At 64.6% G+C, this 56,281-nt stretch carries 51 protein-coding genes and 2 tRNA genes (2 of these 53 only partly in view); 23 read left to right on the forward strand and 30 right to left on the reverse strand.

The window, feature by feature from the left end; all coding sequences use genetic code 11:
- Nucleotides 1-8: the end of an AI-2E family transporter gene (locus ACW9UR_RS06320; protein WP_458916088.1), read on the forward strand. Its footprint begins 1,123 nt before the window's first position; the window shows 8 of its 1,131 coding nt (coding positions 1,124-1,131); the start codon falls outside the window, past its left edge; the stop codon is at nt 6-8.
- 4 nt (nt 9-12) lie between these two features.
- Here ACW9UR_RS06320 and ACW9UR_RS06325 read toward each other — a convergent pair whose 3' ends face one another.
- Nucleotides 13-2,247: a glycoside hydrolase family 2 protein gene (locus ACW9UR_RS06325; RefSeq protein WP_458916089.1), complete on the reverse strand. Its 2,235-nt coding sequence runs from the start codon at nt 2,245-2,247 to the stop codon at nt 13-15.
- 156 nt (nt 2,248-2,403) lie between these two features.
- Between ACW9UR_RS06325 and ACW9UR_RS06330 the strand changes: the two genes are divergently transcribed.
- From ACW9UR_RS06330 to ACW9UR_RS06345, 4 genes are all read left to right on the forward strand, one after another.
- The gene (locus tag ACW9UR_RS06330; protein ID WP_458916090.1) at nt 2,404-2,751 is read left to right on the forward strand and encodes a hypothetical protein; all 348 of its coding nucleotides are present in this window, start codon (nt 2,404-2,406) and stop codon (nt 2,749-2,751) included.
- A gap of 73 nt (nt 2,752-2,824) precedes the next feature.
- Nucleotides 2,825-3,337 carry a copper chaperone PCu(A)C gene (locus tag ACW9UR_RS06335; protein WP_458916091.1) on the forward strand — a complete coding sequence of 171 codons (513 nt, stop codon included), beginning with the start codon at nt 2,825-2,827 and terminating at the stop codon, nt 3,335-3,337.
- Nucleotides 3,338-3,438: 101 nt separating this feature from the next.
- A complete protein-coding gene (locus ACW9UR_RS06340; protein ID WP_458916092.1) occupies nt 3,439-4,023 on the forward strand; it encodes a HupE/UreJ family protein in 585 nt (194 codons plus the stop codon).
- Nucleotides 4,020-4,592 carry a HupE/UreJ family protein gene (locus ACW9UR_RS06345; RefSeq protein WP_458916093.1) on the forward strand — a complete coding sequence of 191 codons (573 nt, stop codon included), beginning with the start codon at nt 4,020-4,022 and terminating at the stop codon, nt 4,590-4,592. The genes ACW9UR_RS06340 and ACW9UR_RS06345 overlap by 4 nt, the downstream gene beginning before the upstream one ends.
- A gap of 1 nt (nt 4,593) precedes the next feature.
- Here ACW9UR_RS06345 and ACW9UR_RS06350 read toward each other — a convergent pair whose 3' ends face one another.
- The 3 genes from ACW9UR_RS06350 to ACW9UR_RS06360 all read right to left on the reverse strand — a co-directional run bounded on the left by ACW9UR_RS06350 (nt 4,594) and on the right by ACW9UR_RS06360 (nt 6,982).
- A complete protein-coding gene (locus ACW9UR_RS06350) occupies nt 4,594-5,601 on the reverse strand; it encodes a HupE/UreJ family protein (protein ID WP_458916094.1) in 1,008 nt (335 codons plus the stop codon).
- The gene (locus ACW9UR_RS06355) at nt 5,598-6,416 is read right to left on the reverse strand and encodes a peptidyl-prolyl cis-trans isomerase (protein WP_458916095.1); all 819 of its coding nucleotides are present in this window, start codon (nt 6,414-6,416) and stop codon (nt 5,598-5,600) included. Before ACW9UR_RS06355 ends, ACW9UR_RS06350 begins: the two co-directional genes overlap by 4 nt.
- Before the next feature lie 113 nt (nt 6,417-6,529).
- Entirely contained in the window at nt 6,530-6,982 is a 453-nt protein-coding gene (locus ACW9UR_RS06360; RefSeq protein ID WP_458916096.1) for an NUDIX hydrolase, read from the reverse strand.
- Between the two features lie 346 nt (nt 6,983-7,328).
- Here ACW9UR_RS06360 and ACW9UR_RS06365 point away from each other — a divergent pair, with 346 nt between their 5' ends.
- Nucleotides 7,329-8,876: a phosphate ABC transporter substrate-binding/OmpA family protein gene (locus ACW9UR_RS06365; RefSeq protein WP_458916097.1), complete on the forward strand. Its 1,548-nt coding sequence runs from the start codon at nt 7,329-7,331 to the stop codon at nt 8,874-8,876.
- Nucleotides 8,877-9,120: 244 nt separating this feature from the next.
- Entirely contained in the window at nt 9,121-10,131 is a 1,011-nt protein-coding gene (locus tag ACW9UR_RS06370) for an aldose epimerase family protein (protein ID WP_458916098.1), read from the forward strand.
- A gap of 78 nt (nt 10,132-10,209) precedes the next feature.
- Here the strand turns inward: ACW9UR_RS06370 and ACW9UR_RS06375 are convergent, their stop codons facing one another.
- Together ACW9UR_RS06375 and ACW9UR_RS06380 are read right to left on the reverse strand one after the other, a co-directional pair.
- Nucleotides 10,210-10,455: a hypothetical protein gene (locus tag ACW9UR_RS06375; RefSeq protein WP_458916099.1), complete on the reverse strand. Its 246-nt coding sequence runs from the start codon at nt 10,453-10,455 to the stop codon at nt 10,210-10,212.
- Nucleotides 10,427-11,575: an aromatic ring-hydroxylating oxygenase subunit alpha gene (locus ACW9UR_RS06380; RefSeq protein ID WP_458916100.1), complete on the reverse strand. Its 1,149-nt coding sequence runs from the start codon at nt 11,573-11,575 to the stop codon at nt 10,427-10,429. Before ACW9UR_RS06380 ends, ACW9UR_RS06375 begins: the two co-directional genes overlap by 29 nt.
- Before the next feature lie 512 nt (nt 11,576-12,087).
- On the opposite strand from ACW9UR_RS06380, the gene ACW9UR_RS06385 reads away from it, so the two are divergent.
- On the forward strand, nt 12,088-15,753 hold the full coding sequence (locus ACW9UR_RS06385) for a vitamin B12-dependent ribonucleotide reductase (RefSeq protein WP_458916101.1): 3,666 nt from the start codon (nt 12,088-12,090) through the stop codon (nt 15,751-15,753).
- Nucleotides 15,754-16,052: 299 nt separating this feature from the next.
- Nucleotides 16,053-17,003 carry a DMT family transporter gene (locus ACW9UR_RS06390; RefSeq protein WP_458916102.1) on the forward strand — a complete coding sequence of 317 codons (951 nt, stop codon included), beginning with the start codon at nt 16,053-16,055 and terminating at the stop codon, nt 17,001-17,003.
- Between the two features lie 4 nt (nt 17,004-17,007).
- Here ACW9UR_RS06390 and ilvN read toward each other — a convergent pair whose 3' ends face one another.
- The 3 genes from ilvN to ACW9UR_RS06405 are packed head-to-tail and all read right to left on the reverse strand — an operon-like array spanning nt 17,008 to nt 20,102.
- Nucleotides 17,008-17,568, reverse strand: a complete 561-nt coding sequence (gene ilvN / locus ACW9UR_RS06395) for an acetolactate synthase small subunit (protein ID WP_458916103.1) — start codon at nt 17,566-17,568, stop codon at nt 17,008-17,010.
- A gap of 14 nt (nt 17,569-17,582) precedes the next feature.
- Nucleotides 17,583-18,338, reverse strand: coding sequence for a sulfotransferase domain-containing protein (locus ACW9UR_RS06400; protein WP_458916104.1), 756 nt, complete (start codon nt 18,336-18,338; stop codon nt 17,583-17,585).
- Between the two features lie 9 nt (nt 18,339-18,347).
- A complete protein-coding gene (locus ACW9UR_RS06405; protein WP_458916105.1) occupies nt 18,348-20,102 on the reverse strand; it encodes an acetolactate synthase 3 large subunit in 1,755 nt (584 codons plus the stop codon).
- Between the two features lie 521 nt (nt 20,103-20,623).
- On the opposite strand from ACW9UR_RS06405, the gene ACW9UR_RS06410 reads away from it, so the two are divergent.
- Complete coding sequence (locus ACW9UR_RS06410; RefSeq protein ID WP_458916107.1) at nt 20,624-21,700, forward strand: TRAP transporter substrate-binding protein; 1,077 nt, start codon at nt 20,624-20,626, stop codon at nt 21,698-21,700.
- Between the two features lie 20 nt (nt 21,701-21,720).
- On the opposite strand, the gene ACW9UR_RS06415 is transcribed toward ACW9UR_RS06410, so the two are convergent.
- The 3 genes from ACW9UR_RS06415 to ACW9UR_RS06425 all read right to left on the reverse strand — a co-directional run bounded on the left by ACW9UR_RS06415 (nt 21,721) and on the right by ACW9UR_RS06425 (nt 23,614).
- Nucleotides 21,721-22,542 (reverse strand): arginyltransferase, encoded by an 822-nt coding sequence (locus ACW9UR_RS06415; protein ID WP_458916108.1) that lies wholly within the window; start codon nt 22,540-22,542, stop codon nt 21,721-21,723.
- A gap of 87 nt (nt 22,543-22,629) precedes the next feature.
- Complete coding sequence (locus ACW9UR_RS06420) at nt 22,630-23,103, reverse strand: RDD family protein (RefSeq protein WP_458916109.1); 474 nt, start codon at nt 23,101-23,103, stop codon at nt 22,630-22,632.
- A 79-nt stretch (nt 23,104-23,182) separates the two neighbouring features.
- A complete protein-coding gene (locus ACW9UR_RS06425) occupies nt 23,183-23,614 on the reverse strand; it encodes a DUF2852 domain-containing protein (RefSeq protein ID WP_458916110.1) in 432 nt (143 codons plus the stop codon).
- A gap of 155 nt (nt 23,615-23,769) precedes the next feature.
- Between ACW9UR_RS06425 and ACW9UR_RS06430 the strand changes: the two genes are divergently transcribed.
- Entirely contained in the window at nt 23,770-26,073 is a 2,304-nt protein-coding gene (locus ACW9UR_RS06430; protein ID WP_458916111.1) for a hypothetical protein, read from the forward strand.
- Between the two features lie 2 nt (nt 26,074-26,075).
- On the opposite strand, the gene ACW9UR_RS06435 is transcribed toward ACW9UR_RS06430, so the two are convergent.
- The 6 genes from ACW9UR_RS06435 to ACW9UR_RS06460 form a co-directional block, all read right to left on the reverse strand.
- Complete coding sequence (locus tag ACW9UR_RS06435; RefSeq protein WP_458916112.1) at nt 26,076-26,711, reverse strand: TetR/AcrR family transcriptional regulator; 636 nt, start codon at nt 26,709-26,711, stop codon at nt 26,076-26,078.
- Between the two features lie 49 nt (nt 26,712-26,760).
- Nucleotides 26,761-27,636: a polyphosphate kinase 2 gene (gene ppk2 / locus ACW9UR_RS06440; RefSeq protein WP_458916113.1), complete on the reverse strand. Its 876-nt coding sequence runs from the start codon at nt 27,634-27,636 to the stop codon at nt 26,761-26,763.
- A 59-nt stretch (nt 27,637-27,695) separates the two neighbouring features.
- Nucleotides 27,696-28,625 (reverse strand): alpha/beta fold hydrolase, encoded by a 930-nt coding sequence (locus ACW9UR_RS06445; RefSeq protein ID WP_458916114.1) that lies wholly within the window; start codon nt 28,623-28,625, stop codon nt 27,696-27,698.
- Between the two features lie 67 nt (nt 28,626-28,692).
- On the reverse strand, nt 28,693-29,685 hold the full coding sequence (locus ACW9UR_RS06450) for a sterol desaturase family protein (protein ID WP_458916115.1): 993 nt from the start codon (nt 29,683-29,685) through the stop codon (nt 28,693-28,695).
- A 102-nt stretch (nt 29,686-29,787) separates the two neighbouring features.
- Nucleotides 29,788-30,711 carry a homoserine O-acetyltransferase MetA gene (gene metA, locus ACW9UR_RS06455; protein ID WP_458916116.1) on the reverse strand — a complete coding sequence of 308 codons (924 nt, stop codon included), beginning with the start codon at nt 30,709-30,711 and terminating at the stop codon, nt 29,788-29,790.
- Between the two features lie 31 nt (nt 30,712-30,742).
- Entirely contained in the window at nt 30,743-31,618 is an 876-nt protein-coding gene (locus tag ACW9UR_RS06460; RefSeq protein ID WP_458916117.1) for an ATPase, read from the reverse strand.
- A 206-nt stretch (nt 31,619-31,824) separates the two neighbouring features.
- Between ACW9UR_RS06460 and ACW9UR_RS06465 the strand changes: the two genes are divergently transcribed.
- A complete protein-coding gene (locus ACW9UR_RS06465) occupies nt 31,825-32,265 on the forward strand; it encodes a c-type cytochrome (protein WP_458916118.1) in 441 nt (146 codons plus the stop codon).
- A 117-nt stretch (nt 32,266-32,382) separates the two neighbouring features.
- On the opposite strand, the gene ACW9UR_RS06470 is transcribed toward ACW9UR_RS06465, so the two are convergent.
- From ACW9UR_RS06470 to ACW9UR_RS06480, 3 genes are all read right to left on the reverse strand, one after another.
- Nucleotides 32,383-33,483, reverse strand: a complete 1,101-nt coding sequence (locus ACW9UR_RS06470; protein WP_458916120.1) for an OmpP1/FadL family transporter — start codon at nt 33,481-33,483, stop codon at nt 32,383-32,385.
- Between the two features lie 147 nt (nt 33,484-33,630).
- On the reverse strand, nt 33,631-34,167 hold the full coding sequence (gene ppa, locus ACW9UR_RS06475) for an inorganic diphosphatase (protein ID WP_458916121.1): 537 nt from the start codon (nt 34,165-34,167) through the stop codon (nt 33,631-33,633).
- Between the two features lie 77 nt (nt 34,168-34,244).
- Nucleotides 34,245-35,126, reverse strand: a complete 882-nt coding sequence (locus ACW9UR_RS06480; protein ID WP_458916122.1) for a DMT family transporter — start codon at nt 35,124-35,126, stop codon at nt 34,245-34,247.
- A 75-nt stretch (nt 35,127-35,201) separates the two neighbouring features.
- On the opposite strand from ACW9UR_RS06480, the gene ACW9UR_RS06485 reads away from it, so the two are divergent.
- A complete protein-coding gene (locus ACW9UR_RS06485; protein ID WP_458916123.1) occupies nt 35,202-35,828 on the forward strand; it encodes a neutral zinc metallopeptidase in 627 nt (208 codons plus the stop codon).
- A 90-nt stretch (nt 35,829-35,918) separates the two neighbouring features.
- Here the strand turns inward: ACW9UR_RS06485 and guaA are convergent, their stop codons facing one another.
- Nucleotides 35,919-37,484 (reverse strand): glutamine-hydrolyzing GMP synthase, encoded by a 1,566-nt coding sequence (gene guaA / locus ACW9UR_RS06490; protein WP_458916124.1) that lies wholly within the window; start codon nt 37,482-37,484, stop codon nt 35,919-35,921.
- Between the two features lie 193 nt (nt 37,485-37,677).
- On the opposite strand from guaA, the gene ACW9UR_RS06495 reads away from it, so the two are divergent.
- Nucleotides 37,678-39,219, forward strand: coding sequence for a trimethylamine methyltransferase family protein (locus ACW9UR_RS06495; RefSeq protein WP_458916172.1), 1,542 nt, complete (start codon nt 37,678-37,680; stop codon nt 39,217-39,219).
- A gap of 12 nt (nt 39,220-39,231) precedes the next feature.
- On the opposite strand, the gene ACW9UR_RS06500 is transcribed toward ACW9UR_RS06495, so the two are convergent.
- Nucleotides 39,232-39,513, reverse strand: coding sequence for a DUF6477 family protein (locus ACW9UR_RS06500; protein WP_458916125.1), 282 nt, complete (start codon nt 39,511-39,513; stop codon nt 39,232-39,234).
- A 207-nt stretch (nt 39,514-39,720) separates the two neighbouring features.
- Between ACW9UR_RS06500 and ACW9UR_RS06505 the strand changes: the two genes are divergently transcribed.
- The gene (locus ACW9UR_RS06505) at nt 39,721-40,884 is read left to right on the forward strand and encodes a DUF6456 domain-containing protein (RefSeq protein WP_458916126.1); all 1,164 of its coding nucleotides are present in this window, start codon (nt 39,721-39,723) and stop codon (nt 40,882-40,884) included.
- A 76-nt stretch (nt 40,885-40,960) separates the two neighbouring features.
- Here ACW9UR_RS06505 and tpiA read toward each other — a convergent pair whose 3' ends face one another.
- The 3 genes from tpiA to ACW9UR_RS06520 form a co-directional block, all read right to left on the reverse strand.
- Nucleotides 40,961-41,701 carry a triose-phosphate isomerase gene (tpiA, locus tag ACW9UR_RS06510; RefSeq protein ID WP_458916127.1) on the reverse strand — a complete coding sequence of 247 codons (741 nt, stop codon included), beginning with the start codon at nt 41,699-41,701 and terminating at the stop codon, nt 40,961-40,963.
- 65 nt (nt 41,702-41,766) lie between these two features.
- Complete coding sequence (locus ACW9UR_RS06515; RefSeq protein WP_458916173.1) at nt 41,767-42,117, reverse strand: HesB/IscA family protein; 351 nt, start codon at nt 42,115-42,117, stop codon at nt 41,767-41,769.
- A 172-nt stretch (nt 42,118-42,289) separates the two neighbouring features.
- Nucleotides 42,290-42,655 (reverse strand): SUF system Fe-S cluster assembly protein, encoded by a 366-nt coding sequence (locus ACW9UR_RS06520; RefSeq protein WP_458916128.1) that lies wholly within the window; start codon nt 42,653-42,655, stop codon nt 42,290-42,292.
- Nucleotides 42,656-42,725: 70 nt separating this feature from the next.
- Here ACW9UR_RS06520 and tgt point away from each other — a divergent pair, with 70 nt between their 5' ends.
- The 3 genes from tgt (at nt 42,726) to lon (ending at nt 47,706) form a co-directional block, all read left to right on the forward strand.
- The gene (gene tgt, locus ACW9UR_RS06525; RefSeq protein WP_458916129.1) at nt 42,726-43,856 is read left to right on the forward strand and encodes a tRNA guanosine(34) transglycosylase Tgt; all 1,131 of its coding nucleotides are present in this window, start codon (nt 42,726-42,728) and stop codon (nt 43,854-43,856) included.
- Between the two features lie 88 nt (nt 43,857-43,944).
- Entirely contained in the window at nt 43,945-45,042 is a 1,098-nt protein-coding gene (locus ACW9UR_RS06530) for an alkene reductase (protein ID WP_458916130.1), read from the forward strand.
- A gap of 258 nt (nt 45,043-45,300) precedes the next feature.
- Nucleotides 45,301-47,706: an endopeptidase La gene (lon, locus tag ACW9UR_RS06535; protein ID WP_458916131.1), complete on the forward strand. Its 2,406-nt coding sequence runs from the start codon at nt 45,301-45,303 to the stop codon at nt 47,704-47,706.
- A 105-nt stretch (nt 47,707-47,811) separates the two neighbouring features.
- Here the strand turns inward: lon and ACW9UR_RS06540 are convergent, their stop codons facing one another.
- Nucleotides 47,812-48,372 carry a cysteine dioxygenase family protein gene (locus ACW9UR_RS06540; RefSeq protein WP_458916132.1) on the reverse strand — a complete coding sequence of 187 codons (561 nt, stop codon included), beginning with the start codon at nt 48,370-48,372 and terminating at the stop codon, nt 47,812-47,814.
- A 107-nt stretch (nt 48,373-48,479) separates the two neighbouring features.
- Complete coding sequence (locus ACW9UR_RS06545; protein WP_458916133.1) at nt 48,480-50,126, reverse strand: hypothetical protein; 1,647 nt, start codon at nt 50,124-50,126, stop codon at nt 48,480-48,482.
- 314 nt (nt 50,127-50,440) lie between these two features.
- Between ACW9UR_RS06545 and ACW9UR_RS06550 the strand changes: the two genes are divergently transcribed.
- The 3 genes from ACW9UR_RS06550 to ACW9UR_RS06560 all read left to right on the forward strand — a co-directional run bounded on the left by ACW9UR_RS06550 (nt 50,441) and on the right by ACW9UR_RS06560 (nt 52,873).
- A tRNA-Val gene (locus tag ACW9UR_RS06550) sits at nt 50,441-50,515 on the forward strand.
- 29 nt (nt 50,516-50,544) lie between these two features.
- A tRNA-Val gene (locus ACW9UR_RS06555) sits at nt 50,545-50,620 on the forward strand.
- A gap of 324 nt (nt 50,621-50,944) precedes the next feature.
- A complete protein-coding gene (locus ACW9UR_RS06560; protein WP_458916134.1) occupies nt 50,945-52,873 on the forward strand; it encodes a hypothetical protein in 1,929 nt (642 codons plus the stop codon).
- Between the two features lie 58 nt (nt 52,874-52,931).
- Here the strand turns inward: ACW9UR_RS06560 and ACW9UR_RS06565 are convergent, their stop codons facing one another.
- Both ACW9UR_RS06565 and ACW9UR_RS06570 read right to left on the reverse strand, forming a co-directional pair.
- Nucleotides 52,932-53,597 carry a hypothetical protein gene (locus ACW9UR_RS06565; protein ID WP_458916135.1) on the reverse strand — a complete coding sequence of 222 codons (666 nt, stop codon included), beginning with the start codon at nt 53,595-53,597 and terminating at the stop codon, nt 52,932-52,934.
- Nucleotides 53,598-53,693: 96 nt separating this feature from the next.
- A complete protein-coding gene (locus ACW9UR_RS06570; RefSeq protein ID WP_458916136.1) occupies nt 53,694-54,485 on the reverse strand; it encodes a hypothetical protein in 792 nt (263 codons plus the stop codon).
- 318 nt (nt 54,486-54,803) lie between these two features.
- Here ACW9UR_RS06570 and ACW9UR_RS06575 point away from each other — a divergent pair, with 318 nt between their 5' ends.
- Together ACW9UR_RS06575 and ACW9UR_RS06580 are read left to right on the forward strand one after the other, a co-directional pair.
- Nucleotides 54,804-55,448, forward strand: coding sequence for a TIGR02466 family protein (locus tag ACW9UR_RS06575; protein ID WP_458916137.1), 645 nt, complete (start codon nt 54,804-54,806; stop codon nt 55,446-55,448).
- A gap of 105 nt (nt 55,449-55,553) precedes the next feature.
- Nucleotides 55,554-56,281, forward strand: partial view of a type I secretion system permease/ATPase gene (locus tag ACW9UR_RS06580; protein WP_458916138.1) — the start only. It continues 1,057 nt past the right edge of the window; only the first 728 of its 1,785 coding nucleotides appear in the window; its start codon is at nt 55,554-55,556; its stop codon lies off the right edge, out of view.

The following is a 56,281-nucleotide window of genomic DNA, read 5'->3' on the forward strand; positions in this document are numbered from 1 at the left end:
AGCGTTAGGCGCTCAGGTGAACTGGATCGCGGTCTCGCGCGGCTCGAAGCGCGGGCTGGCGGCGGTCAGTGTCACGGTTCCCGGGCCCTCGGGGCGTATCCAGACGCCGGAGGTGCCGCCCCGCAGCGTCTTGAGCGAGGGGCCGACGATGCGTCCGGGACCGGTCAGGGTCAGCGACAGCGGCGCCGAGAGAAAGGGCAGGGTGTTTCCAGCCTGGTCCAGTGCCCGGACGATGACCCGGACCTCGCCGACCTGACAGGGCGACTCGCTGCGATCAGGCACCATTTGCAGCCGGTCGGCGACAGGCGCGGCCAGCAGGCGGACACAGGCCGCTTCCTTGCCACCTACGAAGCCGACGACCTCGGCATCGGGCCATTCCTGACCCCATCGGCCCAGGTCCTCGGGCGAGACCATGTCGTGCGTCAACATCATCGGCGGGTGCGGCAGGTGGGCGAACCGCTCACGGTCGCGGACCAGTTCCAGCGTCTTGCCGTCCGAGACCCGCAGTTCCACCCGGTCGCAGTTCGTCAGCACCATCAGCGGCAGCGTGCCGCCGATGTTGCGCTCGCCGCGCGCCCAGAACGTCACCGGCTTCAGCACCACGTTCGAGGCGGGTTCCGCCTGGCTGGCATAGGCATAGGCGGCGAACTTGGGTTCGCGGAACATGGTCATCACGCCGTGGTGGCAGACCCGGTCGCCAGAGCCGAAATCCTTGTGCGTATTGTAGTCGAACATGCACCAGCCGATGCAGCCCGCGATCCGTTCGTCGGCATGGGCGGCGTCGATGATTTCCAGGTGCCTCGTCACGTGCTCGATCTGCCGCTGCTCCTGGTCGAAGCTTTTCGTGGGGTACATGTGGCCGTTGTACTCGGTCACGATATAGGGAACGTCGCGGTCCAGCCCCGTCACCTCGCGCGGATCACGCAGGGCGGTACGGGTACGCTGTGAGGTCGGTAGCTCGAAATCACCGAGAATGAAGTCGTTGAACGTGTAGACATCCTCGAGCAGCTCGCTGCGGACGTCCTTTCGGATGCCGCCGGTCTGCCGTGTGCTGTCGAGCTCATGCGCCAGCGCGTTGGTGCGGGAATAAAGATCGTGGTCGTCCGGCGATTCATTGATCCGCACACCCCAGAGGATGATCGAGGGGTGGTTCCAGTCACGCTCGATCATGCGGCGGACGTTCTCGACGGTCTCGTCTTTCCACTCGGCGCCACCAATATGCTGCCAGCCGGGGATCTCCTCGAGCACCATCAGTCCTATCCGGTCGCAATGGTCGAGGAACCAGGGCGACTGCGGGTAGTGCGAGGTGCGGACGATGTTACAGCCCAGCTCGAATTTGAGGATCTCGGCATCGCGCTCCTGCGCGGCGCGGCCCTGCGCATAGCCGGCAAAGGGAAAGGCCTGGTGCCGGTTCAGGCCCATCAGCTTGACCCGTTCGCCGTTCAGGAAGAAGCCGTCGGGCGTGAAACGCGCCTCGCGGACGCCGAAGGCGGTCTCGTGGCTGTCTGTACCTGCAGTGGTGTCCAGCCGGATCGCCAGCCGGTGCATGGCGGGGGAGGCGGGGGACCAGAGCCGAAGGCCCTGCAGGCCGTCGAAGGCAATATCGAGGCTTTCTTCGGTTAGCGCCGCCGTCGTCTCGGCCAGCTTCGCGCCGTCCGGGTCCAGCAACTCGACCCGCGCGGTGCCTTCGATCGGTACTGTAGCATCCAGCCAGATCCGCGCTCGGACGCTCTGCCGCGCGCCCAGCGGTTCGGGCGTCTCGACCTTCACACGGGCGACCGAGATCGGGGCGCGGAGTTCCAGCCACGCCTCGCGATAGATCCCGGCATAGGTCAGGTAGTCGATGCGGCCGCCGAAGGGCGGGATCAGGGGATTCTCGGTGCCGTCGATCCGGACCGTGACGCGGCAGGTGCCGTCCTCGAAGCGATCCGTCAGGCGCAGTTGGAAGGGCGTGTAGCCGTCCGCGTGGCGCAGCACGAGGTCGCCGTTCACGTAGATATGCGCGTCCGCCATCGCGCCGTCAAAGCGCAGGATCAGTTCGCGGTTCTCAAACGCGTCCTGCCAGTCGATGACCCGCTGGTAGGTAAAGGCGCGCTGATAGGCGGTCTCGTCAAAATAGTCGAAGGGCAGATCGACGGCGTTGTGGGGCAGGGCAACCGGCTCTCCACCGAGGTCACGGCGTGTCCAGTCCTCCTCGAAGCCTTCGCGGAAGCTCCAGGCATCGGAAAGCGGGCGGATGTCTGCCATGCGGATCGGTCCTTCTGGGCTGGGCTGCGTAATGCGAAGCTGTGTCCGGGGGACGTTACTGATCAGTAGGTTGCGGGTCAATTGCCGGGCTCGGGTCATCGCGGGCGGGGCAAAATCACGCGTTGCCTTCGTCGTTCTCGGAGATAAAAGCGAGCCATGCGTCTTGACCGCCTCCTGATCCTGCCGCTGCTCCTGGCGGCGCTGCTGCTGCCGCAATTGTCGGCGGCGGCCGCCAGCGCCGTGGGCGGTACCTGGACGGTCGTCCTGTGCACCGGAGACGGGCTCAAGACGGTCGTGATGGGCGCTGACGGACAGCCGGTCGAGGATACCGGCCATGAAAGCCCCTGCGCGCTGGTGCAGGTCGCGGATCTGTCCGCGCCGGTGCCCTTGCTCGCTCTCGGTGAAGCGTGGGCGCCCCTCATCTGGCGCGCTCCGCTCCGGACAAGGCTTGTCGACCTTGCAGCACGGGAGCCGAACCCCGCACGCGCGCCTCCGTCGGTCTGAGATCGGGGCCACGCTCCAGACTCACAGACCACAAAAACGACGGCGCTGCGGCGCCGATCCTGACGGAGACACTATGAAACGCTTCCTGATTCCCGCCCTTCTGCTGGCGGTCCCCGCCTTCGCGAGCCAGGCGCATGAGTACACCCTGGGCGATCTGGTCATCGACCATCCGATGGCCTTCGAAACCGCGCCGATGGCCCGTGCGGGCGGCGGCTACCTGACAGTCACCAACAACGGCGACACGGCGGATGCCCTGGTCGATGTGCGCGCCGATTATCCCCGTGTCGAGATCCACGAGTCGGTCGAGAAGGACGGGGTCGCTCGCATGCAGCATGTCGAGCGCATCGAGATTCCGGCCGGTAAAACCGTCGAACTCGCGCCCGGTGGCTACCACGTGATGTTCATGGGGCTCGACGACGACAACCGCTTCGTCGAGGGCACCAAGGTCCCGGCGACGCTGATCTTCGAGACCGCCGGCGAGGTCGAGGTTGAATTCTCGATCGAGGCCCGGACCGGAGGCGGCCAGGTGCATGATGGCCACGGCGGGCACGGAAACGGCGAAGGAATGCAGCACGGCAAGAACTGATTGCCGGGCCGACCAGGCTTCGCTGCAAAATGACGGTGCATCCGGCGCGACAAACGGCGCCGGATGCGTATAATTTACATGTTCGATTTCCGGAGAGCCACATGACCGTTGCCCGAGTATTCCTGACCCTTGCACCGATCCTGCTGGCAAGCCCGGCGCTGGCACATACCGGCGAAGCCGCTGGCGGCGGGTTCGTGACCGGTTTCCTCCACCCAATCATGGGCTGGGACCACGTTGCGGCGATGGTCGCCGTCGGGCTTTGGGGCGCGTTCCTCGGCAAGCCTGCTATCTGGTTGCTGCCGGTGACCTTCCCGCTGGTCATGGCGGTCGGCGGTGCGCTTGGCGTGGCCGGCGTGCCGGTCCCGATGGTCGAGACCGGGATCGCGGCCTCGGCGCTGGTAATCGGTGCGGCGGTGTTGCTGGCGCTCCGCCCGCCGATGGCAGTGGCGGCGGTGATCGTCGGCTTCTTCGCGATCTTTCATGGCTATGCCCATGGCACCGAGATGCCGGCAGCAGCGAGCCCGATGGCCTACGCGATCGGCTTCGTCACCGGCACCGGCCTGTTGCATCTGGCGGGCATCGGTTTCGGCCTGGCTGTCGGAAGCAAAACCGGACGGATCGCGGTGCGCGCGGCGGGCGGCGTGATCGCGCTTGCGGGCGCTGGGTTCCTGACCGGGGCGATATGAGGCGCGCGCTTGCCATCTTCTTTGCGGTCCTGCCGGGACCAGCGCTGGCGCATGATGCGTTCGGCGACCTCGGTCCGTTCTATGCCAGCCTGCTGCATCCGCTCGCCGATCCAGCGCAGGGCCTGATCCTCGTCGCGGTCGCCGTGCTGCTGGCGCGCCAGCCGGTCGAGACCGTGCGTCCGGCCTATGCCGCCCTTGCCGTTGCCGGGCTGCTGGCGGCGGCGGCGCATCTGGTGCTGGCGTCTGCGGGACCGGGGCCGCAAGCAATGGGGATAGGCGCCGCGCTGGTCGCGGGACTCGCGCTGAGCGGTGTGCGCGTGCCCATTGCCGTGGCGGTCGCGCTCTCAGGAATAGCGGCCTTGGCGGCGGGTTTCGCGCTCGACTTGCCCGAAGGACGTCGCGCCGCACTTCTGGCCGTGCTGGGCGGCGGCTTGGGTATCGCGCTTTTGCCGTTGCTGGCCTGGGGCCTGGTCGAATTTCTGCAGGACCGGCTGGGCCGGGTCGCGGGCGCGGTCGCGGCCTCTTGGGTTGCGGCGGTCGGCATCATGTCCGCAGCGCTGCAAGGCTAGCTCAGAAAGCGGCGATCCGCGTCACGAACCACACCGCCGCGATGCCGCCCATCGCATAGCTCATCGTCGCAAGGCCGCGTCTTCCGGGTGTGCTGAGCGAGTTCACCATCCGCTGGTAGAGCCGTCCGAGCAGGGCGCCGACGATTAGCACCAGCGCGATGAACATGAGCTGGCCGATCTCCACCCCGACGTTGAAGGCGAAGAGCGCAAGCGGCACCTCACCCTCGGGTAGGCCTACCTCCAGCAACGCGCGCGCAAACCCCAACCCGTGCAACAGGCCAAAGGCGAAGGCGACGACCCAGGGGTAACGTTCGCTTAGATGAACCTTGCCCTGCCCGGAGCGCAGGAGCTCGGCCGCGAGGAACATGATCGAGAGCGCGACTATCGCCTCGACGGGCGGGGCGGGGACGACGATCCAGCCCAGCGCTGCGGCGGCGAGGCTGATCGAATGCGCAACGGTGAACGCCGTCACCGCCCCGATGAGGCGGCGCCGGTCGCGGATCAGCAGGATCAGCGCGAAGACGAACATCAGGTGATCGACGCCGCGCAGGATATGGCTGATGCCCAGTTCCGTGTAGGTCGCGACGATGCCCCATGTGCCGAGCGGCTCGGGGATGGTGAAGGCGGGCGTGGCAGGCGTCAGGCGTTGGCTTTGCGCCGCGCCGGGTTTGGTCTCGTAGCGGACGAGGACGTCGGTCTGCGTCGCCTCCAGCCCTTCGATGGTTATGGTGCCCCCGGTCAGCCCGCCGGGGCAGGTGGCGAGCCATTCGGCGACATAGGCAGTGCCGTCGAAGCGCATCTGCCCGGCGCTGCGTGCGTCACATGTCTCGGGCAGCACCGCGTCGATCTGCATCCGGCCCGCGCCGACGGTCGGCACCTTCCAGTAGACCCGCCAGATGTCGGTGTTGACCGGCTTGAGATCCAGGAACCCGGGCTGGAGTGCGTGCGGCAGGGCCGCGCCCGCAAGAACCATGAGCCAGATCAGGCAGCAGGCGGCGAGGCGTGTCACGATGCGGGATCCGCTTCGGGGCGCACGACGGTGTAGCGCTTCCTGAGTTCGTCGAAGATCTCATCGCGCAGACGCGTGGCCTCGGTCTTCTGCCACTCCGCCTCGACGTAGGTGCGGATATCCTCGAAAGGCGGCAGGTCGGCGTCTTGCCTGGCGGCGATCCGGACAAGGTGCTGGCCGTAGCCCGAGGTGACCGGTCCATCCCAAGCGCCGACCGGTAGTTCGAGCAGGGCATCGAAAAAGCCAGCGCCATAGGTGCCGTCCACCGCCGCGCGGCGGGCGTTCTGCAGCCCCGGCGGCAGCATAGAGGGCGGGCCGACAGCCTCCGGACCTGCACCGCTGCGCAGCATCTCGAGCGCCGTCTCAGGGTCCTCGTCCCCGAGGAATACCTGCTCGAATGTGATCGCGGGTGGGCTGCGGAACAGCTCGGCATTCGCGTCGTAAAACGCGCGAAGCGCATTGTCGTCAGCGCTTAGTGCATCGGCGGGCGGTTCGGTCAGGAATTCCATCTTCTGCCGCAGCCGCCGCCGGATCACCGCATCATCGCTGTCGAGCCCGAGCGCCAGCGCCTCGCGGTAATAGACCTCCTCGCGGATGTGCTCCTCGATCAGCGCGCTCATCTCCTGCTCGGTGGGCGGGCGGTTCCAGACCGAGGCGAATTGGCTTTCGAACAGGTCGACCTGTGCATCGGTCACCTCGATCACGTCTTGCGTCTGTACCGGAGCCGTATCGTCGAACGCTTCGAAAGCTGCGAAGACGGCCACGCCGATCAGAAGGAAGTGCAGCAAGGGTTCGGAAAGTATACGCCGCAGCATGGTCAGCCCCCACCCGCTACGGTGCGGTCATTGGTCTTGCGGTGCATCCGGCTTCCCCCGACGGTTTCTGCCCGCCAAGATTTGCAGATCAGACGGTTCGGCTCAAGCGCCGGCTAGCGCAGCAGCGTGCCGACGACCGGTTGCTTGTGGGGCTTGTAGGAAAGCGTTCGCAGCATATCGGACAATTCTTCTTCATTCACCCGTTTCGCCGCGCCTTTCGGCGTGAACCAGCGTCGGCGCCGCTCGCGCCTTTCCTTCCAGTTCCGCTTCAGCTTCTCGATCAGCATCGGGTACACCTCGACCCGGCAGCGGAGCGAGCCGCCGTTGTCGAGAATCTTGTCGTAATGATAGAAGCCAATCGTCTCGCTGGCGATGTAGCCGACTGCGCCCGCTTCCTCGAGCGCCTCGATCTCGGCGGCCGCCCACGGGGTGGTTGCCTCCATCAGCCAGCCCTTGGGCAAAACCCATCTTCCGGTGTCGCGCGATGTCACCATCAAGACGCGCACCTGTTTCTTTCCGTCCCATTGCAGGGGCAGGGCAGCGATCTGTTTGCCGAGCTGGCTCAAGGAACCTCCAGGAAAAGTATCCGATGCAACTTAACGTTCATCCTGGAAATGCCAAGGTGCAGGGGGGCGGTCGTGTAGACATGTATGCAAAAGTGAATATGACCGAATCGTGGCGGATTTCCGCGCGAGCCGCCTTAAAACCCAGTTAAATATTGAAATATATTAGCAATAACAGGTGATGCCAACTTGCCTAAATTACGAACGATTCGCCGTCTAGACTGAGTCTCGTGTGAGTAACGCGTGCCGGGGCGGGGTGCCCCCTGAGTTCCGTAAATGTCGGGATTAGGAGGTAACGGCGATGTCGTATCGCAGTGGGTGCTGTGGTCTGCTTGTGGGTGCCGCAGTCATGATTTTCGCCGCGGGTTCGGCCGCGGCAGGGGCGGGTGAGGTTGTCCTGAAGGCTCGGGACGGATCCGCCGCCATTTCCGGGGAACTGATCGAATTCAAGGGCGGCTTCTACCGCCTGCGCACGAGTCTGGGCGAGTTGCGCCTGTCGGCCGACGGCATGGAGTGCGAGGGCCGTGCCTGTCCGGAAAGCGAAATGCTGGAGGCCGACCTCGTCTTCGCCGGAACCGACCTGGTGGGGAAGGATCTACTGCCGTTACTTCTGGCCGGCTGGGCCAGCGCGCGCGGCGCAGAGGCCTCAGTCGATGACCTGGTGACGCCCGACAGCACGATGGCGCGGCTGGTCGGTGACGATGGGTTCGGCGAGGCGAGCGGCAGCTACCTGATCCGCTCCTCCGACACCGAGGACGGGTTCATGCAGTTGGCCGAGGGCGAGGCTCATGCCGCGATGAGCGCTCGGCGCATTCTTCCCGTCGAGGCGCAAGCGCTGCGGGCTGCGGGTGCGGGTAACATGGTCAGTGCCCTCCAGGAGCGTGTGATTGCCGCCGATCCCGTGTCGGTGATCGTTCATCCCGAAAACCCCGTGGGTCAGCTGACCCTGGATCAACTGGCGGACATTTATGCCGGCAAGATCACCAACTGGTCCGAGCTCGGCGGTGAGGATCGCCCGCTGCGCGTGCTGGCCGCCGAGGAAGGCTCGGCACAGCGCATGTTCTTCGAGGACAAGGTGCTCGGTGCCCGGCGCGCGGCTGCCGACATCACGGACCTCGGTTCCGAGCCGGAGATTGCCGCCGCCGTGGTCGCGGACCCGGACGCCATCGGGTACGTCGGACACATCCACCAGCGCAACGCCAAGGCGTTGCCGCTCGTATCGGCCTGCGGCATTGCCGCGGCACCGACCGCTTTCGGCGCGAAGACCGGGGAGTATCCTCTGGACCGCCGGCTCTATCTCTATGCGAGCGAAAGCGGGCTGACGCGCGAGATGCGCGCCTTCCTGGATTTCGCGTCTGGCCCGCAAGCCGATGCCGCGATCGCCAAGGCGGGGTTCGTCGATCTCGGCGTCGGCCGGATCGAGCAGGGCGCAGTTGCTGATCGCGTGCATGCCGAGATGGTGGAGGCGGACAGCTACGAGGCTGGCGCGATGCAGGCGCTGCTGGACGAGCTTTATCGGTGGGACCGGTTGTCGGTGACGCTGCGCTTCGATGCAGCCTCGATGCAGCTTGATGCGGGCGACGAGCGTGAGTTGGAGCGTTTGGTCGCCTATCTGGCGGCGCTTCCGGAGGGGACGCAGGTGGCCTTCGCCGGGTTCACAGACGATGCCGGGCCGTTCGATGGCAACCGCGCGCTGTCACTGCGCCGCGCCGAGCAGTCCGCTGCAGCGCTGCTGGCGCGCGGCGCAGGGCGACTCGACGGCCTGGACATCTCCGCGTTCGGTTTCGGCGAGATGGCGCCGGTCGGTTGCAATACCAGCGCCGAGGGCCGCCGGGCGAACCGCCGCGTGGAGGTCTGGATCCGCACGCCGGGCGATACGGTGGTCGCCGCGATGTGAGACGGCCCCGGCGGATGCCGGGGAAGAGGCATGCCATGACCCCAACCCCAGGGGGGTCCCGCAGCGCGGTCGCCTTCCCCCAAAGGCGGCCGCGCACCTTTTTCGATACCATTGCCCAGGATTTTCCGTGGGCAGGCAGGCCCCTGCTGCGCTATAGCGCGAGAACCGTGCAGCGGCTGGCAAGACCGCCAGGACGCGGCGCAACGGGGACGACATGTCCCGCATAGGGGGAGGTATCGGCAGCATGGCAAAGATCCGCAGCATAGGCGCGCACGAGGGTGAGACCGTCGAGGAGGCGGTGCTGGACAGCGGCGCCGCGCGCATCTCGGTCATGAACTACGGATGCGTGATCCGAGACTGGCGCGTTCCGGCGCAGGGGCGCGAGGTGCCTTGTGTGCTGGGCTTCGAAAAGTTCGCTCCGTATCCGGAGCATTCGAAGAGTTTCGGCATTATCGCGGGCCGCGTAGCGAACCGGACCGCAAACGGGCGGTTCTCGCTGGAGGGCAGGACCTACGAGCTGCCTGTGAACAATGGGCCGAACCACCTGCATGGCGGGCCGGTCGGCCTTGGCAAACGGATCTGGGAGATGGCCTCGGACGGGAATGACGCGGTGCTTCTGCGCTATTCCAGCCCGGACGGCGAGATGGGTTACCCCGGCGCGGTCGAGTTCGAGGTGCGGTTCGCGCTGGACGGTGCGCGGCTGCTGATCGAGATGGCGGGCGATCCGGACCGGCCGACACCGATCAACCTGGCGCAGCACAACTATTACAACCTGAATGGCCGGGGCGACATTCTGGGGCACCGGCTTAGGGTCGCCGCATCGCGCTACACGCCGGTGGACGAGGTTCAGATCCCGAGCGGTGCGCTCGATCCGGTCAAAGGCACGCAGCTCGATTACCGCAGTGAAGCGCGTATCGGCGATGTCGATGCGGACCGCGTGGGCGCGGACCACAACCTGGTGCTGGACGAGGGCCGGGACCCGGCGGCGCCTGCGGCAGAGCTGGCCTCGGACGAGACCGGGCTGCGGCTGAGGATGTGGACCGACCAGCCGGGGATTCAGCTGTTCACCGCGAAGCCGATGCAGATCGGCGTGCCGGGGCTAGACGGCGAGACCTACGGCCCGTTCGGCGGTGTCTGCCTCGAGGCGCAGCATTTCCCCGACAGTCTGAATCATCCAGAGTTTCCGTCGATCATCGCGACGCCGGATGCGCCGTATCGGCAGCGGCTGGAAGTGGAGATCGCGCCGGAAAGCTGATCCGGCGGAGACGCGTTCCGCGCCAGGTCGTTTCTCCCCATCCCGTCCTCGGGGACGGGATGGGGCCCGTGGACGGGCTCAGAGCCCGCCGAGATCGCGGAGCGTCCTTTCCAGCCTCGCGGTTTCGAATGGGTCGCCTGCGACCATCGCGTAGACCCAGGCGTGGGTCAGGTGGAAGCGGGCTTCCTCAGTCGAGGTCATCATGCCTGCTGCCTTGCAATGCAGCGCGCTGAGCGCGGCGGCATCGCCGCTGCCGTGCAGGCGGCGCAATGCGCCATCGAGCGCCACGGCGCCATCAGCCGAGAGCGCGGGCGACCCAGTCATGGAAGCAATGCGTGGGGCTGTCCATCACCGCCGAGAACCGTCCGCCATCGAAGCCCGGGGCGCCGCGTCCGCGCTGCATGCCCTCGACGACGAAGATATCCTCGATGAAAACGTCTTTCCATTGTGTGGCGTTGACCGCGCGCTCGGTCGCCATGTCCGCGCTTTCGGCTGCGGTTTCAGAGGTGTAATAGATCTCGACCCGTTCGATGGTCCGGTTCGGGGCCTTAGGGTCCAGCAGGATCGCAAACATGTGGTCGCGGTGGATGCCAGCCAGCACGTTGGGATAGAGTGCGGCGTATTCGGCCTGCGTCGCCCAGACGTCGGGCAGGGCAGGGAAGTCGGGGAATGGCTGGCCGTCCCGGCGCGGCGCATAGACTTTGGTTCCCTGGCCCGAGAAATGCCCCGGATGCTCGATGTGGTAGTGGTCCTCGAGCCGGGAGTAGCTGTTCAGGCCCGGGTGCACCCAGGGCAGGTGGTAGCTCTCGCAGTAGTTCTCGACCGCGAGCTTCCAGTTGCAGGCCACCTCCAGCGCAAAACCGCTGTCCGGGGCATGGAACAGTGGGCGGTCCGCGAAGTCCGTCCAGCGGGCGCGGAGCGGGGCGATCCAGTCGTCGAACTTGGGTGCGGTCCCGGAGATGTTGACGAAGACCATGTCCATGAAGACGCCCATGCGGACCGGCGTGAGGCCGGTCGCCTCGGGATCCACGCTGTTGTGGACGTTAACGCCCGGCCCGCCGACATGCGGCGTGGCGCGCAGGCGGCCGTCGTGACTGTAACACCAGGAGTGGTAGGGGCAGCGGATCACGCCGCCGAAATTGCGCTTCTCCTCGACGAGGATCATGCCCCGGTGGCGGCAGACGTTTTCGAAGACCCGCAAGGTGCCGGCGCGGTCGCGGACCAGGATCATGGGCATGCCGAGCAGGTCGATCGGACAGACATCGCCGGGCTCGGGCGCGTCGCTGCCGAAGCCGATGCAGGCCCAGCCCTCGGTGAAGATCCGCGTCTTCTCCAATTCCAGCGCTGCCGGATCCGTGTAGAGCGCGCTGGGCAGGCCGCGCGCTTCGCCCACCGGTTTCGTCACCGCCGCAAGGTCCCGTGACAGGGATCCGAGGTCCAGCATTCGTCGCCCTCCGCCAAGTGCCTGGTGGAGAATCAGGGTACGCGTTCGGCGCTGGCCGTCTTGACCGTTTCCGACGCGCCGGAGTCGCACACCGGCGACGGTGCTGTTGCCGATTGGACATGGGTAAAGGCCACAACCGTGCCGTCGCCAATTGTGTGGCAGCACATGCCCTGCACCAGATCTGGGATGAGGTGTTAACGGCCAGGGCGCGCGGAAGCCCTTTTTTCCTTGGCCTCGCGCCTGCTGCATTAACCAACGCGAATCTTAACGCCTCAACATATGGGGGCGCATGGCGCGTCAACCACAAAGAGTAGCATAAAACTGCAAAAATTCCGTTGACCGAGTCGGTCTCGTGACGGCAGTTTGTACGGGCCCGGCAGCGAACCACCACATGTGGTGCCTGATGCCAAATCTGGGCGCATCCAAACAACGGCTCGGCGCAAGGCCGAAGCCCGGTGGCGGACAGCGGTCCGCGGCCGACAATAGAAGTACGTCGACCAAGGGGCAGACGCATGAAGATCGAACGCTTTTTCACCCGCGAGGACACCGGTGCCTACGGGGGTATCGAGTTCCGCAAGACTTCGTCCGAAATCCGCAACCCCGACGGTTCCGTCGTGTTTGCCCTGAACGACATCCAGGTGCCGGCGAACTTCAGCCAGGTCGCCTCGGACGTGCTGGCGCAGAAGTACTTCCGCAAGGCCGGCGTGCCTGCCGCCACCAAGAAGGTCGCAGAAAAGGGTGTCCCCGCCTTCCTGCAGCGCAGTGTGCCTGACGAGGCTGCGCTGAAGAAGCTGCCCGAGGACGAGCGCTACGGCTCGGAAACCGACGCCCGCCAGGTCTTCGATCGCTTGGCCGGCGCCTGGTCCTACTGGGGCTGGAAGGGCGGCTACTTCTCGACCGAGGCCGATGCCCGGGCCTACTACGACGAGATGCGCTACATGCTGGCGAGCCAGATGGGCGCGCCGAACAGCCCGCAGTGGTTCAACACCGGTCTGCACTGGGCCTACGGCATCGACGGTCCGGGGCAGGGGCATTTCTATGTCGACTACAAGACCGGCAAGCTGACTCGCTCGACCAGCGCCTACGAGCACCCGCAGCCGCATGCCTGCTTCATCCAGTCCGTGCGGGACGACCTGGTGAACGACGGCGGCATCATGGACCTGTGGACCCGCGAGGCGCGGCTGTTCAAGTACGGTTCGGGCACCGGCACGAACTTCAGCTCTCTGCGCGGCGCGAACGAGCCGCTCGGCGGCGGCGGCCGCTCCTCGGGGCTGATGAGCTTCCTGAAAATCGGCGATCGCGCCGCTGGCGCGATCAAATCAGGCGGGACAACCCGTCGGGCAGCGAAGATGGTGATCTGCGACATGGATCACCCGGACATCGAAGAGTTCATCAACTGGAAGGTGATCGAAGAGCAGAAGGTCGCCTCGCTGGTCGCTGGCTCGAAGATGCACGAAGCGCGGCTGAACGATATTTTCGCAGCCGTGCGCAGCTGGGACGGGGCCGAAGCCGATGCCCTCGACCCTAAAAAGAACACCGGCCTGAAGGCCGCGATCAAGACGGCCCGAAAGGCCATGATCCCCGACACCTATGTGAAGCGCATCCTTCAGTACGCCGAGCAGGGGTACACCTCGATCGAGTTCCCGACCTACGACACGGACTGGGATTCGGACGCGTACCTCACGGTGTCGGGGCAGAATTCGAACAACTCTGTCCGCGTGACCGACGCCTTCCTCAAGGCGGTGCGTGAAGACGCCGACTGGGAACTGATCCGCCGTACCGACGGCAAGGTTGCCAAGACGGTCAAGGCGCGCGAGCTGTGGGGCCAGATCGGCCACGCGGCCTGGGCCTGTGCTGATCCCGGCATCCAGTTCCACGACACGATCAACGCCTGGCACACCTGCCCCGAGGACGGGCAGATCCGCGGCTCGAACCCGTGCTCGGAGTACATGTTCCTCGATGACACGGCCTGCAACCTGGCGTCGATGAACCTGCTGACCTTCCTCAAGGATGGCCAGTTCGATGTCGACGGCTATGTGCACGCCACCCGGATCTGGATGTTGACGCTGGAAATCAGCGTGATGATGGCGCAGTTCCCCAGCCCCTCGATCGCGGAGCTGAGCTACAAGTTCCGCACCACGGGTCTTGGCTATGCCAACATCGGCGGCCTGCTGATGAACATGGGCTACGGCTACGACTCGGACGAGGGTCGTGCGCTGTGCGGCGCGCTGACCGCGATCATGACCGGTGTGTGCTATGCGACCTCGGCCGAGATCGCCAAGGAACTGGGGCCGTTCCCCGGCTATGCCAAGAACGCCGAGGCGATGCTGCGTGTCATGCGGAACCATCGCCGCGCGGCCTATGGCGAGGCTTCGGGCTACGAAGGGCTGGCGGTGCTGCCGGTTGCGCTGGATCATGACAACTGCCCCGATGGGCGGCTGCTGAACCTGGCCCACGCTGTCTGGGACGAGGCGCTGACCCTGGGCGAGGCCCACGGCTACCGGAACGCGCAGTCCACTGTGATCGCCCCGACCGGCACCATCGGCCTGGTGATGGACTGCGACACCACCGGGATCGAGCCTGACTTTGCGCTGGTGAAGTTCAAGAAGCTGGCCGGCGGCGGCTACTTCAAGATCATCAACCAGTCGGTGCCGGGTGCGCTGGCCAAACTGGGCTACACCCCGGCGCAGATCGAGGAAATCGTCGCCTATGCCGTGGGCCATGGCACGCTGGGCAACGCACCTGACATCAACCCGACCTCGCTGGTCGGCCACGGCTTCGGCAAGACCGAGCTCGACAAGATCGAAGCGGCGCTGCCGACTGCGTTCGACATCCGCTTCGTGTTCAACCAGTGGACGCTGGGCGCGGACTTCTGCACGCAGGTTCTCGGCATCCCGTCAGAGAAGCTGAACGACCCGGGCTTCGACCTGCTCAAGCACCTCGGCTACTCGAAGGCGCAGATCGACGCGGCGAACAACCATGTCTGCGGAACGATGACGCTGGAAGGCGCGCCGCACCTTAAGGACGAGCACCTCGGCGTGTTCGACTGCGCCAACCCCTGCGGCAAGACCGGCAAGCGCTTCCTTAGTGTGGAAAGCCACATCCGCATGATGGCCGCGGCGCAGAGCTTCATCTCGGGCGCGATCTCGAAGACGATCAACATGCCCAACGACGCCACTGTCGAGGACTGCATGGCCGCCTACGAGCTCAGCTGGTCGCTGGGGACCAAGGCCAACGCGCTCTACCGCGACGGCTCCAAGCTCAGCCAGCCGCTGTCAGCCGCGCTGATCGAGGACGACGAGGATGAGGATGAGGCCGAGGAACTTCTGGCGCAGGGCCCTGCCGGGACCCGCGCCCAGGAAGTGGCAGAGCGTGTCATCGAGAAGGTGATCGTGAAGGAGCTGATCCGCTCCAACCGCGAGAAGCTGCCCGAGCGCCGGAAGGGATATACCCAGAAGGCGATCATCGGCGGGCACAAGGTCTACCTGCGCACCGGCGAGTACGAGGATGGCAGCCTTGGCGAGATCTTCATCGACATGCACAAGGAAGGCGCTGCCTTCCGGGCGATGATGAACAACTTCGCCATCGCGGTGTCGGTCGGCCTGCAGTACGGCGTGCCGCTGGAAGAGTTCGTCGAGGCCTTCACCTTCACCCGGTTCGAGCCGGCGGGGATGGTCCAGGGCAACGACTCGATCAAGAACGCAACGTCGATCCTCGACTACATCTTCCGCGAACTGGCGATCAGCTACCTCGACCGCACCGATCTGGCGCATGTGGCCCCGGCGGGCACTGGCTGGGACGAACTGGGTCGCGGCGAGGAAGAGGGCAAGTCCAACGTCTCGAAGGTCGAGCCGGAGGTCGCCCAGGCCTCGATCGAGATGATCCGTCAGGTCAGCTCGACCGGGTATCTGCGCAAGCGTCTTCCGCAGGAGCTGATGGTGCTGCAGGGCGGCGCCTCGGCTACCGCCATGGCGCATGGGATTGCGGGCAGCGTCCAGGGGGCTCAGTCGGTGACCACTGTCGAGGCGGTCTCGGCGACGGTCCTCGACGAGCGGACCAAGGCCAAGATGCAGGGCTATGAGGGCGATCCGTGCGACGAGTGCGGCAACTTCACCCTGGTACGCAATGGCACATGCATGAAGTGCAACACCTGCGGCGGAACCAGCGGGTGTAGCTGACAAGGAATTGTCCGGGCGCGGGACGCCCGCCCGGACAAAGCGTTCAGGCCGCAGGCAAGGTACCGAGCAGCAAACCGAACGAGCCTGAAATGCGAAACTTGGGGGGTGGGTCGCCACCCCCCTTTTTCTTGCCATGGGCGCGTCTGGATCCGCCCCTCGGATTGACGCCGGGAGCCCGTGCGCGTACCGCGGGACAGGGCGTGGTGGCGCTGCGTCCGATCAGACATTGTTCACTTTCGTCCTGTACGCCCGGACTGGACCCGCCGCCGATTTTGGGCGGTGAAGGGGAGGCATTTAAGATGAGCGAAACGGTGATTGACGCGCCGCGGGTCGGTGCGGACGGCAGACGCAACGGTATGGTGGCGATGTGCGCCGCCATGGCGATGCTGCCGGTCGGCGACGCATTGTCCAAGCTGCTGGCCGAGGTCGCGGACCCGTTCGATGTCACCCTGTGGCGGACGGTGGCGCAGGCGGTGTTCTTCTTGCCTCTCGTCCTGATACTGCGCAACCGGCTGACGGGGCGTATGTTTTCGGCCCCGGCCTTCCTGTCAGGCGGGTTGATTGTCACCGTCCTGTTCAGCCTGATCACGGCGTTCCAGACCATGCCGATCGCGACAGCCATCGCGATCTTCTTCATCGAGCCGCTTTTGCTGACGGCACTCGCCGGGCCGCTGCTGGGCGAGAAGGTCGGCCCGCGCCGCTTTGCCGCCGTTGGCGTGGGGCTGATCGGCGCGCTGATCGTGATACGGCCGAATTTCGCGGTGTTTGGCCCGGTGGTGTTGATGCCTGTCCTCGCCGCCTTCGCCTACGCGCTGAACATGGTTGTGTTGCGCAAGTCCACGCGCCGTACCCCGGCGCTGACGTTCCAGCTGGGCGCAAGTTTCTCGGCGGCTGTCATCCTGATGGCGGCGCACGGGGTGTCGGTCGCTGCGGGGCGCGAGGCGACCTCGCTAGCCGCCGCGCCGACATGGGCGCTGACCGCGGTGATTGCCGCCGGAGCGCTATCGGCGGTGACCTTCCTTCTGATCACCTTCGCGTTTAGCCGGGCCGAGGCAAGCCTTCTGGCGCCGTTCCAGTATCTCGAGATTGTCGGCGCGACGATCGTCGGGTTTCTCGTCTTCGGGGATTTTCCCGACGCGCTGACCTGGCTCGGGACCGCCATCATCCTCGGCTCGGGGATCTACGTCTTCCACCGCGAGCGGCAGATCGAGATATCGGGCCGCCGCGCGGCGGCCCGCATCGACAGATAAGGGGTCAGGTGCCGCGCGCGATCGCGGCGACGCCCGTGCGGCTGACCTCGACCAGGCCAAGCGGTGCCATCAGCGCGACGAACGCGTCGATCTTCTCCGGTGCGCCGGTGATCTCGAAGACGAAACTCTCCAGCGTCGAGTCGACGACATTGGCGCGGAACACTTCACCGGTTCGCATGGCCTCGACACGCTTCTCTCCAGTGCCGTTGACCTTGACCAGCGCCAGTTCGCGCTCGACCGAGGGGCCTTCGACGGTCAGATCGTTGACCGAGTAGACCGGGACCATGCGCTCCAGCTGGTGCTTGATCTGCTCGATCACCGCTGGGGTCCCGGTGGTGACGATGGTGATCCGCGAGCGGTGGCCCTGGTGATCGACCTCGGCCACGGTAAGGCTGTCGATGTTGTAGCCCCGGCCCGAGAACAGTCCGATGACCCGGGCCAGAACGCCCGCCTCGTTGTCGACGAGGATGGTCAGCGTGTGGGTCTCCTGCAGGTCTCCCAGCGGGTTGCGCAGATCGTAGGCGCTCTTGCGGCTGGAGCCTTTCTTGATGGCGAGTGCGTTCATGGCTTTCCTCGGAGTTATGCGGCGCCGGCGTGGGCCGGCGAGATCAGGCTGAGGCCCGGAGGCGGCGGGGCCGCGCCCTCGGGCAGGACATGGGTGTAGAATGGGGCAAAGCGGGCCCGGATGCGCGCGCTGTCTGTGTCGGACATCTCGGTCAGGTGACGGTCGCGCCGGCCCGCGTTGAACTGGATGAAGCGGGTCGAGAGAACCTCGTCGGCGATGGCCTGCGGGTCGCCGTCGATCCCCAGATGCTCGAGGATCTCGGCGGCCGCTGTCGGCGTATCGAAGGCCAACCGGTCATAGCGCAGCACGTGGACACCGGGCAGGGCGAGCCATTGCGCCAGTGTCTCCATCTGGTTCTCTATCCCCCGGATCGCGTCATTCAGGTCGTGGATCTCGGAGAACGCCGGCTTGCCATTGGCCCGAGAGCGCTGCCCGTGATCCACCATCGAAAGCGCCACGTCGCGCGGATCGCGCACCACCACATGAACCAGCGCGCCCTCCCGGACCATCCGGCAGATCGCCGGATCGGGGCGGGTATGGGTCTTGAACGCCAGCGGATGCCCGTGCGCCGAGACCGCCGCCTGCATCCGCGCGGCGGCGTCCTCGTCGATATGTTCGATTGCGTTGATCTTCCGGCTCACGGTGACGCCTTCAAGGCGCAGCGCGGGCTGTGGATGGCCCGCGCGTTCCAGCGCCACCAGCGCAAGCTGGTAGGCAAGCGTGGACCCGCTTTTCGTCAGGCCGTAGCTGAAGACGATCTGCGGGCCCATGCGACGACCTCAGACGAGAACCGCGCCGCCGGCGTCGATCGCGCCCTTGGTCGAGGCGGATCCCAGCAGCATCTCGTTGTGGGCCTTGCCCGACGGGATCATTGGGAAGCAATTCTCGTGCTTCTCGACGACACAGTCGAAGATCACCGGGCCATCGTAGTCCAGCATCTCCTGGATCGCGTCGTCCAGATCGGCGGGGTTGTCACAGAGGATCCCCTTGGCGCCAAAGGCCTCGGCCAGCTTGACGAAGTCGGGCAGGGACTCTGACCAGCTGTGGCTATAGCGCTCGCCGTGCAGCAGCTCCTGCCACTGGCGGACCATGCCCAGACGCTCGTTGTTGAGGATGAACTGCTTGACCGGCAGGCGGTACTGCACAGCGGTGCCCATCTCCTGCATGTTCATCAGCCACGAGGCCTCGCCAGCAACGTTGATCACCAGGCTCTCGGGATGGGCGATCTGCACGCCGACCGAGGCGGGCATGCCGTAGCCCATGGTTCCCAGGCCGCCCGAGGTCATCCAGCGGTGCGGGTCCTCGAAGCCCAGGAACTGCGCCGCCCACATCTGGTGCTGGCCGACCTCGGTCGTGATGTAGCGATCACGGCCCTTGGTCAGCGCCTCGAGCCGCTGCAGCGCGTACTGCGGCTTGATCGTGGTTTCCGAGTTCTCGTAGGACAGCGACTTCACCGCACGCCAGTCCTCGATCTTCGCCCACCACTTGGCGACAGCCTCGGACTTGGTCTTGCGGCCGCGCGACTTCCAGATCTTCAGCATGTCCTCGAGCACATGGCCGATGTCGCCGACGATCGGAATATCCACGTGGATGTTCTTGTTGATCGATGACGGATCGATGTCGATGTGGACTTTTACCGAATGCGGACTGAACGCATCGGTGCGCCCGGTAATCCGGTCGTCGAACCGCGCGCCGATGCAGAGCATGTAGTCGCAGTCGTGCATCGTCCAGTTGGCCTCGTAGGTGCCGTGCATGCCCAGCATCCCGAGCCAGTTCGCGCCAGAGGCCGGGTAGCAGCCCAGCCCCATCAGCGTCGAGGTGATCGGGAAATTGGTGGCCGAGACCAGCTCGCGCAGCAACTGGCTGGCGCCGGGGCCGGAGTTCACGACGCCGCCGCCCGAATAGATCACCGGCCGCTCGGCGTTCTCCAGCGCCTCGACGGCGGCGGTGATCGCGTCGATGTCGCCCTTGACCTGCGGCTGGTAGTGCCCGGTCGAGGCCTTGGCCGGCGCGACATACTTGCCGGTCGCGAACTGGACGTCCTTCGGGATGTCGACCAGCACCGGGCCGGGGCGGCCGTTGGTGGCGACGTGGAAGGCCTGGTGGATGGTCTCGGCCAGCTTGTCCGTGTCCTTCACCAGCCAGTTGTGCTTGGTGCAGGGGCGGGTGATGCCGACGGTGTCCGCCTCCTGGAAGGCATCGTTGCCGATCATGAAGGTCGGCACCTGGCCCGACAGGACGATCATCGGGATCGAGTCCATCAGCGCATCCGTCATGCCTGTGACGGCATTGGTCGCCCCCGGTCCCGAGGTCACCAGAACGACACCCGGCTTGCCCGTTGCCCGCGCATAGCCTTCCGCCGCGTGGGTCGCGCCCTGTTCGTGGCGGACGAGGATGTGACGGATCTCGTTCTGCTGGAAGATCTCGTCATAGATCGGAAGTACGGCGCCGCCGGGATAGCCGAATACGGTATCGACCCCCTGATCCTTCAGAGCCTGAACAACCATCTGTGCGCCGGTCATCTTCCCAGCCATATGCCTTCTCCTGTCTGCGCGGGCCCAGCTTGCCCCGCGTCGCCCCTCCGGGCACAAAAAAGGCCCCGTCAGGGGCCTGTGCGCGAGCGTTCCGGTCCGGGGTCTATCCCCGCCAGTGCCCGCGCGTTCCGATAAGTACGACGATCCGTGTCATGGGGATTGTTTTTAGGGGGCGTGTTTTCCGGGGTCAACAGGCAAGGTGCGCTTTTTGAAAATTTCGTTCGGAGGCGGTTTGACGCAGTTAATGGCAAGCCAGTTGAGTGATGGAGGGTATTTCTGATCCTCGTAGTGGATCTGTCTAGAGGGCGCAGGCGTGCCGCCAATCCGTTTTCGCGATCGGTTTGCATCGGGTTTCCCACGCGGATTTCTCAACTCCGACGCGCAACCGCTGGCAACAGCGCTGTTTTTTGCCCGCAACGGGTTGATTAAAAAAATGTCAGCAAGGCAAAACGCTGTTCCGTAACGTCGGCTGCGGCGATAGAAAGTATCGGGAGAGAGCGCGGATGTGCGCAAGAGGGCCCATGGATCGCCGGAAGTTTCTGAAGACCGCCACGCTGGGAGGGGCCGCCTCCGGCGCGCTCGCCGCGCCGGCCGTCGCACAGAACCGGCGCACGATGACGATGGTCACGACGTGGGGCCGCGGCACCGCCGGGGTGCATGACGCCGCTCAGCACGTGGCCGACTCCATCACCCAGATGAGCGACGGCGCATTGACCGTAGACCTGAAGGCCGCGGGCGAGTTGGTGCAGGCTTTCGACGTGTTCGATACCGTCACATCCGGCCAGGTCGACATGTACCACGGCCCCGACTACTGGTTCATTGGCCATCATCCGGCCTATTCCTTCTTCACGACGGTACCCTTCGGGATGACCGCGACCGAGATGGCCTGCTGGTATTACCAGGACGGCGGTCACCAGCTTCACGACCGGCTTGGCGAGATCTTTAATCTCAAGTCCTTCCTTGCAGGCAACACCGGTGCGCAGGCCGGCGGGTGGTATCGCCGCCTGATCACCAAGCCCGAGGATTTCCATGGGCTCAAGATCCGCATGCCTGGCATTGGCGGCGAGGTGATGACCAAGCTCGGGGCCGAGGTCGTGACGCTTCCAGGCGCCGAGGTGTACGGCGCACTACAGACCGGAGCGATCGACGCGACCGAGTGGGTCGGCCCCTGGGCCGATGAGCGCGCGGGCTTCTCGGAGGTGGTGTCTTACTACTACCCGGCCGGGTTCCACGAGCCGGGTGGCGGGCTGACACTCGCGATGAATCGGGACGTGTTCGACAGCCTGATCCCGGCGCATCAGCGCATCATACAGGTGGCCGCGTCCGAGACGCACCAGTGGTCCCAGACCCAGTTCCTCTCGCACAATGGTCGTGCGTTGGAGCGGATGCGGCATACGGAAATCACCATGGCCGAGTTTCCGGCGGACGTCTGGGACGCCTTCGGGGAAGCCGCAGCGCAGCTGCATCTGCAGTATATGGGCGACTCGGTCTACGCCGAGATCTACGACAGCTACATGCGCTCGATGCGTGCCAGTTCCCATTGGCTGGCGGCGTCCGAGATGCCGTTCCGGACGCAGCGCGACCGGCTGACGGGGTAGGGCGGCCAGCCCGTTTCCATCTATGCCTTGTCTTCGTCCGGAAGATAGATTGCCGCGACCTGTTCCGCGATCGGATCGGTTTCCAGCGGATGCGTGTTCATCCGCGCCTCGGTCGCTTCGTCCAGCGTGCGCCAGCTTCCGCCGCGATAGATCTCGAGCGGTTTGAACCGGGCCTTGTAGTCCATCTTGCGCGAGCCGGGCACCCAGTAGCCAAGGTAGACGTAGGGCAGCCTGGCGGCGCGGGCGATCTCGACATGATCGAGGATCACGTAGGTTCCAAGCGAGCGGTCGGCCAGGTCCGGGTCGAAGAACGAGTAGACCATCGACAGCCCGTCCGACAGCAGGTCGGTCAGGCAGACCGCGATTAGGCGGCGGCCGAAGCTGTCTTCCTCGTAATACTCGACGATGCGCGAGCGGACGGGGGTTTCCTCGACCATCGCGGCATATTCGTAGACGTCCATATCGGCCATGCCGCCGTCGGAATGCCGGTCGCCGAGATATTTGCGGAACAGGGCGAACTGGTCCTCGCTCGCCCAGGGCGTCGTCGCCTCGCGGGTGACATTGACGTTCCGGCGCACGATCCGCCGCATCGTCCGGCTGGGTTTGAAATCCGCGACGACGATCCGTGCCGACAGGCAGGCCGCGCAATCCGCGCAGGACGGCCGGTAGAGCACGTTCTGTGAGCGCCGGAATCCCTGACGCGACAGGACGTCGTTCAGCTTGTCCGCGTTGGGGCCCTGGAGCGCAGTGAACAACTTCCGCTCCACCCGGCCCGCCAGATAGGGGCAGGGCTGGGGGGCCGTCACATAGAATTGTGGCGACTGTGGAAGACTGTGCCGCATGAGCTGAATTCCCCGAGTACGTCCGGAAACGCTACCAGCAGCACGCGAGGTCAGGCAATCAGAAATCGCGGCCGGAGCCGCGATCACTCAGTTCAGCGGCCTGTTGATCGCGGTCGTGCCCAGTAGCAGATCGGGCAGGCCCTGGTTGTAACGGGTCACCCAGATCGACACCGAGGTCGCGATCCAGCCAATCAGCGTCGCCATCAGGAACATGAAGATGCCGGTGTGAAATGCCGCGACCATCGGCGTCAGCTTGTGCCCGTCGGCACTGCGCAGCTCGATCCCCATCAGCATCATGCCCGGCGTCGCCGAGGCACCCGAGATCGTCAGCCAGCGGTAGAGGAAGGTCACCAGGAACAGCATGCCGGGGAAGAAGGCGAAACCGATGCCCAGCGTCAGGATCCCGATTGCCAGCGTGCCGACCGCCGTTGCCACGAGGATCGCGGTGAAGTCGATCATCCAGGCGACCAGCCGCTTCGAGGGGACGCCCTCGTAGAACTGCTGGTCGAATTCCGGGTGGGGAAGGTCGTTCAGCGGGTGCATGCGCGCGTAGTGATCCATCTATCGGGCTTTCCGAAAACCATGAAAAACGTGGGAGGGCGGCGCCCCTCGGTCAAGAGGGGCGCGCCGGGCAAGGGCCTCAGGCAGGTTGCGCTGCGCCGGTGTCGGGCGTCTCGTCGTCCGCGCCATTGCTGTTGTCACCCTGCGGCTCGTTCCGCTTGCGGCGGGCGCGGTCGTCCATGAACTGGTCAAACTCGGCCTGGTCTTTCGCCTTGCGCAGCCGCTCGAGGAAGTCGGTGAAGGCGGCTTGCTCGTCCTCCAGCCGCTTCAGCGTCTGGTCGCGGTAGGAATCGAAGGCCGAATTGCCGGAAGACCGGAACCGGGTGCCGGTGTGGGACCATTTGCGGGCGGAACAGGACATGCGGTTACTCCAGATCATGTAGATGAGAAGGGCGAGGCCAAGCGGCCAGAACAGGATGAATGCGACGACCATCGTCGCGATCCATGCGCCCTTGCCGCGGGCGTCCAGCCAGTGTTCGGCTTCGCGGAAGAAGCGTGAGACGGCGTGCATCGTGGTTCTCTCCTGAATGTAAATGTGCGTTACATTTACATAGATCGGATAACCAACCCGTGGGTTCAAGGGGTGTGCGGAAAAAAACTGTGACGCGGGGGAAGGCGTGCGAAACTCGGGCGGAAGTCGATCAACCGTCGCGAAGGGGGCAAGCGATGCAGGTGATCCCGAATCCCGTACGCGAACGCTGGGTGCACATACGGCCACTATTCCACCGGCTCTACACCTACCGGGCGCAGGTCTCGATCTCGCTGGTGGTCAGCCTTGCGCTGATCGCAACCGGGCAATTGCGCGAGACGGTGATCGTCAACGCCGAATTCCTGGCGCTGCGCCTGTCGTCCTGGTTCGATGGCTCGGAGCCGGGGGCGTTCACGGTCGGCGGGCTGAACCTCGGCGAGGTGTTCTTTCCCCGGCTGACATTCCAGGACCTGGCGCGGACGACATGGCCTGCACTTGCCATCGCGCTGTTGCCGGTCTGGCTTACGGTGCTGGCCCGCGCGAGATATGCCTATGCCCGCACCCCGGTCGAGGCCCCGGGGCGGATGATCACCGGGATCTGCTACCTGCCGCTGTTGGCTTTCATCTTGACCGTGGCGAGTTTCGCCCGCGATCCGGCGACGCCGCAGGACTATGTGTTTGTCTACTGGCTGCTGGCGGCGCTCGGCGTGGTCTGCGGCATCCTCGCGGTTTGGCTCGACCGGCTGGCACGGGGCGGTGACGGGCGGCGCGCCTCGAAGATCTACGGCGTGCTGATCGCCGCCGTCGGACTGGTCGCAGTGTTCGCGCCAAGCTGGCTGGGGCAGCTTCTGGGGCCGTTGCCGGTGCTGGTGTTATTCGCCGCCGCGCTGGCCGCCATCGCGAACACCATCGGCTGGATCGAGGACGAGACCGGTATCCCCGTCACCATCCTTGCGTTGGTTTGGGTCGGGCTGGTGTCATTCTACGACTGGAACGACAACCACGAGATCCAGTTGATTGAGGCCCCCGTGCCGGATCACGCCGGTGCGCCGCAGAAGCAGTTCGCGGCATCGCCCGGCGGCGCGGCTCAGGTCGAGAGCCTGTTCCGCGCCTGGCTCGAGTGCCGCCCGGGATATGCCGGGCCGGAGGCAACGGGCGAGCCCTACACGGTCTACCTGGCGGCGGCGCAGGGCGGTGGGCTCTATGCGGCCTACCAGTCCGCGGTACTGCTGGCGGACCTTCAGGACCAGAACCCTCAGTTCGCCTCGAAAGTGTTTGCGCTGAGTGGCGTGTCAGGCGGAGCCGTCGGTGCCAGCGTCTTTGCAAGCCTCGTGAGCGAGCAGGGCGCGCCCGTGCCTGCCTCGGATGGACGCTGCGGCCGCCCGACCAGCGCGCCAGAGCTGTCACCGGGCCGCAACGTTCGGATGGTACGCGCGGTCCTGCGGCAGGATTTCCTGTCACCTATGGGCGCAGCCCTGCTGTTCCCGGATCTGCTGGCGCGGTTCTCGCCGGTCCCCGTGCCGTCTGCCGACCGGGCCCGTGCCGCTGAACGCGCTTTTGCCCGATCGTTCGACGCCGCCCTCGAAATGGAGGGCCTTTCCCCGAACGGCGGCCTGCGGAACTCGGTTCTATCGCATTGGGCACCGGAAGGCGATGCCCCGATGTTGCTGCTGAATACGACGGACGTCTCGACCGGCACGCGGATGATCGCCTCCAGCCCGCTGACCGCGTTTCCGTCCGGGCGGGCCATCACCTTCGCGCAGATGATGGGCTGCCGGGCAGGGCAGGCCGACTGCAAGGCGCCCTCGGTCGCGACGGCGATGCTTCTGAGCGCGCGTTTCCCGGTGATCTCGCCGGCCGGAGCGGTGAAACTGCCGCCCTGCACGGGGCAGCGCACGCATCGCGAATACTGCGACGCGACGCCGGATGGCCCGCGTCCCAAGGCCCGTTTCGTCGATGGCGGCTACTATGAGAATTCCGGGCTCGACACCGTGGCGGACCTGCTCGACGTGCTGATGCCGCTCGAGCAGGAACTGGGTGTCGAGTTCGTGGTTCTGCACTTCGACCTGGCATTGCCGGGCGAGCCCGTCCGTTCTTACGGATTAGGTGAACTGCTGTCGCCCCTACGCACCTTCAACAACGCCCGCTCGGCGCGGATCCTGCCTGCCCGCGACCGGGTCCGCGATCATGTCGGCACCAACCTGATTCCATTCAGCCTCGATATCCGAGAGCGCGGGTACACGCTCGGCTGGCTGCTGGCGACCGAGACCTTCTGCCGGATGGAGTATGACCTAGCGGTGGACCTGCCCTGTGAGGTCGAGATCACCGCGCGCGAGGGAGAGCAGGCGTTCGTGCGCAACGAGAACAGCGTGAACCGCAGCGTCATCATTGCCGACAACGACCCGTTGCGGAGCCTCGAAGGGCTGCTGGAAGTACGCGGCGATCCGGCGAAACTGCCCTCGCTGATGCAGCAGATGGACATCCGCTCGAAAGGGTTCTGAGCTCAGTCGTCCGGATCCACCAGCCCAAGGCCGCGCAGGTAGATGCCGACGCCCGACTCCAGCAGATCCTCGGCGGCAAAGGGCGTCTTGGTGCCGGGCTGAGAACGGGCGAACAGTTCGACCACGCCGTGGGACATGGCCCAGATGTGGTGGCTGATCATCGTCGCGGGCGGGCGTTTCTCGCGCGGCATCCGGGCGATCAGCGCCTCGGCGGCGCGGGTCATCACCGTGAAGGCACGGTCGGCGGCCAGTTTCAGATCGGTGTTCGCCGCGATGCTGACGCCGCTTTCGAACATGGTGATGTAATAGCCCGGGAATTTGCGGGCGAAGGCAAGATAGGCCCGCCCCGTCGCCTCGAAAGCCGCCAGCGGAGAGCCTGTCGCGCTGTCGTAGGCGTGCTCCATAAGGTCGGCGAACATCTCGAAGCCTTCGCGGGCAGCTTCCTCGATGATCTCTTCGCGGTTCTTGAAGTGCCGATAAGGCGCGCCGGGGCTGACGCCCGCGCGCCGCGCGGCCTCGGCCACGGTAAAGCCGTAGGGGCCTTTCTCGACCACCAGTTCCAGCACCGCGTCGACCAGTGCGCGGCGCAGGTTGCCATGATGATATCCCCGGCGGGCGGTGGTTTCTTCGCTGCTCATGTCGGGGCAGATGCCCTGTCACGCGCCGTTCCGCAAGGGGAGGGGCCGCTCACACCAGACCCATGTCCGAGGGTGTGCCGCAGATCTTCCGGTCGGGCGCGTCGATCTTCAGCCCGGGCACGTCCAGCCGCGTCAGCACCTCCCGGATCGCCGCCAGTCGCGCGCGTTTCTTGTCGTCCGAGCGGATGACCGTCCAGGGAGCGGCGGTGCTGTCGCTGGCCACGAAAGTCTGGCTGATCGCGTCAGTATACTCGTCCCAGCGCTTCAGGCCCTCGACGTCGATGCTGGACAGTTTCCAGTGCTTGAGCGGATCCTTCTCGCGTTTCAGGAAGCGCTTGAGCTGCTCGGCCCGCCCCACGTTCAGCCAAAGCTTGATCAGGTAGATCCCGTCACCCTCGAGCATGGTCTCGAAGGCATTGACCTGCGCGAAGAACCGGGCGCGCTCCTCGTCGGTGCAAAAGCCGAAGACCTTTTCCACCACCCCGCGGTTATACCAGGAGCGGTCGAAGAAGGCGATCTGACCGGCGGACGGCAGGTGCGCGATATAGCGCTGGAAATACCACTGGCCGCGCTCGACGTCCGACGGCTTCGGCAGCGCGACCACGCGAGCGACGCGCGGGTTGAGGTTCTCCCGGAAGCGCTTGATCGTACCGCCCTTGCCGGCTGCGTCGCGGCCCTCGAAGACGACGACGACACGCGCGCCGCTCTCCTGCACCCAGGTCTGCATGCGCATCAAGGCGATCTGCAGGTCCTTCATCTGGTCCTCGTAGTCGTCGGTGTCCATCTCCTCATCGTAGGGATAACCGTCATCGAGGATCTCGTCCTTCTCGGCGTTTTCTATCGCCTTTCTGACCTCCTTCGGCGCCTCTTTCTCGAAAAAATGTGTAATCGCGGCGTCAAATGGCTTCTCGAAATCGTCGCTCATGTCGGCTCCCTGGAGGCACTCGGATGCTCAGGATAGGGCGGGGCGTGCCCGGCGGCAACTCAGAGCCGGGCATTCAACCGGTTCATCGCGGCGGCGACCTCGGCGGTTGCGACATGGTGTGGCATGTGACCGATGCCCGGCAGTCGGGAGTAGCGTGCGCCGGGAAGCTGCCGGGCCAGCAGGTCCGTATGGATCGTGGGGCCGACCACCTCGTCCGCCGCGCCGTGCACCAGCTCGACCGGTATGCGCAGGCCGGGATAGCGAGGGACCATCTGTCGGATGTAGCCCTTCAGCTGCGTCAGATCGCGGGCATTCGCACGCAAGGCTTGCGGCCGTAGCACGAGCCGGGCGTTGATCCGCTCGGCATATCCCGGGGGCGCGGACTGGGGCGCGAAGATCCGGGCGACCGCGTTCTCCACCGTGCCATCGCCGATCACACCGGGGGCGATCCCGGCGAAGATCGGTCCCGTCACCGGGTTGGCGGCGATGTCGTAGAGCACGCCGACGCCGCCTTCCCATACCTGACTGGGGGCCGAGATCAGCTGCATGCCGGTCACCGTCTCGGGCGCATCGAGTGCCCAGGCCAGCGCGACCGAGCCGCCGTAGCTGTGCCCGACGAGGTGCGCCTGCCCGAAGCCCAAGCGCTCGGCGGCTGTCCGCATCAGCCGTGCCTGGACGAATGGGCTGGAGCCTTCGCTTGGTGCGCGTTCCGAAAATCCCTGGCCGGGCCGGTCGAATAACAGGAGCGTATTGCGCTGCGCCAGCACCTCGGCAGGGCCAACTGTCCAATCGCGCATGTTGCCGCTGGCGCCGTGGATCAGGATCGCCTTCGGCCCCTTGCCCATGGTGCGGTAGTGCAGGGTGGTGCCGCCCACGTCGATGAATTGGCCCTGAGGCGAGGATGCGGGCGCCTCGCCTCCGGTCGAGCTGCATCCGGCCACGGCTCCTCCGGCAAGCAGCGTCGAGATCAAGAGTTTCCTGCGGGTCATGCGCATCACGGCCTCCGTTACGGAGGTCAAGATAGGCGGCGCGCCGCTCTTGGCCAGAGTCGCAGCGTCAATCCGGCTGCGGGTCTCCCGCCGGGCGGCGCCACGGCTTCGGCAGCAGTTTCCAAGCGCCGACGAAGGGACGGAAGTAGAGCGTCTTCACGCTCCGCCAGGTGCCGTCCTCCTCGGTTCCGAGGCCGAAGGTGATCTCCTCCTTCTCGCGCGGGGCGTAGAGCGTGCCGGCACCCCAGTCCCAGAAGGCGAAGATGAAGCCCATGTTCTTGTCCCAGTGCTTGCGCGCGCGGGAGTGGTGGATCTGGTGCTGTGCCGGGCAGACCAGGATGTGCTGGAGCCAGGTCGGGTAGCGCACCCAGACATGACTGTGACGCAGATTGAAGGCAGCCAGGAAGAACAGTGCCGTGACAATGTTGAGGTCGAGCAGCGAGAGGACCCGCATCCCGTCGCCCATGATGTAGTCGATGGTCGCGACCGTGGCGCCGAGGACAATCGCGGCGAGGGTGGCGTCGAAGATCTCCTCGACCGGATGCATGCGTGCGGCGGTGATCGGGGTCATGACCTCGGCTGAATGGTGGACCTTGTGGAACTCCCAGAGGATCGGGATCTTGTGGAAGAGGTAGTGCCCGAGCCAGAGCGCCGCGTCCGTCGCCATGACGATCAGCAGCGTCACGACGACCGTCCCCAGAACCGAAGGCTCTACCCCGGTCGGGCTGGGTCCGAAGTTCCGCTCCAGCACCGGCATCAGCATGTCATAGGTGATGTGCGAGCCGAGGATCGCCGAGCCGTAGAATGCGCCGTGCATGAACTTGTTCACGACGTAATAGGCGTAGTCCGCCTGCGCCGAAGGGTGCAGCAGGATGTCCTTCGGCAGCAGCCAGCGGGTCAGACCGGCGATGCGCGCGCTTCCGGCACGGATCTGCGCCTGGATGTAGACTGCGCAGGCCACCAGCAGCGCGGTGCCTAGATAGATGTAGCTGAGCCTGTTTCTGAGGTCCGTGAACGGCTCGTAAACCGCCCGGACCCCCGTCCAGAGCCAGTCGTCCATCGCGCTTCGCCTCGTTGCTGCCTCGTTAACCCTCGCGGTCAACTTCGCGCCGTTTTACGGCGAAACTATGTTTTGGCAAGCGGACAGGCGGAGCAAGCCCCCTCAGAGGGGCTTGCCGATGTCGTCCAGCTCGTAGGGCGTTGTCTGGTAGATGTGGTTCACCCAGTTCCCGTAGAGCAGGTGCCCGTGCGAGCGCCAGCGGTTCTCTGGCGTCCGCGTCGGGTCGTCGCCGGGGTAGTAGTTGACGGGCGGCGCGATCGCGTCGCCGTTCTCAACGTCCCGGTCGTACTCCTGCTTGAGGGTATCGCTGTCGTACTCGAGGTGGTTGAACATGTAGAGCGCCCGGTGTTTCGGGTCGTCCACAAGGCACGCGCCCACCTGGTCCGAGGACATCAGGATCTCGAGGTCCGGGTTCGACTTGATCTCGGACATTCGCATCTCGGTCCAGCGGCTGACGGGCACAACGAAATCGTCCGAGAAACCACGCAGATAGGGCGATGCGGGCGACAGGTTCCGGTGCCGGAAGCAGCCGAACGCCTTTTGCGGGAGGATGTCCTTGTGCACCCCGTGGAAGTGGTTGAGCATCGCCATGCCACCCCAGCAGACGCCCATCGTGTGATGCACGTTGGTCTGGGTCCAGTCGAAGATCTCGCGCAGCTCGTCGTAATAGGACACGTCACCGAACTCGAGATGCTCGATCGGCGCGCCGGTGATGATCAGCCCGTCGAACTTGCGGTGCTTCATCTCCTGGAACGGGTGGTAGAACGCCTCCATGTGCTCGGCCGAGGTGTTCCGCGTTTCGTGATGAGACATGCGGATAAGGCTCAGGTCGATCTGCAGTGGCGTCGCGCCGATCACCCGGGCGAACTGGGTTTCGGTCACCGCCTTCTTGGGCATCAGGTTCAGCAAGGCGATCTGCATCGGACGAATGTCCTGACGCGCGGCGCGGTCCTCGGTCATTACCATCACGCCCTCACGCTCGAGCACGTCGAAGGCGGGCAGGTCGGATGGGATCTTGATCGGCATTGCTGGTTCGGAGTCCTCTTCAGAAGGGTCCTTAGATTGAGGTTTTCTGCCGCGAGGACAAGGTCCGGGCGACGAGACGCTCGAAATCGTGAGGCGAGGCGAGGGCGGCGACGTCTTCGGCCTCGACGGTGATGCCCCAGTTGCGGGCGATGGCCTCGTAAATCGGCAGGCGGTGATCGACCAGCCGGCGGAAGCCCCAGCGGATGAAGTCGTCCGGGTCCACCTGGGTCTCGGCCACGCCTTTGGCGGTGCGGTATTCGTCCCAGATCCGGCGCAGGAAATCCTCCTGATAGTACATCGGCTTGGGCGCGCGGTCGAACCGCTGCACCAGTGCCTCGACGTGGGCCTCGGTGCCGCGGATCCAGATCGGCAGGATTTCGGCGCTCAGCTGTCTAAGAACCGGGTCCTCGGGGTCGTGCGGGTCCACAACCTCGCAGAGTGAGCCGGAACTGTCGCAGACGAAATGCGGATAACCGTAGATCTGCTCGGCCTTGCCCGCGAAGGTCAGCGCGTCCAGCGTGGCGGAAATCTCCGCCTCGCGGTGCTGGCGCTGACGGCGGACGTATTCCTCGAACGGGATGCCGCCCTTGTCCGGATCGCCCGGCTTGCCGAGATAGGTCGACAGCGGCGAGAGGTTCTGGAAGGTGATATTCGACGCGATGTAGATCGAGTCCGACATCAGCAACTCGCGCAGGAACGGGTTACGCATCGCCTCGCGCTTGAAATTGTCGACGATGTGCTCGCCCATGTAGCGGGTGCCGATACGGAAATCGACCGAGTAGTGGAACCACTCTCCGCCGTCGCGCAGCATGTTCGAGATGAAGGTCTTGCCGAGACCTGACATGCCGAACAGGGCGACGCGCTTGCGCGGGGCCTCCAGCCAGTCCTCTGCGGTGTGGTACATCATGTGCGGCCCGTCGGTCTTGTCGCTGCTGTTTCGGGCCTATTGCCTATCCGGCGCGGCGCCGCCCCGCAAACGCAAAACCGCGGTGACTGCGACGGAATGTCACCAACTGCTTTGCTGGACAATGATCTGGCTCAAGGCGCGGGTCACGTTTTCGTGCCAGCATGCCACCTCCAAAGCGATCGCTGCGAAGGGGAGGGCCGGATAAAATGTCGAAAATCGCAATCACGTTCGGGGCCGCGCTGCTGATGACGGTGCCCGTCGGAGCTTTCGCACAAGACGCTGCCGTCGAGATCGGGCGTCAGGAATATGTCGCCGCCTGTGCCAGCTGTCACGGGATGGATGGTACCGGAACAGGTCCGCTGGCAGAGGTACTCGAGATCGAGACGCCCGATCTGACCATGTTGAGCCAGCGCATGGGATCCGACACCTTTCCGATGTGGAACACGGTCGTGCTGATCGACGGCCGTTCGGGCGTCCGCGCCCACGGCGGCGAGATGCCGGTCTGGGGAGACCGCTTCAGCGTCGAGGCCCGTCGTCCCGACAATCCGTCTGCAGCGATGGAGGGGGCAGTACCACGCGCCGAGGAACTCCTGACACTCGGACGGATCATGGCGATCAGCTACTACCTGGAATCGATCCAGCAGTAGCCGCTCAGAGGTGACCGGTGCCGTTTGGGGGAGAGCGGCCCGGAAACGACGAGCCCCGCCGACCGGGGGGAAGGCGGGGCTCGACCTATTCTGCGCTGGAACTTTGGTCTGTCGACCTCAGAAGCTCCACCCGACCCGGATGCCGGCGCCGAAGACGCTGCCGTCGTCGTACTGGGTGCCGGCGAAGTTCTCGGCATCGCCCAGCATGGTATAGCTCAAGCCGCCGGTGATCTTGGTATTGTCGAATTCGTAGGTGGCCGACAGCCCGAGGGTCACACGGCCGTCGATCGGGCCCAGCGTGGTCAGGACGGTGTCGGTCTGCGGCTCGTAGCTGGCCTGAACGGCACCCGACCAGTTCTCGTTGAAGCGCTGGCCTACGCCGAGCGTGTAGGTCCACCAGTCCTCATCGTAGTCGACCAGCGGCGCACCGACGCCCGTGGTGAAGATCGGCGGAGCGATCGCGAAATCGGACCAGTCCACCCAGCGGATCTGCCCAAAGACCAGCGTGTTCGCCGCGACGCCGGTCTGGAAGTCCAGGTTCACCGACTGCGGGGTGGTGATATCGGTCTTGTCGTCGAAGGACGCGGCGCCCACGGTCTCGGTGGTCGACAGCGTGTGGTCGATCTCGGAGTAGTAGGTCAGCGCGACGCGCAGCGCGATCTCCGGACGCTCGTAGGCGACACCGCCCATGAAGCCGAAGCCGAAATCCCCCTCAGCGTCGACCGAGTAGGCGCCGGGGAAGCCGAGGGCTGGAGCGAACGGGAAGGCCGCATCCGCCTCGATGTACTGACCGACGACACCGGCATAGGCCTTGATGTTCTGGGTGATGTCGTAGCTGAGGATACCGGTAAGCGAATAGCTGTCCAGCGATGCCTCGGTGCCGCCGTAAAGCGAGCCGGCCCGGTCCGGGTAGAGCGTGTCGACGCCCCACGGGTTGCCCAGTATCAGCGCATAGGACACGCGGTCGTTCAGGTCGCCCTTGTAGGCCACGCCGAAGGTCGCGAAGGTTTTCAGCAGATCACCGGTCGAGCCGGTGGCCAGAAGTCCACCCTCGCCGGAAAGGCTGGGATTGGCGATGCTGGCCGACAGTTCGAAATAGCGACCGTCCTCGAACAGGACGCGGGTGCTGGGGGCGCTGCGCTCGATGCCCGCGGCCGACGCGGTCAGAGCGGATGTGCAAAGAAAGACGGCGGCGAGGCCGAACTGTGTCTTGGTCAAGATTCCCTCCCGGAGTTGGCTTTCGCGCCAGATTATCCGGGAAACTTCTTGACCTGCGGTTGCATTACAAATCAATGACTGACGCCGCGTCAGCACCCAGCTGACGCGGCGTCCGGTGGCATTTCTGCCATAAGTGCAGGAACCCGCTTATTTTTTCGCGGCTTCAACCGACTTCATCAGGATCTGCTCGGCTTCGGCCTTCTCGCCCCAGCCGATGACTTTCACCCATTTGCCTTCTTCGAGATCCTTGTAGTGCTCGAAGAAGTGCTGGATGCGGTCGAGCGTGCGCTGCGGCAGGTCCGACAGGTTCTGCAACTTGGCCTGGAACGGGTCGACCTTCTCGACCGGGACGGCGATCAGCTTGTCGTCCATGCCGCCGTCGTCTTCCATCTTCAGCACGCCGATCGGACGGCAGCGGATCACCGAACCCGGCATCAGCGAGAAATCGTTGACCACCAGCACGTCGGTGGGGTCGCCGTCGTCATGCAGGGTGTTGGGCACGAAGCCGTAGTTGCAGGGGTAGAACATCGGAGTGTTGACGATCCGGTCGACGAAGACCGCGCCCGAGTCCTTGTCGATCTCGTACTTGACCGGCGCACCGCCGCCCGCACCGCCCGGGATCTCGATCACGACGTTGATGTCGGAGGGCGGGTTCTTGCCCGCGGGGATCTTGTCGATGTTCATCTGGTGGCTCCATCCGTGATGACAGGGATTACGCGGGCGCGCTTAGCACGCGGCGTTCGCCGCGAAAAGACCGCTGCTCACAAGGGGGCGTTTTGTCGCCGCTGTTCGGCGAAGATGTTCAGCAGGTTCGCGGCCAGCACCAGCGTGCCGCCGACGAAGACCGCAGGCTCCAGCGGCTCGGCGTAGAGCAGGTAGCCCGTGAAGGCCATCGCGGGCAGGCGCAGGAATTCCATCGGGCTGACGATTGATGCGGGGGCGCGTTTCAGGGCGTTGGTCAGACACCAGTGCGCGAAGAGGCCCGTACAGCCGACGACCACCAGCCAGGGCAGGCTGGCGGCGGTGGGCAAGGTGATATGGCCATCCAGGCCGGCGGTGATCCCGCCGAAGATCGACTGGAAGACCACGAGCCAGAAAAGGATGCAGGTCACGCTGTTCCACCGCGACAGGATCTTGGTCACCAACATTGTCGCCGCGAAACCGAAGGAGCAGAGGATCGCCGCGACCACGCCTGGGCTCAGCACGATCGTATCCGGACGCGCGACCAGCAGAATGCCTGCAAACCCGATCACAGCCGCGATGCCGCGCACTGGCCGCCAGGTCTCGCCCAGCACCAGCGGCGCCGTCAGCGCCACCCAGAGAGGCGAGGTGAACTCCAGCGCGAAAAGCTGTCCCAGCGGGATCGACATCACCGCGAAGAACCAGAGGCACTGGCCGCTGAAGTGGAAGATGTTGCGCAGACCGTGCAGCCGGATCTGCCGTGTGTTGATCTCGCCCAGCGATCCCGCCAGACCGCCTACGGCCAGCACGATTCCGATACCGATCAGCGAGCGGAAGAACAGAATCTCGAACGTGTCGTGCTGCCCGGCCAGCGCCCGACCGGCCACCGCCATCAGGGTGAACGAGCAGATGCTCGCCAGGACGAAACCAAAGGCGGCGACAGGGCGCGATGTCTGATCCATGCGCTCAGGGATCACGCGCCGAGGGGGCCGTCAAGCCGCTTGCGTCGCCTCGGGGCGCTACCTACTGTGCCGCGCATGATCCGCACCGTTCTTCTCGCCCTGTGCTGCCTCGCTGCGCCCGCGTCCGCCCAGGTGCAGATGGCCGCGCTGAACCCCAAGGCGGCCCGCATGGTGGGCGAGACGATCGTGGTCGCGAACCGCCTGTTTCCGGGGCTGCCCGCAGTGCGTCTGACCTCAAACATCACTGGGACATGCGGCAGCGGCCCCGCTTCGGATCTTGCACGCTATTGCACGACGTCGAACTTGATCTTTCTGGCGGCAGACATCGACGAGCGTCTGTCCGGCCCGGCTGCCGCCTATCTAATCGCCCACCAGCTGGCCCATGCCGCTCAGGAACGCGCCGGGATCGCACGCCAGGCGACCGGCCCTGAAGCGCGCGCCGCGCTGGAGGTCCAAGCCGACTGCATCGCCGGTGTCATCCTGTCCCGCTCTTTTCCGGATGCGGAGGGTCGGCCCTCGACATGGCTGCCCGGAGAAGCGCTGACCGAGCCCCACTACGGCCCCGAGCCGCTCGGCGACAGCACCGCGCTCGCGATTCCCGCAGCTTCTCGCGACGAGTGGTTCGGTTGGGGCCGCGAAATGGGCGGTGCGGAGCATTGCAACGTCGGCACGCTCGGCGCCCAGCCGTTTGCGCCGCGCTAAGTAAACGCGAGCCCGCCTTCCACTTTCCGACAAATATCCCCGCCGGAGGCCCCCGCCAGGCACAGGCGCGGCGCGGGCCGGATCAGAGGGTCATTCCCACTCGATCGTCCCCGGAGGCTTCGAGGTGATGTCATAGGTCACCCGGTTGATCCCGTTGACCTCGTTGATGATCCGCGTTGCGGTCTCGCCAAGGAACTCGTGGCTGAACGGGTAGTAGTCCGCCGTCATGCCGTCGACGCTGGTCACCGCCCGAAGCGCACAGGCGTAATCATAGGTCCGCCCGTCACCCATCACGCCCACGGTGCGGACCGGCAGGATCGCGACGAACGCCTGCCAGATCTCGTCGTAGAGCCCATGTTTTCGGATCTGGTCGATGTAGACCGCGTCCGCCTTGCGCAGGATCTCCAGCTTGTCGCGGGTGATCTGGCCGGGGCAGCGGATGGCAAGCCCCGGGCCGGGGAATGGATGGCGGCCGACGAAGCTTTCGGGCAGGCCAAGCTCGCGCCCCAGCGCGCGGACCTCGTCCTTGAAAAGCTCGCGCAGCGGCTCGACAAGCTTCATGTTCATCCGCTCGGGCAAACCGCCGACGTTGTGGTGGCTTTTGATCGTCACCGATGGGCCGCCCGAGAAGCTGACGCTCTCGATCACGTCCGGGTAGAGCGTGCCCTGTGCCAGGAACTCGGCCCCGCCGATCGAGTTGGCGTGCTTCTCGAACACCTCGATGAACAGCTTGCCGATGGTTTTGCGCTTCTGCTCGGGGTCGCTGACGCCCTCCAGCGCGGTCAGGAACAGGTCGCTCTCGTCCGCATGGATCAGCGGGATGTTGTAATGGTCGCGGAACATGCCGACGACCTCGTCGGCCTCGTTCTGGCGCATCAGCCCGTGGTCGACGAAGACGCACGTCAACTGGTCCCCGATGGCCTCGTGGATCAGGACCGCGGCAACCGAGCTGTCGACGCCGCCCGACAGGCCGCAGATCACCTTGCCGTCGCCGACCTGCGCGCGGATCTCGGCGATGGCCTGCTCGCGATAGGCGGCCATGGTCCAGTCGCCGGTAAAGCCCGCCAGCTTGGTGAAGTTTGCCAGAAGCCGCCGCCCGTTCGGCGTGTGATGCACCTCGGGATGGAACTGCACGGCGTAGAAATGGCGCGACTGGTCAGCGACGATCGCGTAAGGCGCATTGGGCGAGGTGCCGATCACCTCGAAGCCCGGGGCCAGTTGGGTGACCCGGTCGCCGTGAGACATCCAGACCTCTTCGCGCCCGTCCGAGAACAGCCCGGCGAATATCGTGTCCTCGCCGTGGTTGCCGGCCGGAGCGACGAAGGCGCGGCCGAACTCGCGCTCGTGGCCGCTTTCGACGCGGCCGCCCAGATCGGCCATCATCACCTGCTGGCCGTAGCAGATCCCCAGAACCGGCACGCCCAGGTCCCAGACCGCCTTGGGCGGACGTGGGCTGCCGGGGGCGGTAACGCTCGCCGGGCCGCCTGACAGGATCACCGCGCGGGGGGCAAAGTCCCGCAGGCTTTCGTCGGTAACCGACTGGAACGGGTGGATTTCGCAATAGATGTTCGCCTCGCGCAGGCGGCGGGCGATCAGCTGGGTGACCTGGCTGCCGAAATCGACGATCAGCAGGCGTTCATGGGATGTCTCGCTCATGGCTTCGCCATAAGGCGCGCCCGCTGGCGGCGCAAGCCTCGGCTGCACCGGCGCGGCAATTGCGCCGTCGCGCGGTGGTCTGCAGTGTCGTTTCCCGCCCTGCGGGCTTCGCAATCTGGCGGAGGTCGGAGGGTAATCCGGAGTTATACCGGTGAAAACGAAACCGGATGAGGGCTGGGCGATGGAGGATTCGATGACCGAAGGCGGACGGCGGCGCGGCAGGGGCGGCGGCGGCGCGGCCCGGCGCGCGGCGCGCACGGCGGTCAGCGTGACCTGCGCGCCCTTTATCCGGCGGCGCATCGCAACCTTCGATCTGCTGAACGAAGAGGCGCTGCAGATCATTGAAAGCAACGCCGACACGGTCCTTGAAGAGATCGGCGTCAACTTCGTCGAGAACCCCGAGGCGCTGAAGCTCTGGAAAGAGGCCGGCGCCGACGTGCAGGGCGAACGGGTGCACATTCCCCGGGGCCTCGCGCGCAAGCTCTGCGCGACCGCGCCCGCGACCATCACCCAGCACGCCCGCAACCCCGAACGCAACGTCGAGATCGGCGGCGACAGCCTGGTCCTGGCCCCGGTCTACGGCCCGCCGTTCGTTCGCGACGCCGAGAACGGCCGACGCTATGCAACGCTCGACGATTTCCACAATTTCGTCCGGCTCGGCTACATGTCCGAATGGCTGCACCACTCGGGCGGCACCGTTTGCGAGCCGACCGACGTGCCGGTGAACAAACGCCACCTCGACATGCTGCTCGCGCATATGACGCTCAGCGACAAACCGTTCATGGGCTCGGTCACCGAACCCTCGCGCGCAGTAGACAGCGTAGCCATGGCCGAGCTGCTGTTCGGAAAGGATTTCGTAAACGAAAACACGGTGATGACGTCGCTTATCAACGTGAATTCTCCGCTCACGTTCGACGCCACGATGATGGGTGCGCTCGAGGTTTATGCCCGTGCCAACCAGGCCTGCATCGTCTCGCCCTTCATCGTCGGCGGCGCGATGTCGCCGGTGACGGTGGCGGGCACCCTGACCCAGGTGCTGGCCGAGGCGATGGCGGGGATAGCCTACTCCCAGCTCGTCCGTCCCGGTGCGCCGGTGATCTTTGGCGCCTTCGTCGCCTCGATCGACATGAACTCGGGTGCACCGACCTTCGGCACGCCAGAGGCATCCAAGATCCTCTACGGCGCGGGGCAGCTGGCGCGGCGGATGAACCTGCCGTTCCGCTCGGGCGGGGGCTTGTGCGGCTCCAAGCTGCCGGACGCGCAGGCGGCCTACGAAACCGCGAACACGCTCAATGCGGCGCTACTGGGCGGGGTAAACTTCATGCTCCACGCCTGCGGCTGGCTGGAGGGAGGGCTGGTCTCGTCTTACGAAAAATTTGTGCTGGACGCGGACCAGCTGGGCGCGCTTCACAGCATGGCGGCGGGCGTCGACGTGTCCGAGGCCGGGCAGGCGATGGACGCGCTGCGCGAGGTCGGCCCCGGCGGGCATTTCCTCGGCTGCGCACATACGCAGGCACATTTCAAGGACGCGTTCTGGCGTTCCCGCGCCTTCGATTACAAGCCCTTCGAGACCTGGGCCGAGGATGGCGGGCTCGATAGCCAAGCGCTGGCTGCGCGCCGGGTCAAGAAGCTGCTGGGCGACTACCAGCAGCCGGCGCTAGATCCGGCCATCGCCGAGGCGCTGGCCGACTATGTCGCGCGGCGCAAGGCCGAGATGCCGGACGCCTTCGTCTGACGAGACTCCCGCTCAGGCGGCGCTGCGCCCGGTCAGCGTCGCCTCGGCCAAGAGGGCCGTGAGCAATTCGATGTGGCGCGTGATCGAATAGGTCGCGTCGCCGCTCTGCCGGGCCGTTTCCACTTTTGCCTCAGCAGCCAGCAGCGCGTCGCCCGCGCGGCCTGGCCGGGTTTCCTGCGGAAGGATGCGGCCGAGATCCCGGTCGCGCCGGTAAAGGCCCAATCCCTTGCGGGCGGCACCCACCAACATGCGCGGGCGGTTCAGCGTGGCGAGGATCGTCGGCAGATCGGTCATGATTACGTGTCCCTGCTGTCGTTGCGGTCGAGGTGACAATGCCATGACACAACCTAGCGTTGTGCAATCTGCCAGTTCAGCGTTCGCTGCATCCTTTCGATAGCCTTACTATCTTATGGAAATATAGGAAAAATATTTGGTTTAATACCTTGTTTACGTTTCAACCTTAAGACGAGTTTGCCTCGAATTTTAACGAACGAGCGACCGATGGACACAACCGAAGCGCCCATGGATCGCGAGCTTTTAAACGGTACCTCGATGGCATCGGGGGCAGGGCCTGTTGCCCTGCCGCCGGCGGTGGCGATCTATCTGGCGCACACCGTTGGCGGACTGGGGTTTCGGGCGATTGCCCGGATCCGGTCCTGCCCCCCTTCGACGATCCTCCGGCAGGTGCGCCGGATCGAGGCACGGCGCGATGATCCCCTGGTGGATGCCGCGCTCGATGCGGCGGCGGAGGATGTGGACCTGAAGTTTGAAACGCATCCCTTAGTGAAGGACTGGGCCAATATGATTGCGCAGAACGCCACCCACGCCACCGAAGAGCTGGACGCCCGAGTCATCCGCGAGGCTCGCAGGATCCTCCGCCGGCTCTGCGAGTCTGCCGCTTTCCTGGCGGTCTCGGACTCGATGGAGAAGGGCGTGGTGCTGCGCGAGACAATCCCCGGCCGTCCGACCCGAACCGCGGTGGTCGACCGGGACGTGGCGCAAGCCTTCGCCTTGCAGGACTGGATCGCCTGCACGCACAAGGGCAAGATCGCCCGCTATGCGATCACCGATGCCGGGCGCGCGGCGTTGAAGCGCCTGCTGGAAGAGGAGCGCCAGCAGCGCGCCGCGATGCAGCCGGCCTTCGCCGAAGCGCCGTCGCCGTTCCGCACCCAGCATCAGGATATGGGTGAGCGCCGCGAGATGGACGAGACCGGGCGCGAGACCCGGCTGCGGGTCAACCTTGCCGAAAGCCCGCTGACGATGCTGGGACGCAAGCGCGACCGCAGCGGCGTGGCCTATCTCTCGCCCGAGATGGTCGAGGCCGGAGAGCGCCTTCGCGAGGATTTCGAGTTGGCCCAGATGGGGCCGCGCACCACTCAGAACTGGGAAGCCTTCCTGACCCCGCGCGGCCCGCTCTCAGGCCCCGGACGCGGCCCGGCCGAGGGGCCGCAGGCGGCGCGCGAACGGGTGCAGGCGGCGATGGCGGCGCTGGGGCCGGGCTTGTGGGACGTGGCGGTGCGCGTCTGCTGCTTCCTCGAAGGGCTCGAGGCCGCCGAGAAGCGCCTCGGCTGGTCGGCGCGCTCGGGCAAGGTCGTTCTGCGCATCGCGCTGCAGCGGCTGGCGATGCATTACGGAGTTTCGACACCGGGTGAAATGGTCGGCTGACGCCCCTCCGCGAACCCGGAACAACTTTGCGCCGCGGATCACTTCCGCGGCGCAAGTCTTTTCAATAAAGAAGTTTTCAGCCCGCAGCGGCTGCGATGATCGGCCCGAAATCCTCGGCCTTCAGTGAGGCGCCGCCGACCAGTCCGCCATCAACGTCATCGATCGCGAAGATCTCGGCGGCATTGCCCGGCTTGACCGATCCGCCATAGAGCACCCGGATCGCTTCGGCGGTGTCGGGTCCGAAGCGCCCGGCCAGCCCGGCGCGTATCGCCTTGTGCACGTCGGCGATATCTTCGTTCGAGGGCGTCCGTCCGGTGCCGATGGCCCAGACGGGCTCGTAAGCGATGACGGTATTCGCGCCGGTCGCACCATCGGGGATCGAGCCCGCCATCTGCTCGCCGATCACGCCCAGCGTGCGGCCGGCATCGCGCTCGGCCTCGGTTTCGCCGATGCAGATGATCGCGACCAGTCCCGCGCGCCATGCGGCCTCGGCCTTGGCGCGAACCATGGCGTCATCCTCGCCATGATCTGTGCGGCGTTCGGAATGGCCCACGATGACATGGCTCGCGCCCGCATCCGCCAGCATTTCCGCCGACAGATCGCCGGTGTGCGCGCCTTTCTCGGCTGCGTGGCAGTCCTGCCCGCCGATCGCAAAGCCCGAGCCCATATCGGTCAGCAAGGGAATCAGCGGGGCAGGCGGGCAGATCACCACGTCGCAATCGGCGCCCTTGTGGGCGGCGCTCAGCGCCTCGACCACCGCGGCCTGGGCCTTCAGCCCGTTCATCTTCCAATTGCCGGCAGCGATCTTGCGGCGCATCTGGCTCTCCGTCTTGTCGATTGTAAGGATAAGAAAAAAGCGGCCCCGAGAGGCCGCCTGTCACGTCACATATCGGCGAACTTGATCGATTCGCCGCAGCCGCAGGCTTCTGTGACGTTGGGGTTGTTGAACTTGAACCCGCTTTCCAGAAGCGAGGTTTCATAGTCGATCTCGGTCCCAAACAGGAACATCTGCGCCATCGGGGCAATCATCACCCGCGCGCCGTCCTGCTCGACCACCTCGTCGTTGGGATCGACCTGATCGACGTAGTCCATCGTGTATTCCATGCCCGCGCAGCCGCCCTTCTTGACGCCGATGCGCAGACCCTTCGTTCCGCCTTTCTCCATCAGGCGGCTGATCGCTTGGGCGGCGGCCGGGGTCATGGTGACTGGCTGCTTTCCGGGGATCGAGAACATTGCGAACACCTCTTTCGTGCTTGGTGTCAAAGGTAATCGCCTGGCCCGGCGGCATCAAGGCCGCATGGGTGCACAATCTTTTGCGGACCAGGGGTCCGAAACGCATCCGCCGGCAGAAGGGCCGGCGGTGGATAATCCCGATCTGGAAAGCGCTGCGCCCGAGGCGCGGCGATCACATGAAGCCCAGTTCCAGCCGGGCCTCGTCGGACATCATGTCCATGCCCCACTGCGGCTCCCACACCAGCTGGACGTTCACGGTCTTCACGCCGGGCAGCGGCTCGACCGCTTCGGCGACCCAGCCCGGCATCTCGCCGGCCACGGGGCACCCGGGCGCGGTCAGGGTCATGATGATGCTGACGTCGGCCTCGTCGCTGATCTCGATGGTGTAGATCAGTCCGAGGTCATAGATATTGACCGGAATCTCGGGGTCATAGACGGTGCGGCACGCCTCGACGATCGTGTCGTAGAGCGGGTGATCCGTGCTCGACGGCGCGATCAGCGGCGTTCCCTCCATCGGGGCGTCGGATTGGACTGTCATACGGGCCTCGTTGCCATTCTTGAGCAAACATATAAGAAAAGCCCCCGCAAACGTCCAGAGAGCCCCCGGGATGACCGACAAGTTTCAGTTCCAGGTCCACGCGACCGACGGCAAGGCCCGCACCGGGGTCATCGAGACCCCGCGCGGCGAAATTCGCACGCCCGCCTTCATGCCCGTGGGCACGGCGGCGACGGTCAAGGCGATGATGCCCGACAGCGTGCGCGCCACCGGGGCCGACATCCTGCTGGGCAACACCTATCACCTCATGCTGCGGCCGGGGGCCGAGCGGATCGACCGTCTGGGCGGGCTTCACAAGTTCATGAACTGGGACCGCCCGATCCTCACCGACTCGGGCGGCTTCCAGGTGATGAGCCTCGCCGACCTGCGCAAGCTGACCGAGGAGGGCGTGACCTTCCAGAGTCATATCGACGGCTCCAAGCACACGCTGACCCCGGAACGCTCGATGGAGATCCAGCGGCTGCTCGGCTCGGATATCGTCATGTGCTTCGACGAATGCCCAGCGCTGCCCGCAGACCGCGAGCGGATCGCCGAGTCGATGCGCCTCTCCATGCGTTGGGCACAGCGTAGCCGCGACGCTTTTGGCGACCGGCCCGGCCATGCGCTCTTCGGCATCCAGCAGGGCGGGCTGGAGCAGGACCTGCGCGCGGAGAGCGCCGAGGCGCTGACCTCGATCGGATTCGACGGTTATGCCGTTGGCGGTCTGGCCGTGGGTGAGGGGCAGGAGGCGATGTTCGGTTGCCTCGACTACGCGCCCGACATGCTGCCGCAGGACAAGCCGCGTTACCTGATGGGCGTTGGCAAGCCTGACGATATCGTCGGCGCGGTCGAGCGTGGCATCGACATGATGGACTGCGTGCTGCCGTCGCGCTCGGGCCGGACGGCGCAGGCGCTGACCCGGCGCGGCGCGGTGAACCTGAAGAACGCTCGCCATGCAGACGACCCGCGCCCGCTGGACGAGGCGTGCACCTGTCCAGCCTGCCGGAACTACTCCCGCGCCTACCTGCACCATGTCGTGCGCTCGGGCGAAATCATCGCCTCGATGCTCCTGACCTGGCACAACCTGCACTACTATCAGGAACTGATGCAGGGGCTACGTCATGCCATTTCGGAATATAGGCTCGGGGCTTTCGTGAAGGATTTCCATGCCTTGCGCGAAGAGGGTGACATAGAAAGGCTGTGAGCCCACAGGCAAGGTTTCGCCGGGCGCTTGCGATCCGGGACCAAACCCATACCTGCTCCTGACCGGCAAGAAGCCCAGGAGCATATTGATGACCGACAAGCTTTTCACTCCCGCCAGCGCGGGGGCGCTCGATCTTTCCAACCGTATCGTGATGGCCCCCCTGACGCGAAACCGGGCCGATGACGTCACCGGCGAGGTCGGCGATCTGCATGTCGAGTACTACGCGCAGCGCGCCAGCGCCGGGTTGATCATCACCGAAGCGACGCAGATCTCGCCCGAGGGTAAGGGCTATATCCAGACCCCGGGCATCCATACCGAGGCCCAGGCCGACGCCTGGAAGCGCGTGACGGATGCGGTGCACGCCAAGGGCGGCAAGATCGTCGTGCAGCTCTGGCATGTCGGCCGGATCAGCCACAACTCGCTGCAGCCGAACGGGCAGGCGCCCGTCGCCCCCTCGGCGATCAAGGCGAGCGCGCAGGTGTTCACCCACAACGGCTTCGAGCCCACATCCGAGCCCCGCGCCCTTGAGTTGTCCGAAATCCCCCGCCTGATCGAGGATTACCGCAACGCCGTGCGTCTTGCGAAGCGCGCGGGGTTCGACGGGGTCGAGATCCACGCCGCGAACAACTACCTGCTGGAGCAGTTCCTCAAGAGCGGCACCAACCAGCGCACGGATGCCTATGGCGGCTCGCCCGAGAACCGCGCCCGTCTGCTGCTCGAGGTGATCGAGGCGGCTGCCGAGGAATGGTCCGGCGACCGCATCGGTGTGCGACTCTCGCCGTTCCGCGTGGTCATGACGCCCGACGACAACCCGATGGAGACCTATTCCTACCTGATCCCGCGTCTTGGCCGCTACAACTTGGCCTATCTGCACATGATCGAGGGCCAGGCGGTCGATGATCCCTCGCTGCCCGACGGGCAGAGCCACGAGGTGCTCAAGGCGCTGTGGAACGGCGTCTACATGGTCAACAACGCCTACGACGCCCAGCGGGCGCGGGACGTGGTGGACAGCGGCAAGGCGGATCTTGTGTCCTTCGGCCGTCCCTTCATCTCGAACCCCGATCTGGTGACGCGGCTCGAGAAGAATGCAGAACTGGCGCTGCCCGACCGGGACACGATGTATGGCGGTGGGGCCGAAGGTTACACCGATTATCCGAAACTTGATGGCAGCCGCGCGGCGGCCTGATCCGGGACCGAAAAGGGCAGGGTGCCGTGGTGAACGGCGCCCACCACACTACATATGGTATAGGGTGCGTGTCGGCTTTCGCACCCCTCAGGCCCGAGTTCGCTTTCGCTCCTGCCCGAGCCGCCGTAGGATGGGTGTAGAATCGGGCGCGCTTGAAATGCTCCCGCGGGCGGCACATCTGAATAAGCCGAAGCTTGGAAGCGCCGACCGCTGCTGGAATGCCGGGGCGATGGCGCTTTGCAGAACAAGGACAAACACATGACCGATCAGAGCAGCATCACCCACCCCGTATTGCCGCTGCGCGATATCGTGGTGTTCCCCCACATGATCGTGCCGCTGTTCGTGGGCCGCGAGAAATCTGTGCGCGCCCTCGAAGAGGTGATGCGCGATGACAAGCAGATCCTTCTGGCCTCGCAGCGCGATGCCGGCGAAGAGGATCCGACGCCCGACAGCATCTTCCAGACCGGCGTGGTCGCGAACGTGCTGCAGCTGCTGAAATTGCCCGACGGCACCGTGAAGGTGCTGGTCGAGGGCCGCCAGCGTGCGCGCATCGTCCGCTTCCTCGACAACGAGAATTTCTTCGAGGCCGATGCCGAGCTGATCGACGAGGTCGAGGGCGACAAGGCCACCGTGACCGCGCTGACCCGCTCGGTCGCCGAGGAATTCGAGCGGTACGCCAAGCTGAACAAAAATGTCCCCGAAGAGGCCGTGCAGGCCGCAGGCGAGGCTGACAGCCCCGCCAAGCTGGCCGACACCGTCGCCGGACATCTGGGAGTGAGCCTCGAGGAAAAGCAGGACCTGCTGGAGACCGCCGACATCGCCGAGCGGCTCGAGAAGATCTATGGCCTGATGCAGGGCGAGATGAGCGTCCTGAAGGTCGAGAAGAAGATCAAGACCCGTGTGAAGTCGCAGATGGAGCGCACCCAGCGCGAGTACTATCTGAACGAGCAGATGAAGGCCATTCAGAAGGAACTCGGCGACAACGAGGGTGGCGACGACGCTTCCGAATACGAAGAGAAGATCGCCGAGACCAAGCTCTCGAAAGAGGCGAAGGAAAAGGCCGAGGCCGAGCTCAAGAAGCTGCGGAACATGAGCCCGATGTCCGCCGAGGCGACCGTCGTGCGCAACTACCTCGACTGGATGCTGTCGATCCCGTGGGGCAAGCGCAGCCGGGTCAAGAAGGACCTGAACAACGCGCAGCTGATCCTCGACCGGGACCACTACGGCCTCGAGAAGGTCAAGGAACGGATCGTCGAGTATCTCGCCGTGCAGCAGCGCAGCTCGAAACTGCGGGGTCCGATCCTGTGCCTTGTCGGCCCTCCGGGCGTCGGCAAGACCTCGCTGGGCAAGTCCGTCGCGAAGGCCACCAACCGCGAGTTCATCCGCATCTCGCTGGGCGGCGTTCGGGATGAGTCCGAGATCCGCGGCCACCGCCGGACCTATATCGGCTCGATGCCCGGCAAGATCATCCAGTCGATGAAGAAGGCCAAGACGATCAACCCGCTGATCCTGCTCGACGAGATCGACAAGATGGGTCAGGACTTCCGGGGCGACCCGGCGTCGGCCATGCTTGAAGTGCTGGACCCCGAGCAGAACAACACGTTCATGGACCACTATCTCGAGGTCGAATACGACCTCTCGAACGTGATGTTCCTGACCACGGCGAACAGCTACAACATGCCGCGTCCGCTTCTGGACCGGATGGAGATCATCAGCCTCTCGGGCTACACCGAGGACGAGAAGCGCGAGATCGCCCGCCATCACCTGCTGGACAAGCAGCTGAAGGGCCACGGCCTGAAGAAGGGCGAGTTCGAGCTGACCGACGAAGCGCTGACCGATGTCATCCGCTACTACACCCGCGAGGCGGGTGTGCGGAACCTCGAGCGTGAGCTGGCCAAGCTGGCCCGGAAGGCGGTCACCAAGATCGTCAAGGGCGAGACTGCCAAGGTCGTCGTCACTCCGGACGAGCTGGAAGAGTTCCTGGGCGTGCGCCGCTTCAAGTTCGGCCTGGCCGAGGAGCAGGACCAGATCGGCGTGACCACGGGCCTCGCCTGGACCGAGGTCGGCGGCGATCTGCTGTCGATCGAGGCGCTGCGCCTGCCGGGCAAGGGCCGGATGAAGACCACCGGCACGCTCGGTGACGTGATGAAGGAATCGATCGAGGCCGCCTCGTCCTACGTGCGGTCGAAATCGCCGGACCTGGGCGTGAAACCGCCCGAGTTCGACAAGATCGACATCCACGTCCACGTTCCCGAGGGCGCGACGCCCAAGGACGGCCCGTCGGCCGGTATCGCGATGGTGACCTCCATCGTCTCGGTGCTGACCCAGATCCCGGTGCGCCGCGACGTGGCGATGACCGGCGAGGTGACGCTGCGCGGCAACGTGCTGCCGATCGGCGGTCTGAAGGAAAAGCTGCTCGCCGCGCTTCGTGGCGGGGTGAAGACGGTGATGATCCCGCAGGACAACATGAAGGACCTGCGCGACATCCCGGACAACGTGAAGGACGGGCTCGAGATCATCCCCGTCGGCAACGTGACCGAGGTGCTGAAAGTGGCGTTGATCCGTCAGCCCGAGCCCATCGAATGGGACGAGGCCGCCGAAGCCGCCGCCGCAGCCGCCGCCGCCAAGCCGTCGGCCGAGAAGGCCACGCCAGCCGCCCACTGATCGGCCCGGCGTCCTGAAATAGCCTCTGTCCCGGAAACGGGGCAGGGGTTTTCTTTTGCACGCCGCGGTTCCGCCGATGCACCTTACCGCGCGTTCTGGCGGGTTCTACGTCTCGATCTTCACAAGCAGCGGCGTTTCGGTTCTCGATTCTACATCGAACGCCGACCGGCCAGTATGGTTCAGGTGTCGGCCGTATGTATGCAGGGACACGGCGACCGCTTCACCGTTGTTGAACACGCTGTGTATGTCATCGGGCTGACAGCAGACCGCAGTACCCGGATAAAGGGTTTCTTCGCGTATCGCCTCGAGTTCGGCAAAGCCCGGTTTCGAGCCGTCGTCCAATCGGCGATAGCTGGTCTCATGCTCCTGCCCTTCGATACCGGTCACGACGGCCCAGGTCTTGTGGTTGTGCGGAGGCACACCGCGGCCGGGCGCCCAGGCGATGACGAAGACGGCGAGGTCGTGATTAGCTTCCTCGTGCAACAGGTGCAGCCCGAAGCCTTGCTCTTCGTCCGTGTATCGATACTTGTCCTCGAACCAATGAGCCTCCGAAGCGAGCTTCAGCGCGAGCGGCTTTATACGGTCGGTGATCGCCCTCGTTGCGGTTTCACTGGCGACTACTGCGCGTATGTCGCGGGCGTATTCCTCTACCGAATAGCGTGTCATCGGGCTCCCCGTATCACTGCAAATATAGGGGGAAACGGGTCGGTACTCCCCGCAGCATCCCCCGGATTCGTGCTGGTCCTTCGCGCGCTTTCCGCAAAGTCGAAGTCCTAGGCCGCCTGCGCCGCCTTCCGGCAAAAACAGGACGCGCGGATCGGCACTGTCGCCCGTGCAACCGCATGGTCCAGTTGCAGCTTGATGTGCCGCGCCTCGGTCAGTTCTCCCCTGTGGACGAGGCATTCGTGCAGCCCGTGCAGGCTCCAGACGTTGCGTGGGTGCTGGCACGCCCGTGCAAGCGTATCGTCCAGCCCGAGGTCCGCGCGATAGACGGCCTCGGCCTCCTCGAAGCGGCGGTCGTCCATCAAGAGCGCCCCCAGCGCGTGGCGCGTCGGCTGCATCCAGCCCCACGGCTCGTCATAGACCAGCCCGTCGTCCAGCTCGACAGAGCGGCGCAGATGCGCGAGCCCGTCCTCGACCTGGCCCGCCTTGAACGCGATCTCGCCGTCCATCATCGCTTCGCCGACCAGCAGCACGTCCTCGGCTGTGTTGTTGAAGACCAGCCGGCTTTCGGGCACCGCCTTGCGTGCGGCGACAGCGCGGTCGCGCTCGGCGCGGGCCTCCTCCGGCCGCCCGAGGTTCGCCAGAGCTACGGCCCGCGCCTGGTGCATGGCGGCAGTGGTGTAGCTGTAGAGCTCGGCATCCTCGGGGAACGGCTCGTCCAGGATCTCGTTCCACATTCCGAAGCGCACCATGACGTGGATCTTCTTCCCATAGAAGGACTCGAAAAGATCGGGAAAGAAGCGGATCACGTTGTCCGGCAGCATCCGCATCAGCTCTTCCGAGGCCGCGAGCGCGCGCTCGGGCTGACCGAGGAACATCGCCCCATAGGCCGCGAAATGGACGTTGTGGATGCGGTAGACCGTGTAGAAATTCTCGCCGCCGGCCATTTCCTCGTACTTCCGGTCCACCGCCGCTGCCCGCTGATTGCGCCAGACCACGTTCTGGTAGTCGCCGCAGAGCACGTCGATATGCGTGGCCATGTGTACGAGGTGACCGCTGTCGGGCACCAGGTCTACGAGGCGGTCGCCGTGGCGCAGCGCCTTTTCGGGCCAGGGCGACATCTCCATCAGGTGGATATAGAAGTGCAGCAGGCCCGGGTGATCCCAGGCGCCGGGCAGTTCGTTGAAGGCGGTCTCAAGCGCCGCCTGCGCTTCCAGCGTCGAGGCGCCCTCTTTCGGTGTCCCGCTCGGCAGGTCCCAGAGCAGCCAAGGCGTCCGGTTCATCAGCGCCTCGGCGAAGATCGCGGTCACGTCCAGGTCGTCCTTGTGCGCCGCGTACACCTTGCGCATCGAGTCCGAGAACGCGTCGTTCCAGGGCCCGTAGTCCTCGATTTCTGGATCCTCTGGAAAGCGGTCCGCAATGGCTTCTATCAGCGCCGCCTCGACGGGACTGGCGCGATCCTTCAGCGCCTGGGCCGCGGCAATAGCGTCATGTGCGCGCTTGAGCGTCGCGACCCGCTCCTCGGGCTCGAAGAATTCCCAAGGCTTGTTGTAATTCGGGCCGATCGCATGCGCGACGCCCCAGTGCGCCAAGGCGCAGTCCGGATCGGCCTCGATTGCCTTCTCGAAACAGGCGGCGGCCGCCTCGTGATTGTAGCCATAGAGCCAGACCAGTCCCTGATCGAACTGCGCTTTCGCCGCGTCCGAGCGCGTCGTGACGGTACGCGAATATTGTCCCAGGTCGAATTCCGGTGTCATGTCATCCCCCAATTCCATGAGCCGGGCATGGGCCTTCGGCGCAGACGCGCGGGATCGGGGCCGGGCCGCGGCGCCGCCAACATAGCACGGATTGGCCCTTGTAGGGCGTGGTCGAGCCGGGCAGGGCGGTCTGAGAACCTGCTCCCGGTGATGCCATTCCGCGCATTAACGAAGTTTCAAGGAAGTTTTCAGATTGAATATCATGGGCTTAAGGGGGTTTTCACGATGAAAAGCGCGGTTTTCATCCTCCCGGCGATTTCCGGCCCAAGCCCTCTTGCGCAGCCCGCCCGGCTTTTGTATCTACCAGCACCGGCGGGTGATTAGCTCAGTGGTAGAGCGCTTCGTTCACATCGAAGATGTCGGGAGTTCGACTCTCTCATCACCCACCATCACCGCACCCCGTTTCCGGGTCGCCTGCGGGTGATTAGCTCAGTTGGTAGAGCGCTTCGTTTACACCGAAGATGTCGGGAGTTCGAGTCTCTCATCACCCACCACGCGACCCGCAACCTTCGCGGCATGCGGGCATCCCTCGCACGGTGATACAACCCCAGCCTTCAAAGCAGTGATTATTGCCCGGGTCTGAGGTGCGCCAAGATTGACTTAACGTCAATCGTGCCGAACAATCTTCTTGCGTCATGAAATGGGGTGGTGGCGCCAAGTTGCAGAACACTGCCTCGGCGCGCACAAATTGTACCCTCTGGGTTCGGCCTGTTGGCCCGGTGCTCCAAGTTCACCGCACGGCTGCTCCGAAATCCGTCTCACCGAAAACCTTGATGGATTCGCGCAAGCAGCGCTCCACCAGACCTTGGAGATATCCCATGACCAATATCATCACCCTCGAGATCACCGAAACCGTAACTGACCTGGAAGCCCTGATCGCCAAGGCTCTCGAAGAGGGAGACCTGTTTGCGCCGATCAGCTTCAGCGAGGCTGGTGACGAGGGCGACGAAGGCAACGAGGGAAACGAGGCCGACGAGGGCAACGAAGGCGACGAGGGCGACGAGGGTAACGAAGGCGACGAGGGTGACGAAGGCGACGAGTTCAACGAGGGGAACGAGGACGACGAAGGCGACGAAGGCGACGAGGGTAACGAGGACAACGAAGGAAACGAAGCCGACGAAGGCAACGAAGGCAATGAAGGCAACGAAGGCAACGAAGACAACGAAGGCAATGAAGGCAACGAGGCGGACGAAGGCGATGAGGGCAACGAGGGCAACGAAGATAATGAGGGCGACGAGATAGACAGAAACGGCAACGAGGGGAACGAGGGGAACGAGGACAACGAGGGCAACGAGAACAACGAAGGCGACGAGGGCGACGAGCACGACGAAAACAACGAGGACAACGAGAACAACGAGAACGACGAGGGGAACGAAGGCAACGAGGGCGACGAGAACAACGAGGACAATGAGGGCGACGAAGGCGACGAGGCTTTCGCGGGCAATGAAGGCGACGAAGGCGACGAGGACGACGAAAGCGACGAGGGCGACGAGGGCAACGAAGGTAACGAAGGCGAGGAAGGCAACGAAGGCGACGAGGGGAACGAAAGCGACGAAGGCGACGAAGGCAACGAAGGGGACGAGGCCAACGAAAACAACGAGAATGACGAAGGCGACGAAGGCGACGAGGACGACGAAGGCAACGAGGGCAACGAAGACTTCGGCGCCTCAGTTTCCCAGGATGATGAAGGCGATGAAGGCAACGAAGGTTCGGAAGGCGACGAAGAGAGTTTCCTGAACGACGAGGACGATGAGGGCAACGAAGGGGACGAGGGCAACGAGGCGAACGAAGGCGACGAAGGCGATGAAGGCAACGAAGGCAACGAGGGCCTTGAGGGCGACGAAGGAAATGAGAACGACGAAGGCAACGAAGGAAACGAGGGCGACGAGAATAATGAAGGGGACGAAGGAAACGAAGGAAATGAAGGTGTAAACCTCGGCCTTGAAGGCGACGAAGGTAACGAAAACAACGAGGGAGATGAGGGCAACGAAGGCGACGAAGGTAATGAGGGTTTTGAGGGCGACGAAGGCGACGAGAACAACGAAGGCAATGAAGGAAACGAAGGCGACGAATTCAACGAAGGTGATGAAGGCGACGAAGGCGATGAGAACGACGAAGGCAACGACGGAGACGAGTACAACGAAGGCAACGAGGATAACGAGAACAACGAGGGCGACGAAGGCGACGAGAGTAACGAAGGAAACGAGAACAACGAGGACAACGAAGGCGACGAGGGCAACGAAGGCGACGAAGGCGATGAGGCCAACGAGGGCAATGAGGGTGATGAGGGCAATGAGGGTGACGAGGGCAACGAAGGTAATGAAGGCTTCAATATTGGCCTAGAAGGCGATGAGGGTGACGAGGGCAACGAAGGCGACGAAGGCGATGAAGGCGACGAAGCCAACGAGAATAATGAAGGCGACGAAGCCGATGAAGGGAATGAGTTCGACGAGAACAACGAGGACGATGAAGGCGATGAGGGCGACGAAGGAAACGAAGGGGACGAGTTTGATGAGAGTAACGAGGACAACGAGGGAGATGAGGGCGACGAAGGCAATGAAGTCTTTGTGACCATCGGTGATGAAGGCGACGAAGGCGACGAAGGCAACGAGAACGACGAAGCCAACGAGAATGACGAGAACGACGAAGGTGACGAAGGCGACGAGGAGAATGAGAACGACGAAGGTGACGAGGACGACGAGGGAGATGAGGGCGATGAGGGTGACGAGGCCACTGATACGGTCTAATCACGCCTTCGGCGTCTAAGAGAACTGAACCGCGCCCATAAGGGCGCGGTTTTCTGTTTCATCTGGCCTCGACTGGGAGAAGACCCAGAAGGGACTTAAGCGGTGTCGTTGCGCGGAAGATCGATAGCGTTTCGTCGTTACCCAACTTGTCGTTCGAAATTCGCGCCAGAGCGCGCGCCGGCGGGTAATTCCAGGTGTAGGAATAGGGCGCCTGTGGATCAGCGAGCGCGGCGATCAACTTGGGGCCCGTTCTGGTGACGGCTAGGTGGGTCCGCATCTGGAGGAGGGCCGATAATTGCACGGCCCAATGCTGGCCGATTGATACGGAATATTCCGCGTTCCAGAACTCCGAGAGACACGCGCAGAGTTCCCGGGTGACTGGTGGCATACGCTTGCCGGCGCTGAGGACGAGCTGCAATGCGTGTCCGAATTCATGGGAGATGGCGAGGACGTCCCTGAGTTCGCCGCGCCAGGGGCAGGATACGAACGGCAATCCGGTGCCTGAATGATGCACCGTAAAGGCGCGGGGAAATCGGTCGGTGTCGGGGGAAAAGTCGACGCCTACCTTCGTTCGGACGGTTTCGATCTCCTGCACCGCTGCTGGAAGCTTCAGCTTGAAGGCCTCTGCGCAGAGTGTCCAGATTTCCTGCGGTCGAGAAGAGACCTTCATCGTTTCAGCCGGGCTTCCGGTAGGCAACGGTGGCGAAACTTCGAGGATCTTCAAGCATTCGTCGTGCGTCAGGCCGTGCGCCTCTAGCCAGTCTGCAGCGGTTGCACCACGTGACGAGGTTCCGGGACTCACGGGCAAAATAGCCTTGCGCTAGCCGCTACAGGATTGCGTGCTCGCAACCTGGTAGACGAGTGGAGCGTCGGGAGGAAACAGGTGCCCCCGGATGTATTCGATCCTGTTGGGGACGGCAGCCAGCGTGTCTTCGGTGTCGACTGGCGGAAACCTCTCGGGATGATGGAGGATCGCGAAGGCGAATAACGCGGTTTCGGCAAGGTCCTCGCGCTCGGGGGATTGCATGCCATAGGTGGTCAGGAAGCGGCCGTCACGCTTTTGCGCCTCCAGCCAGCCGGGCGCTAATCTGTGCTCTTCGTCCAGAGAGGCGTGAACCGCTTCGTGAAAGAGGCTTTCCTCGAGGTGATTGTAGCTTTCCCGCTGGCTGGCCTTTTCGGCATATACCACGATCTGTCCTGTTCCGGCATGAAAGCCCTCGTCCCCGTCGTGGATGCTGAACTTCCGAATACCGGCGCGGAGCACGGTTGGCAGGCGACCGAGAGGATCGGCAAATCTCTGGGCCTCGGCCTGGGCTGCCTCGCGTGTGCCGAACTCGGGATTGACGGCTATCTCGATATTTGTGCCATCGTCGTAGTGGGCAAGGAATAGAAATGCTTCTACCACAGGCTCGCCATCGACGCGCTTGTCCCAGATTTGGCGCGATCCTTGGCCGACAGGTTCGAGGCATTTGAAACTGCTCGGATCGGTCGCGGTAATAATGTCAAATACGGTTCCGGCAGTGTCGCCATAGATCGGTTCGGCGGCCTTGCCGGGTTTCGGCGGCAAACACCCGAATGCTGTGATGAGCCCCACAGCGGCGAAGCTGACCACCGGATACCATGCTGATCGAGGCAAGTTTCTTGTTCCTTCCTGGTCGGAGGACATGAATGGCCGACACGACAAACGCTGAATGGAGCGGCACGGGGTAGCTTCCGCAATCATGCATGGGTTTGCCTTGGCTGCCAAGAAGCCGGACCTGGGCGCACGCCAGTTTCCGGGGAGGGTTCTGAATGATGCTTTTTCGAGCGGCTTCGCTTACGATTGACGTAGCGTAAGGAATCGCTTGAGTGAAAGTGATCGGCGGGGCGGCGTGGGTTACTGGCCCGACGAACTTTGCACATCCGAGATGTGTCTACCATTGGGGGAACTATGAACTACGAAAACTACAAGTTCTACAAGCGGACTTACTTCCCGACGACTATCTTCCAGGTTGATCTTCCTGGTCCCGACTCTCTGAATGATAACCTTCTTCGGATGATTTATTCCGAGCGGGATCGCGACCGCAAGGGAATCGCGCGCTCGAACTTCGCCGAACTTGGCGGCTGGCACAGCCACAATGATCTCCACAAGGAAGATGACTATGCGCCCGTGGTGAACCTGATCGGCGATGCCACTGGCCGGATGTGCGATGAGATGGGCTATGACCCGAGCCGGGTTCTCAAGATCGGTACCATGTGGTCGATCATCAACCCGCCGGGCGCATCGAACCGGGCCCATATCCACCCAGGTTGTCTCTGGAGCGGCGTCTACTACGTCCAGGCCCCCCAGAATTGCGGTCGGATCGAGTTCATCGAACCGAGGACGATGAACCTGATGAACCAGCCGCGCTACAAGCCGAACGCCAAGCGGCATCGGGACTACTGGACCAAGGTCCGGTTCGAACCGAAGCCTGGCCGGATGATCATTTTCCCCGCGTGGCTCTACCACGGTGTGGATCCCAACACGACCGACGAGACCGGGGATGCCGGAAACCGGGTCATCATCAGTTTCAACCTGAACCAGGTGAAGGCCTGATCAACAAACGACCGGTTCTGCCGGAACGTCGGAGACCGGGCCGATCACTTGGCTCGGACCTCGCTTGCGCTGGCATCGCCCTGGTAAGGAAGGTTTGGGGACGGTATGGGGACCGGTACACTCGAAAGCTCTGCGCGCAACGCCTTCAGGCAAGGTGCGTATCTGCTGCTGACGACGTTCGGACTGAGCTTCGTCGTCAACGTCCTGCGCCTCGGCGGGCCGCTGTTCATGATCCTCATCTATGATCGGGTGCTGACTTCCCGATCCGAGGAGACGCTCTTCGCGCTGTTCTTCATGGTCGTGGTACTGATGGTCGTGCTGGGCCTGCTCGACTATGCGCGAAAGCGGATCGTCGCGCGGTTCGCCGCGCAGTTCCAGGAGCGACTGGAAGTCACGATCCTCGGTGCAGCGAACCAGAGCGACATGTTCCCGCGGGGGCGTTCCAAACCCGCCACCGGGCTCGACGAGGCGGACTCGCTGCGTGGGTTTTTCCACTCGGGCGGGTTGATTGCGGTGATGGATTTTCTCTGGACGCCGATGTTCGTCGCCGTGGTCTTTCTGCTGCACCCGTTGCTTGGCTATGTCTGCCTCGGCGGCATGGTCGTGATGCTCGCGCTGATGCTGATCAGGACCGCATTTATTGGTGGCCGAGAAGAGCGCTCGCTGGCAAGCACGCGGCAGATTTCCGAGCTACGCAACATGGTCACGGCCTCGCGCAGCGTGGTTCGGTCGCAAGGCATGAGTACAGGGTTCAAGCAGCGCTGGATGGCGGCGCGGGCGGGCGGCCGGGACAATGCCATCGCGCTCAAGGATTGGACCACCTGGTACGATCA

Source organism: Halovulum sp. GXIMD14794, assembly GCF_054457455.1.

Coding starts and splice junctions, on each gene's coding strand:
- ACW9UR_RS06340 (WP_458916092.1), top strand. CDS start 3,439: ATGACCGTTGCCCGAGTATTCCTGACCCTTGCACCGATCCTGCTGGCA.
- ACW9UR_RS06335 (WP_458916091.1), top strand. CDS start 2,825: ATGAAACGCTTCCTGATTCCCGCCCTTCTGCTGGCGGTCCCCGCCTTC.
- ACW9UR_RS06545 (WP_458916133.1), bottom strand. CDS start 50,126: ATGACACCGGAATTCGACCTGGGACAATATTCGCGTACCGTCACGACG.
- ACW9UR_RS06390 (WP_458916102.1), top strand. CDS start 16,053: ATGAGCGAAACGGTGATTGACGCGCCGCGGGTCGGTGCGGACGGCAGA.
- ACW9UR_RS06410 (WP_458916107.1), top strand. CDS start 20,624: ATGGATCGCCGGAAGTTTCTGAAGACCGCCACGCTGGGAGGGGCCGCC.
- ppa (WP_458916121.1), bottom strand. CDS start 34,167: ATGAACATCGACAAGATCCCCGCGGGCAAGAACCCGCCCTCCGACATC.
- ACW9UR_RS06385 (WP_458916101.1), top strand. CDS start 12,088: ATGAAGATCGAACGCTTTTTCACCCGCGAGGACACCGGTGCCTACGGG.
- ACW9UR_RS06520 (WP_458916128.1), bottom strand. CDS start 42,655: ATGACAGTCCAATCCGACGCCCCGATGGAGGGAACGCCGCTGATCGCG.
- metA (WP_458916116.1), bottom strand. CDS start 30,711: ATGCCGATCAAGATCCCATCCGACCTGCCCGCCTTCGACGTGCTCGAG.
- ACW9UR_RS06465 (WP_458916118.1), top strand. CDS start 31,825: ATGTCGAAAATCGCAATCACGTTCGGGGCCGCGCTGCTGATGACGGTG.
- ACW9UR_RS06405 (WP_458916105.1), bottom strand. CDS start 20,102: ATGGCTGGGAAGATGACCGGCGCACAGATGGTTGTTCAGGCTCTGAAG.
- ilvN (WP_458916103.1), bottom strand. CDS start 17,568: ATGAACGCACTCGCCATCAAGAAAGGCTCCAGCCGCAAGAGCGCCTAC.
- ACW9UR_RS06530 (WP_458916130.1), top strand. CDS start 43,945: ATGACCGACAAGCTTTTCACTCCCGCCAGCGCGGGGGCGCTCGATCTT.
- ACW9UR_RS06365 (WP_458916097.1), top strand. CDS start 7,329: ATGATTTTCGCCGCGGGTTCGGCCGCGGCAGGGGCGGGTGAGGTTGTC.
- ACW9UR_RS06515 (WP_458916173.1), bottom strand. CDS start 42,117: ATGTTCTCGATCCCCGGAAAGCAGCCAGTCACCATGACCCCGGCCGCC.
- ACW9UR_RS06435 (WP_458916112.1), bottom strand. CDS start 26,711: ATGAGCAGCGAAGAAACCACCGCCCGCCGGGGATATCATCATGGCAAC.
- tgt (WP_458916129.1), top strand. CDS start 42,726: ATGACCGACAAGTTTCAGTTCCAGGTCCACGCGACCGACGGCAAGGCC.
- ACW9UR_RS06325 (WP_458916089.1), bottom strand. CDS start 2,247: ATGGCAGACATCCGCCCGCTTTCCGATGCCTGGAGCTTCCGCGAAGGC.
- ACW9UR_RS06495 (WP_458916172.1), top strand. CDS start 37,678: ATGACCGAAGGCGGACGGCGGCGCGGCAGGGGCGGCGGCGGCGCGGCC.
- lon (WP_458916131.1), top strand. CDS start 45,301: ATGACCGATCAGAGCAGCATCACCCACCCCGTATTGCCGCTGCGCGAT.
- ACW9UR_RS06345 (WP_458916093.1), top strand. CDS start 4,020: ATGAGGCGCGCGCTTGCCATCTTCTTTGCGGTCCTGCCGGGACCAGCG.
- ACW9UR_RS06450 (WP_458916115.1), bottom strand. CDS start 29,685: ATGGACGACTGGCTCTGGACGGGGGTCCGGGCGGTTTACGAGCCGTTC.
- tpiA (WP_458916127.1), bottom strand. CDS start 41,701: ATGCGCCGCAAGATCGCTGCCGGCAATTGGAAGATGAACGGGCTGAAG.
- ACW9UR_RS06460 (WP_458916117.1), bottom strand. CDS start 31,618: ATGATGTACCACACCGCAGAGGACTGGCTGGAGGCCCCGCGCAAGCGC.
- ACW9UR_RS06485 (WP_458916123.1), top strand. CDS start 35,202: ATGATCCGCACCGTTCTTCTCGCCCTGTGCTGCCTCGCTGCGCCCGCG.
- ACW9UR_RS06575 (WP_458916137.1), top strand. CDS start 54,804: ATGAACTACGAAAACTACAAGTTCTACAAGCGGACTTACTTCCCGACG.
- ACW9UR_RS06420 (WP_458916109.1), bottom strand. CDS start 23,103: ATGGATCACTACGCGCGCATGCACCCGCTGAACGACCTTCCCCACCCG.
- ACW9UR_RS06400 (WP_458916104.1), bottom strand. CDS start 18,338: ATGGGCCCGCAGATCGTCTTCAGCTACGGCCTGACGAAAAGCGGGTCC.
- ACW9UR_RS06330 (WP_458916090.1), top strand. CDS start 2,404: ATGCGTCTTGACCGCCTCCTGATCCTGCCGCTGCTCCTGGCGGCGCTG.
- ACW9UR_RS06425 (WP_458916110.1), bottom strand. CDS start 23,614: ATGCACGCCGTCTCACGCTTCTTCCGCGAAGCCGAACACTGGCTGGAC.
- ACW9UR_RS06370 (WP_458916098.1), top strand. CDS start 9,121: ATGGCAAAGATCCGCAGCATAGGCGCGCACGAGGGTGAGACCGTCGAG.
- ACW9UR_RS06380 (WP_458916100.1), bottom strand. CDS start 11,575: ATGCTGGACCTCGGATCCCTGTCACGGGACCTTGCGGCGGTGACGAAA.
- ACW9UR_RS06415 (WP_458916108.1), bottom strand. CDS start 22,542: ATGCGGCACAGTCTTCCACAGTCGCCACAATTCTATGTGACGGCCCCC.
- ACW9UR_RS06445 (WP_458916114.1), bottom strand. CDS start 28,625: ATGACCCGCAGGAAACTCTTGATCTCGACGCTGCTTGCCGGAGGAGCC.
- ACW9UR_RS06355 (WP_458916095.1), bottom strand. CDS start 6,416: ATGCTGCGGCGTATACTTTCCGAACCCTTGCTGCACTTCCTTCTGATC.
- ACW9UR_RS06375 (WP_458916099.1), bottom strand. CDS start 10,455: ATGACTGGGTCGCCCGCGCTCTCGGCTGATGGCGCCGTGGCGCTCGAT.
- ACW9UR_RS06500 (WP_458916125.1), bottom strand. CDS start 39,513: ATGACCGATCTGCCGACGATCCTCGCCACGCTGAACCGCCCGCGCATG.
- ppk2 (WP_458916113.1), bottom strand. CDS start 27,636: ATGAGCGACGATTTCGAGAAGCCATTTGACGCCGCGATTACACATTTT.
- guaA (WP_458916124.1), bottom strand. CDS start 37,484: ATGAGCGAGACATCCCATGAACGCCTGCTGATCGTCGATTTCGGCAGC.
- ACW9UR_RS06505 (WP_458916126.1), top strand. CDS start 39,721: ATGGACACAACCGAAGCGCCCATGGATCGCGAGCTTTTAAACGGTACC.
- ACW9UR_RS06540 (WP_458916132.1), bottom strand. CDS start 48,372: ATGACACGCTATTCGGTAGAGGAATACGCCCGCGACATACGCGCAGTA.
- ACW9UR_RS06430 (WP_458916111.1), top strand. CDS start 23,770: ATGCAGGTGATCCCGAATCCCGTACGCGAACGCTGGGTGCACATACGG.
- ACW9UR_RS06560 (WP_458916134.1), top strand. CDS start 50,945: ATGACCAATATCATCACCCTCGAGATCACCGAAACCGTAACTGACCTG.
- ACW9UR_RS06480 (WP_458916122.1), bottom strand. CDS start 35,126: ATGGATCAGACATCGCGCCCTGTCGCCGCCTTTGGTTTCGTCCTGGCG.